Annotated in this window: 50 protein-coding genes and 13 pseudogenes (2 of these 63 cut by a window edge); 21 read left to right on the top strand and 42 right to left on the bottom strand. The window is 61.0% G+C overall.

The window, feature by feature from the left end; all coding sequences use genetic code 11:
- Positions 1-983 carry the end of a shikimate kinase gene (locus tag ML401_RS35505; protein ID WP_285813145.1) on the top strand. Its footprint begins 6349 nt before the window's first position, so only the last 983 of its 7332 coding nucleotides appear in the window; its start codon lies beyond the left edge, outside the window; it ends in the stop codon at positions 981-983.
- A 342-nt stretch (positions 984-1325) separates the two neighbouring features.
- Positions 1326-1496, top strand: coding sequence for a hypothetical protein (locus ML401_RS35500; protein WP_285813144.1), 171 nt, complete (start codon positions 1326-1328; stop codon positions 1494-1496).
- Positions 1497-1848: 352 nt separating this feature from the next.
- Here the strand turns inward: ML401_RS35500 and ML401_RS35495 are convergent, their stop codons facing one another.
- Positions 1849-2439, bottom strand: a complete 591-nt coding sequence (locus tag ML401_RS35495) for a YopT-type cysteine protease domain-containing protein (RefSeq protein WP_285813143.1) — start codon at positions 2437-2439, stop codon at positions 1849-1851.
- A 260-nt stretch (positions 2440-2699) separates the two neighbouring features.
- Positions 2700-2927: pseudogene (locus tag ML401_RS35490) on the bottom strand (ATP-binding protein); the annotation flags it as partial.
- 221 nt (positions 2928-3148) lie between these two features.
- Between ML401_RS35490 and istA (ML401_RS35485) the strand changes: the two are divergent.
- Together istA (ML401_RS35485) and istB are read left to right on the top strand one after the other, a co-directional pair.
- Positions 3149-4651, top strand: a complete 1503-nt coding sequence (istA, locus tag ML401_RS35485) for an IS21 family transposase (RefSeq protein ID WP_167407307.1) — start codon at positions 3149-3151, stop codon at positions 4649-4651.
- Positions 4648-5490 carry an IS21-like element helper ATPase IstB gene (gene istB, locus ML401_RS35480; RefSeq protein WP_128955095.1) on the top strand — a complete coding sequence of 281 codons (843 nt, stop codon included), beginning with the start codon at positions 4648-4650 and terminating at the stop codon, positions 5488-5490. The genes istA (ML401_RS35485) and istB overlap by 4 nt, the downstream gene beginning before the upstream one ends.
- 121 nt (positions 5491-5611) lie before the next feature.
- Here the strand turns inward: istB and ML401_RS35475 are convergent.
- The 9 genes and pseudogenes from ML401_RS35475 to ML401_RS35435 all read right to left on the bottom strand — a co-directional run.
- A pseudogene (locus ML401_RS35475) lies at positions 5612-6151 on the bottom strand (ATP-binding protein); the annotation flags it as partial.
- Between the two features lie 14 nt (positions 6152-6165).
- Positions 6166-7705 (bottom strand): annotated as a pseudogene (istA, locus tag ML401_RS35470) (IS21 family transposase).
- A gap of 248 nt (positions 7706-7953) precedes the next feature.
- Positions 7954-8193: a hypothetical protein gene (locus tag ML401_RS35465; protein WP_128929832.1), complete on the bottom strand. Its 240-nt coding sequence runs from the start codon at positions 8191-8193 to the stop codon at positions 7954-7956.
- Positions 8190-9383 (bottom strand): annotated as a pseudogene (locus tag ML401_RS35460) (IS91 family transposase). Before ML401_RS35460 ends, ML401_RS35465 begins: the two are co-directional and overlap by 4 nt.
- A gap of 9 nt (positions 9384-9392) precedes the next feature.
- Positions 9393-10253: a site-specific integrase gene (locus ML401_RS35455; RefSeq protein WP_285813142.1), complete on the bottom strand. Its 861-nt coding sequence runs from the start codon at positions 10251-10253 to the stop codon at positions 9393-9395.
- Between the two features lie 983 nt (positions 10254-11236).
- Positions 11237-11635 (bottom strand): serine hydrolase, encoded by a 399-nt coding sequence (locus ML401_RS35450; RefSeq protein ID WP_285813141.1) that lies wholly within the window; start codon positions 11633-11635, stop codon positions 11237-11239.
- A 659-nt stretch (positions 11636-12294) separates the two neighbouring features.
- Positions 12295-12551: pseudogene (locus tag ML401_RS35445) on the bottom strand (transposase); the annotation flags it as partial.
- 154 nt (positions 12552-12705) lie between these two features.
- Positions 12706-12988 (bottom strand): annotated as a pseudogene (gene tnpB / locus ML401_RS35440) (IS66 family insertion sequence element accessory protein TnpB); the annotation flags it as partial.
- Positions 12989-13014: 26 nt separating this feature from the next.
- The gene (locus tag ML401_RS35435) at positions 13015-13206 is read right to left on the bottom strand and encodes a hypothetical protein (protein ID WP_285813140.1); all 192 of its coding nucleotides are present in this window, start codon (positions 13204-13206) and stop codon (positions 13015-13017) included.
- A 769-nt stretch (positions 13207-13975) separates the two neighbouring features.
- Here ML401_RS35435 and ML401_RS35430 point away from each other — a divergent pair.
- Positions 13976-14416, top strand: coding sequence for a VirK family protein (locus tag ML401_RS35430; protein WP_285813139.1), 441 nt, complete (start codon positions 13976-13978; stop codon positions 14414-14416).
- 901 nt (positions 14417-15317) lie between these two features.
- A pseudogene (locus ML401_RS35425) lies at positions 15318-15831 on the top strand (IS110 family transposase); the annotation flags it as partial.
- Here the strand turns inward: ML401_RS35425 and ML401_RS35420 are convergent.
- From ML401_RS35420 to ML401_RS35375, 10 genes and pseudogenes are all read right to left on the bottom strand, one after another.
- Positions 15823-16661: pseudogene (locus ML401_RS35420) on the bottom strand (ISNCY family transposase); the annotation flags it as partial. The pseudogenes ML401_RS35425 and ML401_RS35420 sit on opposite strands and share 9 nt — an antisense overlap.
- Positions 16662-16869: 208 nt before the next feature.
- Positions 16870-17772, bottom strand: a complete 903-nt coding sequence (locus ML401_RS35415) for a hypothetical protein (RefSeq protein WP_285813138.1) — start codon at positions 17770-17772, stop codon at positions 16870-16872.
- The gene (locus ML401_RS35410; protein ID WP_285813137.1) at positions 17769-19319 is read right to left on the bottom strand and encodes a hypothetical protein; all 1551 of its coding nucleotides are present in this window, start codon (positions 19317-19319) and stop codon (positions 17769-17771) included. The genes ML401_RS35415 and ML401_RS35410 overlap by 4 nt, the downstream gene beginning before the upstream one ends.
- A 301-nt stretch (positions 19320-19620) precedes the next feature.
- A complete protein-coding gene (locus ML401_RS35405) occupies positions 19621-20619 on the bottom strand; it encodes a polyprenyl synthetase family protein (protein WP_285813136.1) in 999 nt (332 codons plus the stop codon).
- Between the two features lie 144 nt (positions 20620-20763).
- A complete protein-coding gene (locus tag ML401_RS35400; RefSeq protein WP_285813135.1) occupies positions 20764-22107 on the bottom strand; it encodes a cytochrome P450 in 1344 nt (447 codons plus the stop codon).
- Complete coding sequence (locus ML401_RS35395) at positions 22107-22952, bottom strand: SDR family oxidoreductase (RefSeq protein WP_285813134.1); 846 nt, start codon at positions 22950-22952, stop codon at positions 22107-22109. The genes ML401_RS35400 and ML401_RS35395 overlap by 1 nt, the downstream gene beginning before the upstream one ends.
- A complete protein-coding gene (locus tag ML401_RS35390; protein ID WP_285813133.1) occupies positions 22939-23247 on the bottom strand; it encodes a ferredoxin in 309 nt (102 codons plus the stop codon). Before ML401_RS35390 ends, ML401_RS35395 begins: the two co-directional genes overlap by 14 nt.
- Before the next feature lies 1 nt (position 23248).
- On the bottom strand, positions 23249-24538 hold the full coding sequence (locus ML401_RS35385; protein ID WP_285813132.1) for a cytochrome P450: 1290 nt from the start codon (positions 24536-24538) through the stop codon (positions 23249-23251).
- Between the two features lie 97 nt (positions 24539-24635).
- Positions 24636-24773 (bottom strand): annotated as a pseudogene (locus ML401_RS35380) (cytochrome); the annotation flags it as partial.
- Between the two features lie 206 nt (positions 24774-24979).
- Positions 24980-25158 (bottom strand): annotated as a pseudogene (locus ML401_RS35375) (ATP-binding cassette domain-containing protein); the annotation flags it as partial.
- A 178-nt stretch (positions 25159-25336) separates the two neighbouring features.
- On the opposite strand from ML401_RS35375, the gene ML401_RS35370 reads away from it, so the two are divergent.
- The 4 genes from ML401_RS35370 (at position 25337) to ML401_RS35355 (ending at position 26538) form a co-directional block, all read left to right on the top strand.
- On the top strand, positions 25337-25882 hold the full coding sequence (locus ML401_RS35370) for a hypothetical protein (protein ID WP_285813131.1): 546 nt from the start codon (positions 25337-25339) through the stop codon (positions 25880-25882).
- Positions 25879-26013 (top strand): hypothetical protein, encoded by a 135-nt coding sequence (locus tag ML401_RS35365; RefSeq protein ID WP_285813130.1) that lies wholly within the window; start codon positions 25879-25881, stop codon positions 26011-26013. The genes ML401_RS35370 and ML401_RS35365 overlap by 4 nt, the downstream gene beginning before the upstream one ends.
- 217 nt (positions 26014-26230) lie before the next feature.
- Positions 26231-26416 carry a hypothetical protein gene (locus tag ML401_RS35360; RefSeq protein WP_285813129.1) on the top strand — a complete coding sequence of 62 codons (186 nt, stop codon included), beginning with the start codon at positions 26231-26233 and terminating at the stop codon, positions 26414-26416.
- A complete protein-coding gene (locus ML401_RS35355; RefSeq protein WP_285813128.1) occupies positions 26416-26538 on the top strand; it encodes a hypothetical protein in 123 nt (40 codons plus the stop codon). Before ML401_RS35360 ends, ML401_RS35355 begins: the two co-directional genes overlap by 1 nt.
- Before the next feature lie 41 nt (positions 26539-26579).
- On the opposite strand, the gene ML401_RS35350 is transcribed toward ML401_RS35355, so the two are convergent.
- The 5 genes from ML401_RS35350 to ML401_RS35330 form a co-directional block, all read right to left on the bottom strand.
- On the bottom strand, positions 26580-27230 hold the full coding sequence (locus tag ML401_RS35350; RefSeq protein WP_285813127.1) for an SMC-Scp complex subunit ScpB: 651 nt from the start codon (positions 27228-27230) through the stop codon (positions 26580-26582).
- A gap of 1 nt (position 27231) precedes the next feature.
- A complete protein-coding gene (locus ML401_RS35345; protein ID WP_285813126.1) occupies positions 27232-27630 on the bottom strand; it encodes a DUF1403 family protein in 399 nt (132 codons plus the stop codon).
- 142 nt (positions 27631-27772) lie between these two features.
- Positions 27773-28069 (bottom strand): DUF1403 family protein, encoded by a 297-nt coding sequence (locus ML401_RS35340; protein ID WP_285813125.1) that lies wholly within the window; start codon positions 28067-28069, stop codon positions 27773-27775.
- 282 nt (positions 28070-28351) lie between these two features.
- The gene (locus tag ML401_RS35335; RefSeq protein WP_285813124.1) at positions 28352-28879 is read right to left on the bottom strand and encodes a GNAT family N-acetyltransferase; all 528 of its coding nucleotides are present in this window, start codon (positions 28877-28879) and stop codon (positions 28352-28354) included.
- The gene (locus ML401_RS35330; RefSeq protein WP_285813123.1) at positions 28876-29154 is read right to left on the bottom strand and encodes a DUF1778 domain-containing protein; all 279 of its coding nucleotides are present in this window, start codon (positions 29152-29154) and stop codon (positions 28876-28878) included. Before ML401_RS35330 ends, ML401_RS35335 begins: the two co-directional genes overlap by 4 nt.
- Positions 29155-29306: 152 nt before the next feature.
- Between ML401_RS35330 and ML401_RS35325 the strand changes: the two are divergent.
- A pseudogene (locus ML401_RS35325) lies at positions 29307-30314 on the top strand (site-specific integrase).
- Positions 30315-30580: 266 nt separating this feature from the next.
- Here ML401_RS35325 and ML401_RS35320 read toward each other — a convergent pair.
- The 5 genes and pseudogenes from ML401_RS35320 to ML401_RS35300 all read right to left on the bottom strand — a co-directional run.
- A complete protein-coding gene (locus tag ML401_RS35320; RefSeq protein WP_285813122.1) occupies positions 30581-33235 on the bottom strand; it encodes a PAS domain S-box protein in 2655 nt (884 codons plus the stop codon).
- A 1073-nt stretch (positions 33236-34308) separates the two neighbouring features.
- A complete protein-coding gene (locus tag ML401_RS35315) occupies positions 34309-35337 on the bottom strand; it encodes an IS110 family transposase (protein ID WP_285813121.1) in 1029 nt (342 codons plus the stop codon).
- Positions 35338-35464: 127 nt separating this feature from the next.
- Positions 35465-36898, bottom strand: a pseudogene (locus tag ML401_RS35310) (ISL3 family transposase); the annotation flags it as partial.
- A gap of 83 nt (positions 36899-36981) precedes the next feature.
- The gene (locus ML401_RS35305) at positions 36982-37110 is read right to left on the bottom strand and encodes a hypothetical protein (RefSeq protein ID WP_376717467.1); all 129 of its coding nucleotides are present in this window, start codon (positions 37108-37110) and stop codon (positions 36982-36984) included.
- 1 nt (position 37111) lies between these two features.
- Positions 37112-37213 (bottom strand): annotated as a pseudogene (locus ML401_RS35300) (transposase); the annotation flags it as partial.
- A gap of 1022 nt (positions 37214-38235) precedes the next feature.
- Here ML401_RS35300 and ML401_RS35295 point away from each other — a divergent pair.
- The 3 genes from ML401_RS35295 to ML401_RS35285 all read left to right on the top strand — a co-directional run bounded on the left by ML401_RS35295 (position 38236) and on the right by ML401_RS35285 (position 41038).
- The gene (locus ML401_RS35295; protein ID WP_285813120.1) at positions 38236-38934 is read left to right on the top strand and encodes a response regulator transcription factor; all 699 of its coding nucleotides are present in this window, start codon (positions 38236-38238) and stop codon (positions 38932-38934) included.
- Between the two features lie 139 nt (positions 38935-39073).
- Positions 39074-40396: a type II and III secretion system protein family protein gene (locus tag ML401_RS35290; protein ID WP_376717457.1), complete on the top strand. Its 1323-nt coding sequence runs from the start codon at positions 39074-39076 to the stop codon at positions 40394-40396.
- 9 nt (positions 40397-40405) lie between these two features.
- Positions 40406-41038, top strand: a complete 633-nt coding sequence (locus ML401_RS35285; RefSeq protein ID WP_285813119.1) for a CpaD family pilus assembly lipoprotein — start codon at positions 40406-40408, stop codon at positions 41036-41038.
- 177 nt (positions 41039-41215) lie between these two features.
- On the opposite strand, the gene ML401_RS35280 is transcribed toward ML401_RS35285, so the two are convergent.
- The 11 genes from ML401_RS35280 to ML401_RS35230 all read right to left on the bottom strand — a co-directional run bounded on the left by ML401_RS35280 (position 41216) and on the right by ML401_RS35230 (position 49900).
- The gene (locus ML401_RS35280; protein WP_285813118.1) at positions 41216-42253 is read right to left on the bottom strand and encodes an EscU/YscU/HrcU family type III secretion system export apparatus switch protein; all 1038 of its coding nucleotides are present in this window, start codon (positions 42251-42253) and stop codon (positions 41216-41218) included.
- Complete coding sequence (sctT, locus tag ML401_RS35275) at positions 42250-43065, bottom strand: type III secretion system export apparatus subunit SctT (protein ID WP_285813117.1); 816 nt, start codon at positions 43063-43065, stop codon at positions 42250-42252. The genes ML401_RS35280 and sctT overlap by 4 nt, the downstream gene beginning before the upstream one ends.
- A gap of 262 nt (positions 43066-43327) precedes the next feature.
- A complete protein-coding gene (locus tag ML401_RS35270) occupies positions 43328-43603 on the bottom strand; it encodes an EscS/YscS/HrcS family type III secretion system export apparatus protein (protein ID WP_207871097.1) in 276 nt (91 codons plus the stop codon).
- 1 nt (position 43604) lies between these two features.
- Positions 43605-44270 (bottom strand): type III secretion system export apparatus subunit SctR, encoded by a 666-nt coding sequence (gene sctR / locus ML401_RS35265; protein WP_285813116.1) that lies wholly within the window; start codon positions 44268-44270, stop codon positions 43605-43607.
- Positions 44263-45114: a type III secretion system cytoplasmic ring protein SctQ gene (gene sctQ, locus ML401_RS35260; RefSeq protein ID WP_285813115.1), complete on the bottom strand. Its 852-nt coding sequence runs from the start codon at positions 45112-45114 to the stop codon at positions 44263-44265. Before sctQ ends, sctR begins: the two co-directional genes overlap by 8 nt.
- 266 nt (positions 45115-45380) lie before the next feature.
- A complete protein-coding gene (locus tag ML401_RS35255) occupies positions 45381-45917 on the bottom strand; it encodes a hypothetical protein (protein ID WP_285813114.1) in 537 nt (178 codons plus the stop codon).
- The gene (sctN, locus tag ML401_RS35250) at positions 45893-47248 is read right to left on the bottom strand and encodes a type III secretion system ATPase SctN (RefSeq protein ID WP_285813113.1); all 1356 of its coding nucleotides are present in this window, start codon (positions 47246-47248) and stop codon (positions 45893-45895) included. Before sctN ends, ML401_RS35255 begins: the two co-directional genes overlap by 25 nt.
- Positions 47245-47868 (bottom strand): type III secretion system stator protein SctL, encoded by a 624-nt coding sequence (gene sctL / locus ML401_RS35245; RefSeq protein WP_285813112.1) that lies wholly within the window; start codon positions 47866-47868, stop codon positions 47245-47247. The genes sctN and sctL overlap by 4 nt, the downstream gene beginning before the upstream one ends.
- Entirely contained in the window at positions 47865-48488 is a 624-nt protein-coding gene (locus ML401_RS35240; RefSeq protein ID WP_285813111.1) for a nodulation protein NolU, read from the bottom strand. Before ML401_RS35240 ends, sctL begins: the two co-directional genes overlap by 4 nt.
- 19 nt (positions 48489-48507) lie before the next feature.
- A complete protein-coding gene (gene sctJ / locus ML401_RS35235; protein WP_285813110.1) occupies positions 48508-49374 on the bottom strand; it encodes a type III secretion system inner membrane ring lipoprotein SctJ in 867 nt (288 codons plus the stop codon).
- Between the two features lie 10 nt (positions 49375-49384).
- Positions 49385-49900 (bottom strand): nodulation protein NolB, encoded by a 516-nt coding sequence (locus ML401_RS35230; RefSeq protein WP_285813109.1) that lies wholly within the window; start codon positions 49898-49900, stop codon positions 49385-49387.
- Positions 49901-50102: 202 nt separating this feature from the next.
- On the opposite strand from ML401_RS35230, the gene ML401_RS35225 reads away from it, so the two are divergent.
- The 7 genes from ML401_RS35225 to sctV all read left to right on the top strand — a co-directional run.
- Complete coding sequence (locus ML401_RS35225; RefSeq protein ID WP_285813108.1) at positions 50103-50774, top strand: secretin N-terminal domain-containing protein; 672 nt, start codon at positions 50103-50105, stop codon at positions 50772-50774.
- 754 nt (positions 50775-51528) lie between these two features.
- Positions 51529-53322, top strand: a complete 1794-nt coding sequence (locus tag ML401_RS35220; protein WP_285813107.1) for an HrpF/NolX family T3SS translocon protein — start codon at positions 51529-51531, stop codon at positions 53320-53322.
- A gap of 844 nt (positions 53323-54166) precedes the next feature.
- Entirely contained in the window at positions 54167-54445 is a 279-nt protein-coding gene (locus ML401_RS35215) for a hypothetical protein (protein ID WP_285813106.1), read from the top strand.
- A 411-nt stretch (positions 54446-54856) separates the two neighbouring features.
- Positions 54857-55747 carry an EscD/YscD/HrpQ family type III secretion system periplasmic domain-containing protein gene (locus tag ML401_RS35210; protein ID WP_285813105.1) on the top strand — a complete coding sequence of 297 codons (891 nt, stop codon included), beginning with the start codon at positions 54857-54859 and terminating at the stop codon, positions 55745-55747.
- Between the two features lie 32 nt (positions 55748-55779).
- Entirely contained in the window at positions 55780-56316 is a 537-nt protein-coding gene (locus ML401_RS35205) for a hypothetical protein (RefSeq protein ID WP_285813104.1), read from the top strand.
- A gap of 2 nt (positions 56317-56318) precedes the next feature.
- On the top strand, positions 56319-56744 hold the full coding sequence (locus ML401_RS35200; protein ID WP_285813103.1) for a histidine kinase: 426 nt from the start codon (positions 56319-56321) through the stop codon (positions 56742-56744).
- 10 nt (positions 56745-56754) lie between these two features.
- A protein-coding gene (sctV, locus tag ML401_RS35195) for a type III secretion system export apparatus subunit SctV (RefSeq protein ID WP_285813102.1) crosses the window boundary here: on the top strand, positions 56755-57671 show its 5' portion. The gene runs 1201 nt beyond the window's last position; the window shows 917 of its 2118 coding nt (coding positions 1-917); its start codon is at positions 56755-56757; its stop codon lies beyond the right edge, outside the window.

Here is a 57671-nt window from a genome sequence, read left to right as displayed (position 1 = left end):
CCTTCGCCGGCATCAAGACTGTGCTCGCCACGCCGGGCGGTTACCGTTTTGAGCTGGAGTTTCACACGGCGGACAGCTACATGGCCAAGCTCGACAATCATGGGACGTACAAGGAGCTCCAGAAGCTCAAACGGCTGCAGCGAGGGAGCGAAGAGCCCCCGGATGACTCTGTAGTCGAGCAACTCTTGGAGCACGTGCGACGGGTGTGCAACAAGGTTGTCATCCCCGAGGGGGCCATAGAGATCCCCCATTGGGAAGCCGAAGCCAGCAGTAGAGTTGGCGCTAGCACTGCTCGTGTGTTGGCCCGGCCGACACGCGCGGCGCGGTCCGCAAGCGCAAGAGAGATTGTTGGCGCCCTCGGCAACCGACCGATCGTGCTCGTTGGCATGATGGGGGCCGGGAAATCCGGTGTGGGACGTGCACTTGCAAAGCAGCTGGGGCTGATGTTCGTCGACTCCGATAAAGAGATCGAGGCGAAGGCTGGCAAGTCTATAGCCAGGATTTTCGCGGAGGACGGCGAGGCGCACTTCAGGGATCTCGAGGTGAAGGAGATCAGCCGGTTGCTCGATCGGGGACCACTGGTGCTCGCAACCGGTGGCGGAGCGTTTATGACCGAAGAAACCCGGCGTTGTATCGGCGAGAAAGCGGTCTCGATCTGGCTCAATACCAACGAGGACGTGATCAGGCGCAACCTCCGACACGACACCAACCGTCCGAAAATACAAACCGCGGACCGGGACGAGATGATTACAAGCCTGATGGACCAGCGCAATGCTGTGTATAAGCTTGCCGATCTCACGATTGCTCCACAGGACCGGCGTGAACTCAAGAGCGCAGATGCTTGTCTGAGTGAGCTGCACGACTATCTCTGTGCCGCTGGCGGGCCAGGCGCTGGGCAATCTGGCTCGGTTCAGGAGGAGCTCGCTGCCTCAAGCGCCCTGGGGGTGCGAGCTTCGGTTGCGCCCAAGCAGCAGATGCCATGACCCGCGTCGCTATCGACTGCTACGGCTCGCTGGTCAGATATCCATCGAAGTGTTGGACATGTGCTCGATTTGCGGTCCACATCGCACGATTCGTGATGTTGAATATTTCGATCGGGGGTTCGTACCCGAGAGCCTCAGCCGATGCCGGCTTGTTGCACGGCACCACGGAGTTGCCAGAGCTTACGCTCTGCCGCACGAGCAGCATGCAAGGCATGATGAGTATCTTGCCGCGCAGACGCGGCTCGTTGGGCCCGCGCAAAGTCATCTGCTGCGCTTGGTCGGCCGCGCGAACGGCCTACAGGACGAGAATGGTGCGACACAGCCAGCTTTTAATTTCTACCGGTGAACGAGGACGGTCTGGGTAACGATGCCTATTGGTCGCTACTCATGCTCGATACCCGCGCGCCGAAACGGGTGGTTGATCATCACTATGAATCCGCCGGATCGCGCAACAGCACCATTGCGGAACAGCTCGCAGCAAAACTGGCGCCCGGCTGCAGTCAGCCCGCATGACCCAGCAGCAGAACGGCCCCCATTGTGGCGTGTTTGTGGTGGATGCTGCTCCCAGGGTTGGGGGGATGGCTGCGCGGACAGCTGCAACGTCGGGGCCGATGCTTTGTGCAAGCGAGGCCAGTTCTCTGCTCGAAGCACGATCAATTGATCGAGACCCGCGTTATCGCTCGAATCCACTGGCCTTCCGACTTTCCTTGGGGTCAACACGCGGCATGGAGGCAACGAGTCTCAGCATGTCGAAACCGTCACCCGCATCTCCGCGAGGGTTGCGGGCACTCGCGGGAGCCCTCCAGACCGATTCGTGCGGCGGATGGTCCAGGCGACAAGCCCGGCGATCTCAAAAGACACGCCCTTACTCGGTTTCCACCCTTTGCGTGGTGATACTCAACAGTTCCAATCTGTTCGGGTGCCTGTAACGATTGGCGAGTTTTTGGAACAATTCAGCGATGTCCTCTGGTCGAACAGCAAATTCTCCATAGTTGGGATCGAACAGCGTAATGATCCCGTCCGACACCGACGTCGCAACCAAGTGTCTTTCACGTCGTCCATCCCGCTCAAAACACAAGCTGAGCGAATACTTTCTGCCATTGGCGGTAATTTCGCGCTCCAGTTCCGCGAAGCTCTCTTCATCGCGAAATGTGTATGTGTGCCCTGTTTCGGAAAGAAACACGCCAGCTTCCCTGAACACGTCGGCCCTTGCACGAAAAGGCGTCTCAGACCTTTCTACGCCCCCTTTTCGCAAAGATCGCATAAGACTCTCATAACGCCGCTGGCACGCAGCCGCTGAGAGGTGCCCATCCGAGCCGGGTGTCAGCGCAGCCATTCGGGATCTCGGGCTGCTCGGAAGATTGCTTAGCCATTCTGCAGTGAGGCCAACGCAGATGTTCGTTCTGTTCCCGTCCTGCAACTCGGCCGTCCTGTGTCGGGACAACGAGTTGCTCATCCTAGGTGGAGAGGATGTGCCGGGATCGGCTGGATCCGACGCATCTGCCCTGCTGGTGCAGCAGCCCATTCTTTCGGGCAGGCCCGCAAGAGCTTTATCAAACCTCTCACTGTTTCCCGTCTCGCTTAGTGCGTATTCCGACGAAGTCGGCCGCGGATTCCGGGCGAAGCCGGCCGCCTGTACCGATTGAAGCCGGCCGTGGATTCCGATGATCCCGGCCGCCTGCCGAGGCGGGCACTCGCGACGACGTCGTCATCAGGTCAGTTGGCGGGCTCGTCGTCAAGCGTCTGACGCTTGGCTGCGGCTTTGCGCAGGCTCTCGCCCTTGAGAGTGAGCCTGTGGGCGTTGTGTACGAGGCGATCGAGGATAGCGTCGGCAATGGTTGGGTTGCCCATGAGCTCGTGCCAATGCTCGACCGGGAGCTGGCTTGTCACCAAGGTCGAGCCGCGGCCATGGCGATCCTCCATCATCTCCAACAGGTCGCGTTTGGGCGGCGGCGATCAAGGTGAGACCTTAGCGACAATCAGGATGAGACTGCGCCGATGGGGACGGACCGAAGGGAGGGCGTAGCCCGACCGGAGGACCGTTCCCATCGGCGTCGCGTTTTTCGGACCGGTCTGGCGGCTGGGTGCGGCTGGTGCAAGCTGTTGATTCGTCTCGACAAGAGGGAATCGATGCCTTGCCTGGCCTTCACATCACCGACCACCAGATGAGGCTGTACATGACCTACCGACTGACATTGTCTCCCGAGGCCGCGGCGGCCAAGGCGGGGTTCTCGAAAGCGAGCGCGTATCGGATCGAGGACGATTTGCGCCTGCCATCGCAGAAGAAGGTGCCGAGAGGCCGGCGACGGTCCGATCCGCTCGTGCCCTATTGGGACGCCGAGATCGTTCCGATCCTGAAGGCTGCGCCCGGCATCCGCGTGATCGGCGTGCTGGACGAGCTGCGCCGTCGGCATCCCGACCTCAACCCCAACATCCGACGCACGCTGGAGCGGCGCATCAATGCCTGGCGGGCGCTCAATGGCCCTGAACAGGACGTGATCTTCCGCCAGGAGCACGAGCCCGGTCGTCTGGGTCTGTCCGACTTTACCGATACAAGCCCGCTCGGCATTGCCATTGCTGGTGAGACGCTCGATCACCGGCTCTACCACTTCCGGCTGGCGTTCTCCGGCTTTGAGCATGCCCATGTCGTGCTCGGCGGCGAAAGCTTCGTCGCCCTGGCCGAGGGCTTGCAGAACGCCCTGTGGGCGCTCGGCGGCGTTCCGCGGGAGCATCGCAGCGACAGCCTGTCGGCAGCATTCCGCAATCTGGCGGCCGACGCGCGGGAGGATCTGACACAGCGCTACGCCGCGCTGATGGGCCACTACGGCATGGCGCCAACGCGCAACAATGCGGGCATTGCACACGAGAACGGCTCGATCGAGAGCGCGCACGGTCATCTCAAACGAGCGCTGGAGGATGCGCTGTTGCTGCGGGGCACGCGCGACTTCATCAGTCTCGATGCCTACCGGGCTTTTGTCGACGAGATTGTCGGCCGGCGCAACGCCAACCTCGCTAAGCGGATCGCGCTCGAAAAGGAAGCACTGGCGCCACTGCCGAAAGGCCGCACGACCGACTTCGAGGAGAAGGTGATCCCGGTGACGTCGTCAGGCGGCTTCATCCTGCGGCGCGTGTTCTACACTGTGCCTTCAAGACTGATTGGCCATCGCCTGCGTGTGCGCATCTTCGACGACCGGCTCGAATGCTTCCTCGGCGTCACGCCGGTCGGGACGCTGCGGCGCGGGCGGCCTGTGTCGGAGAACCACGGCGGGCATGTCGTTGATTATCGGCACGTCATCCATGCCCTGCGGCGCAAGCCGATGGCGCTCGTCAATCTCGTCTATCGCGATCAGCTCTTCCCGCGCGCGGCTTACAAGCGCCTCTTCGAGACCTTGCGGGAGCATGGCGACGACCGGCGCGCCTGCAAGGTGACGGTCGAGCTTCTGGCTCTGGCCCATGAGCGAGCCTGCGAAGCCGAGCTCGCCGAGGCGATCGCGACCGCTCTCGATGCCGGACGGTTACCCGATCTTGCGGCATTGCGCGATCGCTTCCGACCCGAGGCGGCCTCGATCCCGAGTGTCGCCGTCAAGCTGGCGTCGCTCGACGTCTACGATGAGCTGGCCTCCGTCAGCATCGTGTCGGCCCACTCGAACCTGGGAGGAGCAGCATGACCAGCGGAGCTACCTCCATCGATGCCGCCCGCGTCGAGCTGCTGCTCAATGAGTTGCGCCTGCCCGGCGTCAAGGCGATCTGGCCGAAGCTCGCCGCGCAGTCGGACAAGGAAGGCTGGCCCGCCGCCCGCTTCCTTGCGGCCCTTGCCGAGCACGAGGCAGCCGATCGCACCCGCCGCCGCATCGAACGACACATGGTGGAAGCGCGTTTGCCCGCCGGCAAGACGCTCGCCACGTTCGAGTTCGAGAGCGTGCCTATGCTGTCAAAGGCACAGGCGATGGCGCTCGCCGCCGGTGACGTCTGGTTGAAGACCGGCGCCAATCTGCTGCTGTTCGGTCCACCCGGCGGCGGCAAGACCCATCTCGGCGCAGCGATCGGCCTGGCTCTCGTCGAGGACGGTTGGCGCGTTCTCTTTGCACGTACCACTGATCTGGTGCAGCGGCTGCAGGTGGCCCGGCGCGAGCTGGCGCTGGAGTCCGCAATCGCCAAGCTTGACCGCTACGACCTCCTGATCCTCGACGACATCACATATGTGAGCAAGGACCAGGCGGAAACCAGCGTATTGTTCGAGCTGATCGCCTCCCGCTACGAGCGACGCTCGCTGCTGATCACGGCCAATCAGCCATTTGGCGAATGGGGGCGTATCTTCCCCGATCAGGCGATGACACTGGCGGCGATCGATCGCCTGGTGCACCACGCCACGATCCTCGAGATGAACGTCGAGAGCTACCGTCGAAAAGTTGCTCTCGATCGCAGGCGCGGTCCAGGCCGGCCGCCGGTTCACGCCACTCCAAATGAACTCGAGAAGGCGGTGACTGACGCTGGCAATGCCGCTTGATTGTCGCGCAGCGTCAATCAAGCCTTGCCAAGCCCGCAGCCAGCGTCAATTATCTTCTGACTCGGCCGCCTCGTCTCATCTTGATTGACGCGCCGCTCTCATCCTGATTGTCGCGCCATACGCGTTGCTGCTCGGCAGTCATCGGGGCAAGTCCCCAGTCGTCGAGGACCAGAAGCTCGACGCGCGCCAGGGTCCTGGGGAGGCGAGCATGGCGGCCGTCGCCCCGCGCGAGGGTGAGCGCCTCGAACAGCCGCGGCAGCCGTTGATAAAGCACGGAGCGGTTGTCCCGGCAGGCCTTGTGGCCCAAGGCGCAAGCAATCCAGCTCTTGCCGACGCCGGTCGGGCCGATGATGAGCAGGTTCTGATGCCGGTCGATCCACTCGCCAGCGACGAGCTTTTGGAACAGCGGCTTGTCGAGCCCGCGCGGCGCCTTCATGTCGATATCCTCGACGACGGCGTTCTGCCGGAGACTTGCGAACCGCAACCGAGCAACCAGCCCCTTGTTCTCGCGCTCGGTCGCTTCACGGTCGACGAGCAGTGCGAGGCGCTCCTCGAAGGCCAGCGCGGCAATGTCGGGGTGTCGCTGCTGTTCGTCGAGGGCCTTCGCCATGCCGGTAAGCCCAAGCGCGACGAGGCGGTCGTGGGTGGGATGTGTCAACATCGTCTCTCCTTTCTTCAGTGGTAGTAATCGGTGCCGCGGATATTGCCGTGGCGGATCGGTGGGTCGTCCGGCGGCCTCTCGTTGGCGTAGGCGCGATCGAGCCCGTGCTGCAGGATCGACTTGATCGAGCTGTAGGAGGTCGCGCCGATGTCGTTACCGCGCCGGCAGGCGGCCTCGATGCGGGCCGAGCCGTAGCTGCGCGCGAGCCGCAGAATGCCGAGACAAGCCCGGAAGCCCTGCTCGGGGTGAGGCTTGGCCTTCATGATCGCCTCGACGAGAGCAATCGTGGCGGGGCCGATCTTGGCGGCTTCTCGTTTGATCCGCGCTGGCGTCCATTCGGCATAGCGCCGGTGCGCGCTCGGCATGTGCTCCGGGATCGTGGTGTGGCGATGGGGTACGGAAGAGCGGGCGTGGCTGGCGACCCGGACGCCCTTGTGCAGGATCTCGATCGTCCGGTCGGTGATGCGCGCCTCAAGCTCCTCGCGGATCAGGCGTGAGGGCACCGAGTAGTAGTGACCGGCGATCTCGACGTGATAGTCGGACGCGACGCGGCACTTCTTCCACTCGGCGTACTGATACGGCAGCGGCGGCAAGGCTTCGAGCGCCGTCTTGTCGATCTGTGCAAACAACTCGTTGCGGCTCACGCCGAGCTTGCGCATGATCTTGGCGTTGAGGTCGGCAACCCCTCGCGGATGGGCCGCGTTGAGTTCGTCAAGCGAGAAGAAGCGCCGGTTGCGCAGCCGCGCCAGCACGAACCGCTGGACGATTTGCACTGCCACTTCCACCTTCGCCTTGTCGCGCGGCTTCCTCGGACGCGCGGGCAGGATCGCAGTGCCGCAATGCTCGGCCAGTTCCTGGTAGGTGCGATTGATGCCCGGCTCATAGCGGCAGGTGGCGGTGACGCCGGCCTTCAGATTGTCGCAAACGATCGCCTTCGGCACGCCGCCGATCGTGCGCAAGGCATTGACGTGTAACCCGATCCAGTCGGCCAGCCCTTCCGACCAGCGCCCTCGACAAAGGTGTAGTTGGATGCTCCCAGCACCGCGACGAAGACAGGGCCAGCCGTTGCACGCCGGTCGCGGCATCGAACACCGGCACGGTGTCGCCCGCGAAGTCGACGAACAACTTCTCTCCGGGCCCGTGCACCAGCCGCATGGTCGGCGAGATCGTCTCGCTCCATTTCCGGTAGAGATCGCAGAACCGGCTGTAGCCATAGCCGTCGGCGTGCCCGGCGCGATATTCCTCCCACAGCAGGAGCAGCGTCACACCGCGCCGCTTCAGCTCCCGGTGCACCGCCGTCCAGTCGGGCAACGGCCGCGCCGGCTTCTCCTCGAACGTCGGCGGCGTGAACAGCCGGCGCTCGAGCTCGCCGTCGTCCATCCCTTCCGGCACCGGCCAGGTGATGCCGATCACGGCAGCCCGCCGCAGATACTCGCCAACCGTCGATCGGCTGATGCCGACCGTGACGGCGATCTGCCGCTCGCTCACGCCAAGGGCGTGCCGCAGTCTCAAAACTTCTCGAACCTTCCGCATCGGCGCTCTCTCGGCGGGCATCAGACCTTCCCTTGCTTGGTCGCAAAGGTGGGCTGGTCCGCGATTCGATCGCCGTCTTCGAGAGCGTCAGGCCGGTCTCAACAGGGTGGTCGGCTTCGATCGGAATGGGTGGCCGACTTCCGTCGGAATACTGGAGGGTTCAAATAGGTCCCGCGTCGCAGATCTCGCCGCAAGTCCAGCGCGGGACCTATTTGAAGCTGGATTGAACGAAGCCGCGTCTTGTGAGCGAGGACCTATGGGGGCTCGATCTAGGCGCCGGTAGGCGCGATTGACCCGATGTCGGGCCCGCGAGCGAGTGTGGCCGCAGATTGCCGTTGATATTGGCAGCAGAGGATGCCGGCGTCGATAGCGTCGAACGGCGCGTCAAGCCCAAGCGGCTGACTATCGCCCGTTCGCCGCGCGTTGTGAGCGTGCTTGATCGTTCCGACGGAGAACGTCGGCATGGCGATGCCTGCAGTGGGAGCGAACAAGTCGAGGTAGTCGGTCATGATGTATCGCAGCGAGGTGCTGCGCGTCGCGGCGTTTGCGCACGCGGCACAGGCCCAATCTCGACCATGCGGCCTCCGCAGATGGGGCACAAGTCGAGGCGGTGACCAATGAGGATGGCGCAGCGCTCACGATAGTCGACAGCTTCGGCAGGCGGAGGCGGCTCTGGCGCCTTTAGCGCCGCTCGGATGCGCGCGAGTTTGGCGACGCGGCAGGCGTTCGCCAGGAAGCCAAAATGACGGATGCGGCGAAACCCCTTCGGCAATACGTGGAGCAGAAAGCGACGAAGGAACTCCTCAGTGTCGAGCGTCATCACTTTGGATCTGTTGCCAGCGCGATAATCCTTCCACCGGAAGCGGACGTGGCCCTGGTCACAGGTAAGGAGCCGGCCGTTGGCGATTGCAACGCGATGGGTGTAGCGCCCGAGATAGGCCAGAACCTGTTCTGGTCCGCCGAAGGGACGCTTGGCGTAGACGACCCACTCGACCTTGCGGAGGGCGGTTAGATGGCGGGCGAATGCCGCTGGCTCGACGAGGTGCGCGAGATGGCCGAAGAGCTGGAGCTTGGTGCCATTGAACGCCGCCTGCAGGCGCTCCAGGAACAGCCGACGATACAATCGTGACAGGACGCGAACGGGAAGGAAGAAGCCGGGGCGACAATGAACCCAGCTTCCATCAGGGGCGATCCCGCCGCCTGGCACGAGGCAATGGGCATGCGGCTGATGCGTCAGGGTCTGGCCCCAGGTATGGAGAATGGCGATCATCCCGGTCTAGGCACCGAGATGCTTCGGGTTGGCGCTGATGAGACGGATCGTCTCGGCTGCTGCCTTGAGCAGGATGTCGTAGACCGCCGTCTTGTTCTGCAGCGCGATGGCGGCCACCGGCGCCGGCACGGTGAAGACGACATGGAAATAGGGGACCGGCAGCAGGTCGGCCTGGCGCTCGGCGAGCCATTGGGCGCGCGCGAGCGCTTGGCACTTTGGACAGTGCCGATCGCGACAGCTGTTATAGGCGACGCGGACCAGGCCGCAGTCGTCGCACCGCTCGACGTGGCCGCCGAGCGTCGCTGTGCGACACGCCTCGATGGCCGCCATCACACGGCGCTGATCGGAGGACAGCCGAGGACCCTGCGCGGCACGGAAGGCGCCGCCGTGGCGGCGGAGGATGTCCGCCACCTCGAGCACGGGGCGCATATGCGCAGCTCAGTCGGGTGGGATCACCCTGACGGAGAGTCCATCGAATGGGCTGGTCGTGCGGGCGAGCAGGTTGGTCGCAACCTGAGCGTAGCGCGCGGTCGATCCCAGGTCGGCATGTCCGAGCAGAACTTGAATGATGCGAATGTCGATCCCGCTTTCCAGGAGATGGGTCGCAAACGAGTGCCGGAGCGTATGGACAGTAATCGGCTTGGCAAGCCGAGCGCGGCGGCGGGCGGCGCGGCAGGCCGCCTGGACGCAGCGGACGCTGACATGTTCACTTGGGTCTTGGCCTGGAAATAGCCACAGCCCCGGTCGGGCTCGCATCCAGTACGTACGCAGAATCTCCAGCAGTCGCGGAGAAAGCATCGCGTAACGATCCCTGCCGCCCTTGCCGTTCTCGATGTGGATCAACATTCGCTTGCTGTCGATCGAGCTCACCTTCAGGCGGACGACTTCACTAACCCGTAAGCCAGCCGCATAAGCCGTCGCCAGCACGACGCGATTGCGCACCCCTGTAACCGCGTCCAGGAAGCGCTCGATCTCTTCGGCACTAAGCACGAGCGGGAGCTTGTCGGGCTTCTGGCCACCAATGATCCGCTCGAATGCCTCCGTCTGCCCGAGTGTGACGCCGTAGAAGAACCGCAGCGCGCAGGCCACCTGATCGATGTGGGACCACGAGCGCTTTTGGCCGATGAGATGTAGTTGGTAGGCGCGGACCTGCTCGAAACTCAACCGGTCCGGGGCATAACCGAAATGGCGGCTAAACTTTGCGATCGCATAGATATAGGATTGTTGAGTCGACGGCGACAGATTGCGGACCGTCATGTCCTCGATCATGCGCTGCCGAAGAGGGCTCATCATAGCCATCTGGGTCTCCTGTCTTGAGAGGGGTGGTGCGAAGACCAACATCCTCTCAGACAGGACACCTCAGTTCAGCAGGTTTGCCCCCTACTGCCGCGTAGCGGGTTCGTTCAATACGCACTTAGCTCGTCAGTTTGGCCAGCGAATGTTGATGAGTGGCTGATTTGATTGAGCATGTCGATTTTTCCTTTGCCAAGGTTGTGGCGCTCTCCCATTGTACTCAGTCAACCTGACAGCAAGCTGATTGACGGGTGATACCCATGGCCGAACACAGCCTTGTGGAGTACCGCTAAACGATGCGGAGACAACCGGAAACGGAACAGCAGGTCTTGTTCATCCAGTTCTCTCTTTCCCACTGCTCGCGTTCAACGTAAGGGAGTGAACTGCTTCATGATTGTGGCTCCATCAAGTTCGTGCATTCTATGATGCAGGGGATGAGTAACCTCTAGGAGGTCTGGACGCGAAGGCACCTTTTGAGAGCGAATCAGATCGAAGTCACATTGTTGGAGGGCGGCTAGTGGACGCTGCGCTTTGGATCGTGCGTACTCTCTGCCTAGCTGATCTTCCGGAGGACGGTTCGATTCCGCCATCGCCCGAGCGCATTATCACGCCGCCGGTTGAGACCTTGTTGTCTCGTCAGGATGGGCGTAACCCAGGGGAAGAAAGTCTCGACCGGCGGCGTTGGGGCCTAGACGATCGAAGCTCAGACGATCGAGGCGCAGCCGGTCTTCCGCCACATCGAGCCAACGATGCTGTACACCGCGTGATCAACGCCATTGGTGAGTTTGATCGCCGATGTGGTTCTGCCCCATCGCCGCTACCGTTTCGGCCTCAGCACCTGGTTTCCGTTGCCGCGGCCCTTGTTGAGGATCAACTGAGTGAACTTGATGTTATCGCCAGTGGTCGAATAAAGTCGGGGCGCTTGCGCATGCCATCGGTTCTTAAATGCGGTTCGCTCATGCCGAGCGGCGCGAGCAGATGATCGCGCATCACCCCGCTGACAGCTGACGGCCTCCACGGCCTTGGCGACGAAATCGATGTTGGTGACGTATTCCCAGCGCGTGCCGGATCCGAGGCGATCGGGGTCTTTGCCATCGTGATCGTCGGCGTGCCGGTGTTCTCCAGGCCGCGAGTCGCCGTTCCACATGGTGGCAGCAGAAGCCCGCGGTGTGGGTCATGAGCCAACCCAGCGTGATCCGCCTCGTGCCAGCCCACCGCCTTGACGCGCCGTTGGCATTGAAGCCTTCGAGCACCTTCGGCTTGGCGAGATCCGGCAGCACCTCGCCGATCGGCGCATCCAGCGACAGCTTGCCCTGTTCGGCCAGCTGCATCGCGCCTGCCGTCGTCACCGCCTTCGTCATCGATCCGATCCAGAACATGCCGTCCATGGTCACCGCGTCCGGCTTGAATAGATCGCGCTTACCGAACCCAGCTTAATACCGTACGTCATCCCGCTCGCGACGACGGCGACGAGTCGGGCATTTCTCTGGCGTCACTCTTCTGGCTCCGAATCATCGATCTGGACCTGGCGGGGCATGCATTTCCTCCGCTTTGCGATTTTCGTAGTCGATGGATTTCATCCTTGCAGATCGTGCGGGGCAAACGCATCAACCGCACAACTCAGCTCGGGCGTAATCGACGCCAGCATGTTTTGCTTAAGGGCTATCTGGTCAGCCACAAGAACCTGTCCCGGTTGTATCGAAAGAGCGGCTCGTGGTACTCGCCGTGTTGGCCGCAAGCGGGCGCTCACGATCGGAGCCGCGTCGCTTCGTAATACATGACCTGGCAACCGACGCAGCCTTCATCGAAAGCTTCGTGTACAGACGGTCCGGCAGGTGCAAGAGGTTCGACAACATTTGGACCGGGTACGTTCATGTATACGGCCTGTTAGTGCGACCGATGCCATGGCCGCTGGCCCTGATGGAGATCGCGGATCGAGGCCTCATCAACGGGTCGCGCTTGTTTGCTTAGAGCTCTTCGGTCTTGCTCGATCCTCCGCTCCCCCGGTTTCCATCATGCTGCCACTTGCCCTCACTAGGACGGCCAGGATACCGACCACGACCTCGATACGCGGCAGATGCGCCGGTAGTGCTCCGCGATTGTGCGGCGCTTGCGTCCGCACTCCGTCCGACCTTCCGGAGCTGTCTCGTCTTGGCTGGCTTTCGTGCGGGCCGCAACCTGTTGTGCTTCCTCGAGCCCGAGCAGCGTCTGCTCCTCGGGAAGCGCCTCGGCCTTCCGGCCAAAGCGATGACGCTGCAGCTCCTTGATGGAGCAGCCCCTCGCTTGGCGCTCGGCAAGCGGCATCGCCTTTGGCGTCTCGGGATCAGCAGGAAGGTTATCGCCCACGAGCAAATCAGAGTATATTCGTGCCCGCCTGGCGACGAAGATTCACTTTGCCGCAGCGCGGCCCACAATTATCCGGCTGGAGCCGGGACGACCCTCTCCGTGCCGCGTGGCCACGCCTCCAATCAAACCCTTTGAGCAGCGCCGACAATTCCGTCGCCGACAAATACATCATGCCATCCTCGATCTTCGGCCAACGGAAGACGCCTTCCTCAAGCCGCTTGGCGAACAGGCACGAACCAGTATCATCCCAGAGGACCAGCTTGATCCGGTCCGCCCGCTTGGCACGGGGCACATAAACATCACCCGAGAACGAAATCGGCCTTCATGTGCTCGCGTACCAACATGACAAGCCCCTCCGTTTCCTTGCGGAAGTCGACCGGGTTAGCTGCCACCATCACCCAGACAGTTCCAGCCGGCCCGATCACCGGCTTGCCTTCAGCACATGGACAATGGCCGCCATCATCGCCACGTCCGCGCCATGGCCAATCCGGATCGTGACGCCCTCGGCTTCGATCTCGATGACCCCGGCATCGCAACGGCGAGCTCGGACATCCGGCTTGGCCTTGCGTTGCGCCGCTTTGCGCTCACGGCCAGCAATCGCGACTGCTGCCACTGCCGCGCACCCGTTTCAGGCCCCACGCGCACGCCCTCAGGCGGGCAACATCTCCGCCACGTCATCCGGCGTCTACTTGGCCTGCCCCCACTCCACGGCGTCCTTTCCGTGATTCGTTCCTGGTTCATTCGCTCTCTCTTCGGCTATCCAAGGAGGGGCAATTCCTCGTGCGCCGAGGGGGCCGTTTTCCATGGCGCGCGACCATAGCTCCGCACCAGCTCCCGTCGCTACCGTCGCCCATTCGGGCAAATCCACCTGCTGGAGCGAACTCAGGACTGGATAACACTTGGAGCAAAGTCACTGTAGATCGCAGTTTGGGCTATGTGGCGTCATGTCGAGAGGATGCAAGTTAGGGATCAAGATAGTACGACGGCTGACCTCCGTATTGTTACTCGACTTACGGATCGTGACGCTTCTCGCGTCGAACACGAGCGCGGATGCAGCGGCTACTCCTCAATGCGGAATTAGGTCACTCCCCTGGCGCTGACATAGAAGATCATCGACCTCGTCATTTAGTGCCCGTTCTGCCGTTCGGCTTTCGCCAGATTGATAGTGCCGAACGATATCGCAAATTGTGTGCCGCTCGTAAAACTTACATACGAGATTGTGACGTTAGGTTTGAGTACGCAACCACTTGCGTACGGTAGTAGCGCATGGTGTTTATCGCGAAGGCGACGTTCGCCTGACGTTCGGAATCCGCCAAAGTCTCCGAGCACGAGACGGGACGGTTACTGCTTACGTATGTGAGTCTTGTATTGGAGAAGAGCATATGCGGCTCAATATCATATGTCTAACGAGACTGTTGTCCTTGCTTTTGGTTGCAAGCGTGAGCACGGCAGCGAAGGCCGTCGAGCCCTCTGCAAAATACGTAGACGTGCTAAGTGCCTTGCAGGCCGGCAAGGTAGTCAAGCTAATACTAGATCTCGATCGCTGCACAACCGTTGATGGCGGTCAACCCGGACCAGCCGTGCAAGGCGGCCTGATTATCAGCGCCTTCAGGGTTAGCGCGCAGAACGGAATCAGCTTCGCCAATGTGCATCAAACCTTAGACAGCTCAGGACACCCTGTTACCGAATACATCCGCCACAGCCTTAACCGCGAAGGCAAGCTCAAGGTAAGGGCCTCAAAGTTGGTTGCTGGAGCGGCCGAAGCCGTGAACCAGGGTGAATTTGTCTGCGAGCTGCCAGACGGCGCGAAGTTCGTTTGGTAAGGGCAATAGGCGCCGCGAGGGGCCGAGCTGCCGTTCGGTATCAGCCACCCGGGGGGGCCCGTCAGCAAAGAAGCGCAACAGAGATCGTGATCGGCGCGATCTCAAGAGATTTGCTGCCCGGGGCAGTTGAGAATGTAGTTTGCAGCTCGACTTACGCGTTCGGAGTCGACTGCCACTGACCCGTCGCAGGCCGGAGACGCGAAGAGCGCCGCCATTACAAAGGCCGCTGTGTGGAGCAGCTAATAAATGAAAGCTCAATTGCGCTCGAGTTAAACTCCGCGTTGTTACGCGTTTGGCTAAGCGTGACCGAATCAACCTAAGGAAGTTACTGCTGAAATGAAACGCTTTTGGATTATATCGGCGATCGTCCTCGCGCTAGCGGTGGCGGCGCCCTCTTTCGTCTACGTCGCGAGGCAGCATCTCAACGCCCATGCACTCGCAGCCGGACCATCAAGTCCTTGCGTCGGCGACCCCAATGGATGTGAAGATCTTGCTCCATATCCATTTGGCCAGTATGTTTGCAACAGTTATCCGGAGGCGTGCCGACACTAGGTCGCTTACGCAGAACGCTGTGGTTAGAGCGTCGCGAATGCCGTGCCGTCTTGCGGGTGCGTCCTTTACTGGGCGGCGCAAGGCGCCATGCTAAACGTTCCCAGGAGCACATATCCCGAGATTGTAGTCGGGCTCACAACATGGGTGAGGAACTCTCTCCGGGGAAACTGCTGGTCGAAGCCGACCTCATCGCTCCAAGCGGTGAAGGAATGAGATTGGTCTCATCGTCATGGCAGGAATTGATTGTAAGACCGTATGTCCGTCTCTGCCGCTGAGGTGGCTCGCCCTACACTGCGCGTCCGAGGGTTGCTGAGGTTCCGAGCCTATCCTCATCACAGGAGGACGCGCCGTGGCGGATTATAGGGAAGCATTTGTTGGCATCGATGTCGCCAAACTGAGAAATGCCGTCGCGATTGCGGAGGCAGGGCCGGGAGGGAGGCGTTCGCTTCTTCGGTGAAGTCGATGCTTCGGCCGTCAACATGGGCCGCGTTATAGTGCGGATCGCCAGCCCGTTTAATCGCGTCCACTGTTACGAGGCCGGCCCGACGGGCTATGGCCTTTATCGTCTGATCCGATCGCTCGGCCACGAATGCACGGTGGTGGCGCCATCGTTGATCCTAAGGAAGCAGCCCGGCGATCGGGTGAAGACGAACCGCCGAGACGCCGTTTCTTTCGCCCGGTTGCTGGCGAACTGACCGCGGTGTGGGTTCCCGATGAAGGCCCCGAGGCGATGCGAGATCTCTTTCGCCCGAGCGGCAGCGATTGAAGCACTGCGAGTCCACCGGCAACAGGTGAACACGTTCATGCTCAAGCACGGCCGCACCTATCCGCAGGGCTGGACCATGCGCTATCTGCGCTGGCTTTAGGAACAGCAGTTCGATCACCCCGCACATCAGATCGCGCTCCAGGAGATGGTCCGCTTTCAGGCCCTCGAACCGACGATGGCCGACCATCCTGCGCACGACGGCTCCGTTCTTCTGCTCGACGAACGCCTGGTCGTTCTTCCGGTAGGGCCGGCAACGCGTGAAGACAATGTTGGCCCTATCGCAGTAGGCTTTCAGTGTCTCATTCATGAACAGTGTCATTGTCCGTATCGAGGCCGATCAGCGCAAAGGGCAATTGTTTGCGCAACTCCGTCAACACCATACTCAACAGCGTTTGTTCGGGCACGATCAGAGGAGCGCACTCCGTCCAGCCGGTAGCAATGTCGGTGAGCACGAGGGTTTGGATGAAGCTGCCGCGCGCCGATGGACCGCTATGCGCTACAAGGTCAGCCTCGACGAACCCCGGCGCCGGATCGTTCCAATCTGCCGACGACCGTATTGGAATACTGCGACTCCTTCGCGGACCCGCGCCAATGCGCGGTCGATCGTCGCAGCGCTCATTGCCAAACGTTTGTCGCGGGTCTCGGGGCAAGGCCGAGGTGGCAGTGCCGTTCCATCGCCATTAACGCCTTCAGCCGCTTCCCGCAAATCCGATCTGACGCCTCCCAAAGGAGTACGAGCGCGTTGTATTCTGCCTCATTATAGACCCGGCGTCGCGCCTGCCGGCTCGGGGGTGCGTCGCCCTGACCTCGAAGAAGCCGCATCGCATGCTTGCGACGGAATCCCGTGATGCCGACGAACTCGTCCAATATCCTCGCCTTCTTCGCGCGATCCGAGGTCCGATAGCGCGTCCTTGCCGCCGCCGTCAGCTACTTCCGCGTCGCCATGCTTACCACCCCATCTTCGCCCCCGTTCGCTCCCGATCCGAGGGAGCAACTTAGGTGAGGCAACGGCTCAACATCCGGTAACAATTAAGGCGAGGCAATGCGATGTTCGCTCCATTCCGTCGCATCGGGCGACCGCGTTGCGTCGGATTGGACCGACGGCAGCGCGCGCACGCCGCCGCCTTCCGCGCGTTCAGGCCGGCGCACGCTGGCCTCCCCCCGCAGCGTCGCTGCGGTAGCGGCTGGTCGAGGTCTGGTAGTACTGCGCGCGGGCGGCCGCCATGGCCTCGATCAACGGTCCCCACGGCGCGGGAAAGCGTTCTTCCGCCATCACTCCGCGCAGCATGCGCGTATGGCCGGCCAGCTCATCGTTGAGGAACTCCACCACAGGCATAGCCGGATAGCGCTGCAGCAACAGGATCGCCGCGTTGTCGGCCTCGCCGGCCGATGTGTCCTTGTCGCGTCCATGCAGATCGTTCTGCAGGCGCCCTATCGCGGAGATGAGCCGCAGGACCTGGCGAAACGCCGGACGCGCGCGCAAGGTCGCCATGTCCAGGCCCCACAGCAACGACAGGCAACAGAACACGTTCGCGTAGGCGATCGAATCGATGCCGTTGTGCAGGTACTCGGCGTAGGAGAAGCGCTCCGCCCCTGCCGCGTGCGCGTGTCCGGCGCGCAGCGCCGCGCAGTAGCACTGAGTATCGTCGAGAAGCTGAGCATAGTCGCGACGATCATAGGCGAGCGCGGCCAGCGAAGCGCGCAGCACAGTGCAGCCCTCGAATCCGGGGAGCGCGCACGGGACGCCCTGCCCCAGCGCCTGCTCTACCGCGTCGAGCTGCTCCGGCGCGATCAGGCCAAGGTCGTTGCAATCGTCGAGCCAGAATAGCAGCGCCAGTTCGCGATAGAACGCCACGATCAGCGTTTCGTCGTGCGGATCGCGGCCGGTGCGGGTGCTGATGTCGCGCAGGCTCGGTTGGATGCGCTGCAGGATGTACTGGCCGCCCCTGACCGCTTCCACGGCATGCTCGTCGGCGAACCCTGTCAGGGAACGCCCCCACTCCAGCACCTGCTGCAGCGCGCGTTCGGTCTGGATCATCGCGCCGCTCCTGCTCCCTCGGGCAGGACGCGCCGGCCCCAACCAAGCGCCAGCCATAACCCGGCGAGCTCGGCGACGCGCACGACCCGGGTGGGACAATACAGTTCCTTGCCGATCCACAGCGGCGTCTTCGGCAATGCATGCGCCGCATGACGGGCGAGCATCCATTCCAGCGCGCGCGCCACCGCCTGCGCGATGCGCCGGCGCCCTGTCGGTTCTTCGCTCCCGTCCATCACGTGCAACGCGAACAGCGCATAGGCGGTTTCCTCGAATGTGGACGCGCGACGGGTGCCCCAGCCGCCGTCATTGCGCTGCGCCTGCAGCAGCGCCGCCAGCGCGGACTCGTCGCGCCACTGGGGCTTGCCTTGCGCCAGCGCAGCGACCGCATGCGCCGTGGGATACAGCCACGAAACGTGCCATTTGTCGTTGTCCCATAGACCATCCGGGTTGCGATTGGCCTCGACGTAGGCGGTGGTGCCGGCGGCGGGCTTTCCTAACAGTCGCAACGCATGCAGGGCATGGATGTTGGTCGAGACCGAGGCATTGCGCTCGCCGGGGAAGGTGACGAACAGCTCGCCGATCGCGAAATGGCGCAACGCATCGACCGCCGGGTCGCGGCCTGCAAGGCACAGGACGCACAACGCAACGGCGGTGTCGTCCGCATCGGCCGCGAAGTGCAAGGCCGGGCCCAGACCGCGCACGCCCAAGCGGGCGTCGAGCTGCGCGACAATCACGCGCACCGCCTCGGCGAGCGCGGGATGCGCGAACAACCCAGCCAGATGCAGGGTGTACAGCGACCAGCATGGCTCGAACACATTGATCGGCCAGACGTTGGGAACGACACCTTCGATGCCGCTGCGCGTCGCCCGCGATGCCGCCTGCAGATACGCGTCGGCGCCTCCGACCTGCGGCGTGCTCCCCTGTGTCACGGCATGCGCACGCCACGCGGCGGTGGCCGCCGGACTGATGCCGATGCTGCCGTCGTCATCCGGGCATGCGGTGGCCGGCGACGTCCCCCAAGCTTCCCAGGAGTGCAGCAAGGGATGGCCGCTCGGCAACGTCGCCACCGCCCCCAGCTTGACCAGGCACGCTTGCCGCAACGGCAACAGCGCCGAGTGGCGCGGAAGCGCCACGCCGCCCAGCAAGGATGCGGCCTCGCAGCAAAACTGCGGCAGGATCAGCTCCACGCCGATCGGCGCATCTTCCGGCACCGCATGCGGGTAGGGATCGGGCTGGCGCTGGAGGAATCGGGTTGCAGCCTGGACTGCGTCGGCCGCGCCGGGAAGAGGATCGGCACGCTGCAATGCCAGCAACGCCGCCCACGTGGGCGCATGGCGGAACAGCGGGAAGTCCGCGCTTCCCCATCCGCCATCGGCCTGTTGCTGCGCGATGAGCCAGGCGTATGCGTTCTGCCGGCCGGTGACGTTGCCGCGGAACTGCAGAGCTCGCGCCGTGTCGTAGACGGACGGACCGACGCTGCCGCCATCGCTCATCTCGCTCAGCACGTGGCGCAATTCGGAAAGGATCTGTTCGGACAGCGCGTTCACGCGGGATGTTCCTTCCGCAGCGGTTTGACGAGAACCAGGATCGAGCAGACGCTGCGCACGTCGCCGCAGGCCCGTCGCGGCCCGGCGCATGGGCAGCGCCGGACGGCCGCCCTACTCCGGCGCAGCGACGCGCCCCCGATGCTGGCGCCGGTCCGCCGCATAGGCTTGCGCGCCGCGTGCGCCGCGGCCGCGATGGGCGACCGCTGCGATCGGCGCAGCGGACTCGGACACAGTGCAGCATGCACCGCTGCCGCCGGCCGATCGCAGCGCCACAGGGGCGACTCCATGCGGACGGGCGCGCTCATGCGCATGGCGCGTGCTTGAACAGATACGCGTTGGCCCGCCGCAGGAGTTGCGCCAACCGTTCCGCACGCGGCCCCAGTGGGGCAATGGCCTCCCCGGCGTCGCGCAACAGATCCAACGCGAACTGGCGCGCTGCCTGCAGCCCCATGATCGACGCGCAGGTCGGCTTCTGCGCCGCCGCGTCCTTGCCGCGGGTCTTGCCCAGCGTCGCGGTATCCGCTGTCGCGTCGAGAATGTCGTCGACCACCTGCAACGCCAGGCCGAAACAGGCGCTGTAGCAATCGAGCGCACAGTACAGCGGAGCGTGCGTGGCATCCTCCGCGATGGCGCATAGCGCGCCCATGCGAACGGACGCGCGCACTAGCGCTCCGCTCTTCATCCGGTGCATCGCCACGATCCTGTCCAGCCCGACCTGCTTTCCAACCAGCGACAGATCCATGGCCTGCCCGCCTGCGGCACCCTCGGCGGACACCGCCTGCGCCAGTTCGCGCACGAGCGCGATACGGTTGTCGCCCGGCGCATCCAGGCTCGCCAGGGTCAGGAAGGCGTGCGCCTGCAGCGCATCGCCAACCAGGATCGCAGTGGCTTCGCCGAACTTGACGTGCACGGTCGGAAGGCCGCGGCGAAGCACGTCGTCGTCCATCGCGGGCAGGTCGTCGTGGACCAGGGTACAGGCGTGCATCATCTCGATGGCGGCGCCAACGTCGTCGAGCATGTGCGCCGGCGTGTCGGCCAGTGCGCCGGCAGCCAGACTGAGCAAGGCGCGGGTGCGCTTCCCGCCATTCAAGGTGGCGTAGCGCATCGCCGCCATCAGCTCGGTCTCACCGTCGTCTTTGGCGCAGAGAAGACGCGCCAGCGCCTGTTCGACCCGCTTTGCGCCGTCCAGCATCCAGATCTCCGGCAGCAGCCAGCCGGATGCGCCGCGCGCCTGCGCGCCCGATCCGCCGAGCGCGGAAACGCCAGTCCAGTCGTCGTGTAGCGTGGAACCGGTCTGCATGTCTTCATGTCCTTGTACCTGACAGGAGACGGCCACGGCGAGCGGCGAGCCGCCGCGGGTTGCTGGCGTCGCAGCCAGTGCAGCAATGCCGCGCGTTGCCAGCGCCGCTGCCTCGCCACACGGGGCATGTGATGCGATGCCAGCTCATGAGAATCCGATGCGGATTGTCATGGACGGATGTGCGATCGGGTAGTAGCGCCGGCCTTTTTCGACGCCGTTCAGCAACCGCGGCCGTACCCCGGCCTTGTGCATGGTCAGCGCCAAAGCGATGCAGAACTGCACCAGTTCCAGCCATACCAGGTGGTAGCCGATGCAGACGTGTGGACCGGTACCAAACTGCAGCATGTCCACCGGTCGGATCGGCTCCGCGCGTTGCAGCCACCGTGCCAGGCGGAACTGATCAGGCGCCTCGTGCAGCAGCGCCGAGGTCGAGAAATGCAGCAGCGGGATGCACAGATCGGTGCCCGCGGGAATGCGCCGTTGGCCAAGTTGCAAATCCTGTAGCGCGCGACGCGGCAGGAGCGTGGTCGCCGGATGCACGCGCAACGTCTCGCGGAACAGCGCCTCGGCGACCGGACATTGCGCCAAGTCCGCGTGCCGGGTCGGCACCGCGCCCACACGTTGCGCCTCCTCGACCAGGGCGTCCCACAGCTCAGGCTGCCGCGCCAGCTCGATCACCATCCAGGCCATCGTCGAGGCGGCGGTGTCGTGGCCGCCAAGCAGCAGCAAGCGGATGTTGGCGACCAGGATGTCATCGGAGAGCGCATCGCCGCTGCGATCGAAGGCGCTCACCATGTCGTTGATCAACCCGGTGCGCCCGGCATGCGCCCGTGCGTCGCGGACGAACTGGCGCAACTGCGCGTCGATCCATTCCCGGGCGCCGCGGCCGCGCCGCAAGGGCAGTCCGGGCAGGTCGACTGGCGGCGCGACGATCAACTGCAGCAGTTGCTGGTACTTGCGATGCCATTCCGGCAGGTCCTGCGCGGGGATTCCCATCAGGCTGAAGATGAGCTTGAGCATCAGGTCGCCGGTTTCGCGCAGGATGGTTACGTTGCCGCGGTCGCGCCACGCCTGCACCCGCGCCCGGATGACGGGCGCGAACAGGTCGCCGATGCCGGCCTCGGTCAGCCCCTTGGGCAGGAACGCCGCCTTGATCGAATCGCGCGCCTGCCGGTGAGCGCCGCCGTCTTGGGCGACCAACGTTCCGCCAAACAATTCGGGCGCGATCTCTTCGATCAGCGCCGAGGACACGTCCTTGTGCCGGAGCAGTGCGAACGCATCCGGATCCACGCAGGTCATCAGGTGTCCGGCAGGGCCGAAATCCAGCCAGAAGTGCCTACCCAGCGTCCGTTCCGCGCGCCGCAGCAGGCGCGGCAGGTCGCAGACGATGGCGGGAAGATGCCCGACCAGGGGGAAAGCGCCGGGCACGACCGGGATGTCGCACCGCAGCCGATGCCGACGGTCGAGCGGGTTGAGCAGCATGTCCATCAGCAGTGCGGCGCCGCGGCCGCTTCGGCGGTGTCGCCGGCAGGCTGCGCGGCGCGGCTGTTGCCACCATCCGCGTACGTCGGCACATGTGCCAGCATGCCGCCGTCGATGCACACGATCTGGCCGGTGATGAACGCAGCATCGTCGGAGAGCAGGAACGCCACCAGCGCGGCTACGTCCTCGGGGCGGCCGACGTGCGGCAGGAGCTGGTGCCGGCGCAGATGCCGTTGCATGCCCTCATCCAGCTTAGCGAGGAGACGCTCGGTCATGATGAGACCCGGCGCAACCGCGTTGCAGCGGATCTGCGCATAACCGTACTGGGTGGCGAGTGAGGCCGTCAGCATGTTCACCGCCGCCTTCGACGCGGCGTAGGACGTATGCGCGGTGTCACCGCTGAGCCCCTGGCACGACGACATGTTGACGATTGCGCCACCGCCGCGGGCGATCATCCGTGGGATGGCCTGCCGGCAGCAAAGCAGTGTGCCGCGCAGATTGGTCGCCATGGTCTGATCCCAGACCGCCAGGTCCAGGTCGAGGATCGCGCGGTCGCGCGGGGTCAGGTGCATGGCGCTCGCGTTGTTGACCAGCAGGTCGACCCCACCGAAGTGCCGCTCCGTCGTCTCGAACAGCGCTGTCACCGCCTGCGCATCGGCGATGTCCATGGCCAGGGCCAGCGCGTGGCCCGCTTCGGCCGCGATCTGCGCGGTGCAGGCGATGGCCGCCGAGCCATCAACGTCAGCCACCACCACTCTGCCGGCCTCGCGCGCGATGGCGAGGGCGCATGCCTTGCCGATGCCGGCGCCGGCGCCGGTCACCACGGCCACCTTGCCTTCAAACCGTCTCATCGTGTCCTCCTGGATTGCGATGGTCTTTCGCGGCATGCCGCTCGGCCTCCGCCGGAGAAGGCGCAGGGTCGGCGCTGGCGCGCTCGTCATCGCCAGCGTCGCTTTCGATGACCCGAATGGCGGCGACCGGGCACTGCCTGGCCGCGAGCCGCACGGCGGTGTGCAGCGCCTGCGGGACAGTCGCCACGCACACTTCGGCCACGCCGTCCGATTCGCGCTGGCGAAAGGCGCCCGGCAGCTTCAGCACGCACTGCCCGGTGGTTCCGCACAGATCCTGGTCGACCACGACGCGCATCTCAGCCCCCCTGCGCAGGCAACCGCACCGGCAGCGCGCGGAACGTCCTAAGGAACGCGGAGGGCTCCCGGGTCGGCTGCTCGGCCAATGCCAGCCTGGGGAAGCGGGCCTGGATCCGCGGCAGGCTCTCGGCCAACTGCACTCGGGCCAGTTGCGCACCGAGGCAGAAGTGGATGCCGTGGCCGAAGCTCAGCATGATCTTCCCGTCGATCGATATGCCAGGACCGGTGCCGTAGAACCGCGCGGGATCGAAGTGGTCGGGATCGGCGAAGGCGTCCGGGTCGCGATTGCCGGCCGCGATCAGCACGCGCGCGTCCGCGTTCTTCGGGATCACCACGCCGCCGAGTTCGATGTCGCGCTGGGCGATACGCGGAATGGAGCTGAACATGGCGGGCGCGTCGCAGCGCAGGACTTCTTCGACGAATGCCTTCACCTCCGCGGCGTCTCCCTGAAGCCAGTGCCGCTGTTCGGGATACGACAGCATCGCCAGGACCGCATGGTCGATGGTCGCAGCAGTGGTGGCGAAGCCGCCCAACAGCATGCCCCACAGCATGCTGATCAACTCCGCATCCGACAGCGTGTCGGCATCGTCGTCGTGTGCGCCGACCAGCATCGACACGATGTCGTGGCGGGGATCAGTGCGCTTGCGCTGTATGAGGTCGCCGAAGTAGGTCTGCACCCTGGCGCTGGCCGCGTCCGCAGCGGCGAGCTGGGGATCGCTGGCGTGCGGGCTCAGGCCTTCCAGAATGGCGCCGATGCCGGCGGCGAGCCCGAACATGGCGTCCTGGGGCATGCCGAACAGTTCGGCGAAGACCAGCATGGGCAGGGCCAGCGCGAATTCCCGATGCAGGTCCACCGCCTCCCCGCGCTCCAGCGCGGGCGCCATGCCCTCCAGGCGCGCTGCGACGATACGCGCAATGCTCGGCCGCAGGTTGTCGATCTGGCGCATGGTGAAGTCGCGCGAGATCAGCCGGCGCAGACGCGTATGCGTTGGCGGATCCTTCATCGCTAGCGTGGACGCCAGCAGATTGAGCGACAGGCTGGTCGCCGCACGGGGGAAATAGCGCGCCAGTTCGCCCGTCGCCGGTCCCCGAAACGCATCGCCCGTGGCCTGGAGCGCCCAGTAGATGTCGGCGTGGCGGCTTAACAGAAAGAGGCCCGACGCCGCGCGATGCACCGGATCGTGCTCGCGCAACCACCGCATGAATGGATACGGGTCGTGGATGCATGCTGGCGACGCCAGTTCGGCGAAGGCGTCCCGGCATGCTGCCGTGGTTTCTTGCACGTCCATCTTGGTTACCTGATGGCTGGCTGATCTGACCGGCGCGTGCGCCGGCAAACTGCGGTATCGCGATCCCCGGCGGCGTCCGCGCATCACGAGAGAACCGAAACTCCTCGAACCCGTCAGTGATGATCTCCTTGCGCAACTTCAGTTCTTCGGGCGCCACGGCCAGGCGCAGCGCGGGAGGGCGCTGGAAGATCGAACCGAACACCGCCTTGAGTTCCAGCCTGGCCAGCGCCACGCCGGGGAAGGTGACCGGCAGGCGCTGCGGGCAGCGGCTTCACGTGCGCTTGCGTTCACTTCTGTTCGTCGATGATGATCGGCGGCCGGACCCTAGGGCCTCAATTTGGCTTTAGCCAACTACCGAACCTTGTAGTAGCCCCCTAAGCTAGAAGCCTGGTGGAGCAAAAAAATATGCGGAAAACACTGTCGCCACGCTACCATCCGGAAACCTATTTCCAATGGGTAGACTCCGGTGATGATGTTCAGCATCGAGCTCTTGCCGGCGCCGTTAGGACCGATCAGCGCGCAGATCTCCCTCGGGCGACCCCGAAGCTCAGCCCATTGAGCGCCTTGATTCCCTTGAACGATAGGTACACATCACGCAGCTGCAGAATCGGCTCGGACATCGCGCGTCACGCCTCGACGGGCTGGCGCTCGGCCGTGCCCTCTAATTGGCCGGCACGGCGCTTGACTGCCTCGATATCCCGATAGGCGGCGGCCGGGTGACTCGAGGGCAGATAGACCCCTCTCCGAACAGCTTCTCACGCAACGTTCCGGGACGATAGGCAGACGGGTAATGCCCCATTGCCGCACTCGCATCCATCGCCGATCCGCACCGCCGACGATACGATCGATCTGCTGCGGCGACTGGCGGCACATTATCCCGACACCAAGATCACCGGCATCCTCAATCGCCAAGGCCGTACAACGGCCACAGGACTGTCGTTTACGGCAAATCGTGTGTCGAGCCTGCGGACGCACTGGGAGATCCCGTGCTTTGAGCCGAAACAGCAAGTGCAGGACGGCGAGTGCATGAAGATCGAGAAAGCAGCACGCGCTCTCGGGATCGCACCCTCTACTTTGCATCGCTGCCTCAACGATAGCTTCATTGCCGGAGAGCAGATCACACCTGACGCGCCGTGGCGAATCCGTATCAACGACAAGTTGCGGTCGCGCTTTGTGGAGAGCGCGCCCGAAAGGTTACGTGAAGACGTTCAAGGCCATGAATCTACTCGGCGTCTCGCGGCAAACCATCTTGCAACGTGTAAAGTGAAATGGCGCCCCCGATTTTGGGACCAGAGGCTTAGTTGGAAAAAGGCCGCTCCGTCTGATAGACGGAGTGAACAATGACGAAGAAGCCGAAACGCAAGATCGACGCGGCACTGAAGGCAAAGATCGCGCTAGAGGCGGTGCGGGAGCAGGCGACGGTGGCCGATTTGGCCCCGCGCTACGAGGTTCATCCGAACCAGATCTATGCCTGAAAGAGGCAACTGCTGGAACAGGCGGCCCGGGCCTTTGACGCGGATGTTCGGGCGGGAGGGCGAGGACGCTCGTAAACGCGAGATCGAGAAGCTGCACGCCAAGATTGGACAACTGACAGTCGAGCGCGATTTTTTAGTGCGGAGGTCCGGAAGATGAGCACGCCGGACCGTCCGGGAATGCTCGATCGCGCCGGCGCTGTCGGTCCGCGGGCAATGCATGTTGCTTGGCATCTCCCGCTCTGGCGTCTACCGGCCGCCCCGGCCGGCCAACGACAACGACCTTGCCCTGATGCGGCGGATCGACGAGCTGTTCACGGCCTGGCCGTTCCTGGGCTCGCCGCGAATGACCGCGATGCTGAAGGCTGAGGGGCTTCAGGTCATCGCAAGCGCGTGCAGCGCCTGATGCGCAAGATGGGCATCGCGGCGCTGGGACCGAAGCCGAACACGACGAAGCCGGCGCCGGGCCACAAGATCTATCCCTATCTGCTGCGCAACATGACGATCGACCGGCCGAACCAGGTGTAGGCGGCCGACATCACGTATTTGCCCATCGGCCGTGGCTTTCTTTATCTCGTTGCCATCATCGACTGGGCGAGCCGTGCAGTTCTGGCGTGGCGTATCTTCAATACAATGAATACCTCGTTCTCCAGCGCTTCCATGTCCGGCAGGTCGCGCAGCGTCTCGAAGCCGAAATGGACCAAAAACCCCTTGGCGGTGACATAGGTATAGGGCGCCCCCGGTTGGGGCGTGCGCGGGCCTGAGGCGATGAATCCGAGACCGCGCAGGTGGCCGATCAGATCGCGGCTGACCTTCTTGCCGAAGAAGAAGGAGAGCTCACTGCGGGTAATCGGTTGATAATAGGCGATACACATCAGGATCAGGCTTTCCGCTTGCGAGAGCGGGCACACCTGCTCACCACGCCCAGTCGCTGCGCGGATGGCTTGCGCGAACACTTTGCGGGTGCGGTGCTGCCAGCCGCCGGCGACAGTCACGAGTTCGTAGGGCCGGCCGCGCAGCTCTTCGCGAATGTCATCGATCAGGAGCTCGATGCTGCAATCGCGCCCGACGACGCGGGCGAGGGTCTCGCGCATCACCGGTTCGGGCGAGGCAAAGATCACGGCCTCGACCCGGCCCATCCACTCGCGCCAGCGCAGCTCTGGCGGCATGTCGGCGAGCTCAGTGTCGAGATCCGCTTTCGCTCGCGCGCGCCGTCCCATGTCAGAGCCCGTAGAGTCGGAAGGTAGGCCGGCCGGTGAGCTCGCGCACAACGCCGAGCGCCACCAGCCGCTCGAACAGGCGCCGCGTCGAGCGATCGCTCGCGGTTTTGCCCGCGCCGGCTGGTTGCGCGTCTTCTATCAGCAGGATCGCCACCATCATGTCGGCGTCGCGGCGGCGCAGCTTCGGCGCAGCGGCCAGTAGCCGATTGGCCCGCCGTACGAGGTCGGCATAGAGCTCCGAGGCAGCGCCGGCGGCGCGGGCAAAGGCGTGAGCGCAAGCGATCGGCCAGGTTTCGTCAGGCCCGCCCGCCTTGGCAGCGGCGCGCAAATCGGCGCGGCGGACCTGGCCCGCGATCAGCGGCACGACCCTCGGCCATTTCAGGCGATGGGCGAGCACCATAAGGCAAGCCACAACGCAGCGGCTCGCTCTGCGGGATGAAGCGCATGCTCGCGGCGGCAATTTCCGCGTCGGCTGCAACGGCGCTGCCCTGTCCGGACGCCAGCTTCGCCGCGACGGTGACGATGTCCAGCAGCGCCTCGTCTCAGTACAGCTCGAACCGAACGGCCAGGGTCATCAGCCAAGCGTTCGGCACCATTGCGGCACGCTCGCCAAGATGCCGCCAAGCCTTGAGGAGGCGTCCACCCGGGCCAGGATCATCGGTCTGGCGGCGCAGGTACCAGGCGTCGCGGAGTGCCGCCTCATCTTCGCTGCGGCCAGCATGCCGGGTCAGGGCGGCGGCGTCGGCGAGCGCCAATCGGTCGCGCCAGAGAGCGCCGAGCAGGTGCTCGCTGCGGGCGATCGGATGAATGGCGGCCAGTGCGGCCCCGGCGAAAAACATCGCATCGTCAACGGATTGCGCAGCTGGGGCGGTCCGGACCCAGATCGGACAGGGCGGAAAGGCCGGCGGGGCTTCAGGGAGGATTCGCGTGCGTGATGGATGGCCGAGTCTAACCACGCGCGGTGCTTATCAGTCGTTTTCTCCTTTATATAGAGGATGCCGATTCTCAGCGCCTACACGACCGAAAATCACCCGCAATCGAGCTCCCGGCCGCCGCTCGACGTGGCGTCCGGAAGTCCAGGCAACGTTACGTGGGTGTCGGCAGAGGACGCCGGGGCCTGGCTAGAGCCGTCCGGCTGCCCGCAACGCATCGGCGAAGGTCGCAAGCGGCGCAACAAGCGTAAGCGGCCGGTAGGCCAGCGGCTCGGCGCCAAAGCCGCGATACCACTGCGCGGCCCGCTCGTTCTTGGCCTCAATGCCTATCAGGACGCCGCCGATCTCTTCCGTCACCCGCAAACAGCGCAAAGCGGCCGCCAACAGGAGCTGGCCACCCAGTCCCCTGCCCGCGACCGTCTTGTCGACCGCGAGCCGCGCCAGCAGGAATCCCGGCACTTTGTGGCGCGCCAGGCCCTTGGTCATGACGGCCGCCACGGCCTTGTGAGCGACCGACGCCGGCGCAACGCTGTAGAAGCCGAGGACGAGGCTCGGCGCGTCATTGGCGATCGCACAATAGGTCTTGACCGCGTTCTGCTCATGCCCCTGGCGCGCATAGCGCATCAGGAAGGTGTTCAGCGCGTCGTCCCCACAGTCAAAGGTTTCCCGATCATGGCTCTTGGCGATCGGCTCCTCATGCCAAGCCGGAACCGTCACAGATCTTTGGGCAGACTGGCTGCGGCCGCGCGCAGCTTGGCATTCGCCTTGGGCGGATTGTCCAGGAGGTCGAGGATGCGCGCAAAATCGCGTTCCGGCACCTTGATCACATCGGCTTCGGCAATGACGGCGTCCGCTTCGCGCAGCGCCGACTGCGTCACAAAACTGGTCAGATCAGTATGGCGTAGCGCAGCCGCGCGCATCAGCCGGGCTTTCACCTCCGGCTTGATCCGCAGATTCATGCGGTTGGTGTCATCGATGGCAACGCGCGCCATGGCTCAATCCACTCCTTGTACAGCCACAGTATGTACACGAGACAGCAGACCAAGTCAATTCCGTACACACACAATATGTACGGAGAGGAAGCATGACCATGACCGGCGCCGAAAACCAGGATTCTCCCGACATCGCCGCTCCCGTTCGAGACATGGTCGAGGTCCCCTCCCCTGCCCTGCCGGCGCATCTCGAACGGCTTGCCGATCGCGCCCGCGACTATGTCGCGGCGGCGAGCTCGGCCAACACCCGCCGCGCCTATGCGGCGGACTGGAAGCACTTTTCCGCCTGGTGCCGACGCCAGGGCCTCGACGTCTTGCCGCCGTCGGCGCAGACGGTCGGGGTCTACATCACCGCCTGCGCTTCGGGCGCGGCGACGGCTGATCGCCGGGGGAACGCGGTCTCCACGATCGAGCGCCGGCTCTCGGCCCTGAGCTGGAATTACGCCCAGCGCGGGACGCCGCTCGACCGCACAGATCGCCACATCGCAACCGTACTAGCCGGCATCCGCAACACCCACGCCGCCCGCCCTGGCAGAAGAAGCCGTGCTGCCGGAGGACGTCGCCATGCTTGAGACGCTCGACCGCGGCACGCTGCGGGGCTTGCGCGATCGCGCCATGCTGCTCATCGGCTTTGCCGGCGGCCTGCGGCGCTCCGAGATTGTCGGTCTCGACGTCGGCCGCGACGAGACCGCGGACGGCCAAGGCTGGGTCGAGATCCTCGGCAAGGGCCTGATCGTCACCCTGCGTGGCAAGACCGGCTGGCGTGAGATCGAGATCGGCCTTGGCTCATCCGATGCGACCTGCCCATCGTTGCCCTGCGGACTTGGCTGAAACTGGCCCGGATCGGCCACGGTCCATTGTTCCGCCGGGTGCGCGGTCAAGGCAAGGACGTCGGGCCCGATCGCCTGACCGACCAGCAGGTCGCCCGGTTGGTCAAGCGGACGGCACTCGCCGCTGGCGTGCGCGCCGATCTGCCGGAAGGCGAGCGGGAGACGAAGTTCGCCGGGCATTCGCTGCGCACCGGCCTCGCTTCCTCGGCCGAGGTGGACGAGCGCTACGTCCAGAAGCAGCTTGGCCACGCCTCCGCCGAGATGACACGCAAATATCAGCGCCGGCGCGACCGCTTTCGGGTCAATCTGACCAAGGCCGCGGGTCTCTGACCTAGGACCGCCCCTTCCAAACGCGCGGGGCGGGGATCTAATCTAAGTCTAAGAGCGCCTATAGAGGAGGCGTCCGAAACTAATGTGGCCCCCGAGGGTGGTGATGGGACGCAACAACCGGGCCTCAGCGCCCAAGCCCGCAGAGGATTATCGAAGCCGAGGTGAAAGCATAGTTTCGTCGAGGCATCGAGCCGTTTTGCTTTGGGCAATAAACACGATCGTACTTGTCGGCCCAGCCTGCTTTCACACGGCTAGTCAAATTCGAATTATGACACGACCGGCAGGGCAAATTGAAAGGACGCGCCAGGCTCTTGCTTGTGGACGATCGACAGGCGGCCTCCGTGAGCTTCTACGATCGAGCGGCAGATCGACAGACCCATTCCAAGGCCGGTAGATTTGGTGGTAAAGAACGGATCTAAGATTCGGATCCTATCATCCTCAGCAATGCCGACGCCGCTATCCGTCACGGAGAGCTGCACGCGGCCCTCATTGTCTCTGGATGACTGAACAATCAGTTCGCGCGCTCGGTCGTCAACTGTTTGCATGGCCTCAACTCCGTTCATCACCAGATTGATGATGACCTGTTGCAGCTGAACCCGGTCACCGAGAATTTTGGGAAGTGATGGTGCCAGCTCAGTTCGCAAGGTCACTTGGTGATTAATCAGCTCACGCGTTACCAGCGCGATAGACTCGTTCACAACCTCATTAATGTCGAGCGCTGCCATCTCGATATCACCTTTCTTCGCGAGTGTGCGGACCCTGCGAATCACTTCGCTTGCACGCATCGCGTCGTCAATGATCCACTCTACCGATCTGTGCACGGCGGAAATGTCGGGAGCTTCGCGACGTAGCCAGCCAAGGCACGCATCGGCGTTGCTGATTATGGCCGTGAGCGGTTGGTTCACTTCGTGGGCGATGGAGGCTGTTAGTTCCCCCAGCGCCGTCAGGCGCGTCACATGCGCAAGATCCGCCTGTGCCTTCCTCAGTCCTTGTTCAGCCTGATCGGCGCGAACTTTCGCCGTGATATCAGTGGCCACGCCCCGGTAGCCGAGAAACCGGCCGCCTACATCAAATAAGGGCTTGCCGCTGCTCTGGAAGTAAATTGGTGACCCGGTCCTCCCCACGGTACGATAGATCAGATCGCGAAATGGGAGATGGGCATTTAGCGTTAATTCATGCTGCCGCCACTTCTCGCGCTCTTCTTCAACGTCGCTCGCAATCTCCCAACAACGCAGGCCGATGACCGCTCTTGCCAAGCGGCCCGTAGCGTTGGTGTGCTCCGACAAGGTGTACCGGTGATCTGGCCCGGTCTCCCATAGCCAGTCAGAAGCAGTTTCGGCGTAGTCACGAAAGCGCTGCTCGCTCTCACGTAGCGCAGCAAGAGTGTCTTCCAACTGTTGCTTTGCTGCGTGCTGCTCAGTAACATCCATATGCGTTCCGACGAGTTCGACAGTTGAGCCATCGCTTGCCAACACGACGTGCGCAACAGCATGTATGTGTCGTATCGCGCCTTCGGGAAGACAGATTCGGAAATCGTATTCGAGGTTCCCTGTTTTTTGTTCAATGGCCTGACGTTGGATTTCCTGTTGCCGCAGCAAATCGTCTGGATGAATACGCGACCGGATGGCCTCAAGGGTAACCGGCTCGTCCGGGTCAAAGCCAAATAGACGACTGACTTCGGCGGAGCGATACGCAAAACAGCGACGGTTGCAGTCCCACGACCAGGTGCTCGTACGACTGAGCCGCTGCGCGTCGGCCAGATAGGCCTCGCTACGGCGCAGTTGCTGTTCCGTCTGCTTTGCTGTCGTGACGTCCGTGGCCGCCCCGACAAATTCGATATGCCCGGACGCGGTTCTCGTAGCACGTGCCACCGCGTGAATGTACTTTATCGAGCCGTCGGGCATCAGCAATCGGTATTCGTGCTCGAAATCCTCGCCTCGAAGCGCCCGCTTCAAAGTGGCTTGGACAGAAGCCTTGTCGTCTGGGTGAGTGCGGTCAATGACGTGTTGCGCCGTTACTTTGGTCTCTGGATCATACTGGAATATCCGAAAGCTTTCCTTGGACCAAAAGACCTCGCCGGTTGCGACGTTCCATCCAAAGCTGCCTGTGTGGCTCAATTCCTGCGCCTGAGCCAAATGCGCTTCGCTCCGCTGCAGAGCAAGCACCGTCCGCCTCTGTTCGGTGATATCTTCGCAGGCAAAGAGGACGATGGGCTTATCGTCGGCCCACAGGATCGCCTTGGCATTCTCGCGCACCCACAGGACCGAGCCGTTCCTACGGACTTTCTGGATATCCCATGTACGCGATTGGCCGATATATGTAAGGCATCGCTCGATGGATTTGCGAACGACCTCGCGATCGTCTTTCAGAAATACTCTGAACACCGATTGGCCGATCAGTTCCGCGGGCGTATAGCCGAGCTGGGTCGCGCCGAAACTATTGACGTTAAGGACGGTTCCGGCTTTATCGACCATGAAGTACATGGCCGGGTTATGCTCAAAGATCTCGCGCCAAAGTTTCTCTCGTTTGCGCAGATCGGCCGCGCTGTGCCTTAGCTCGGCGGCGACCTCACGTGCAGCTTCCTTTTCGTAGCGGAGTTTTGCGATCAGGCGCGTTCCGACGATGGACGCAGTAAGGAAAGCGATAATCACCAAAAGCTCGTGGGGGTCGTCGATCTGGGGACTGAACATGGGTGGCGTGAGCACGTAAACTAAAGCGCCGACGGCGACTGTGGAAAGCGCCAATGATGCGATGAAATTGCCACTCAGCGAAAACAGCAAAATCACCACCAAATAGACAAGCGCTGTGGCTGCGAAAGGGCTATGAATATACAAGGAAGCTAGCGTCAGTGCCGCGAGCGTAATGCTAGCCAAAATAAATTGCGCCGATGAACGTCCAAACACGGTGAGCCGGTTAAACATGCTTGTATCCGTCCGGCCCTTCTGGCGGGATGATTGAATCAGACAAAAATGCAGGAATTTGTTCGAGCCGGCGGACAAACGCTCCTGAGCGCTTTCTACCTCGGCCGCCGAAATCAGCATAGCCGAAAAAGGCGCATTACAAACCTTCGTATAGTTCTGATAAATGGTAGAAATCGCACGCTCACACAGGAAATCAATCGCGTCTCGTGCTTTTAGCTGTCCTCCTCGTTGGCGGCAATGCTACAAATCTAGATTGCCACGGCGATTGGCAGAGGAGTGCAAACCAAGCGGTGGACCCGACGGATGGCCGCGGGGCATTGCTGAGTCTTAGGGATTTCGAGGAAGCTGTACGTCGTTCCGGAAAGGGGCCGGGCGAGGGCTTTTTGAGCGGCTCTTTCTGATGGAGAGGAAGAGGGTGGACGGGCTAGTGTGAGCGCGATCACGAGAGCGTGCCGGCGGCTCGACCCGGGTCGCTCTCCTCAGGTTTATCATGTGCTCAAGCCCCCCGATTGTAAGGCCGATGGCTGCCCTAACGTTCTCGTCCACAGCGCCCCTTCTGCTCTCCGTATAGCCAGCGGTCTACCTGCAAGACTTGACCGCGGCGTTCGCCTCGCCGCAATCTTTTGCAGCGTCATGGAGGTTAATTCGGTTTCTTGTCGATCTGCTCAAGGCAAGCCGCCTAAGATGCCTGCGTGTCAATCGGCCCTTTAATTGCGGTTTGTTGTCAAGCTACCATTCTTTCTCTCTTTCCAGTGACACGGCGGTAGCGATTGCTCCGTCGGAGCTGGTCAAGTTGCGGAGACGGAGCGATCGCGGATGGCGAGACGATTGCCTAGCGGGATTGGCAATCGATGTCGTTGGCGGCTTGAGCGGGTGGGGTGGATGTCGTAGCTGGGGTCATGGTCCTTTCCGGGGTCGCGAGCGCCTCATGATGATGTCCGGATCGGGCGCTCAACGTTTGCAGCGGAGTGCGGGCAAACCGCCACCAGCCGATTGACCGAGGTCACCACGACCACCGTCCCAGCGGGACATCGCCAGTCCGGCGGACCGGACCAGGAACTTGCGAGCAAATATCAGATTGGCTTCGGCTGCCCCCAGTCGAACGATGTTCCATCGACCCAGATGCAGCGGAGAATCACGGCGATCTTTCGGGCGATGGCGACCTTTGCTTTCTTCATGCCGATCCGCTTGGCGAGCTTCATGCCCCAGACCTTTAGTGAAGACCACTTTTTGGTTCGATAAAGAAGGACAGTGGCGGCCTCGAACAAGTAAGTTCGGAGAAGCCCGTCGCCCCATCGAGATATCTTTCCATTGGTGTCGGTTTCGCCGGATTGACTGCGCCTCGGCGTAAGGCCGAGGTAAGCGCCGACCGTCGAAGCCGATCGGAAGCGCGAGGGGTCATCGATCGTGTGGCGGAACGTAAGGGCCGTCACGGCGCCGACCCCCGGGACTGTCATCAGGCGACGCGTCGTCTCGTCCAGCTTTGCCAATCGGCGGACCTCGTTGTCGAACTTACCTTGTTGTTGACAAACGTTCTCATGGATCGAGAGCAGCGGCGAAATCACGCTGAGAAGCAAATGATCAACGCCCAAGAGTTCGCTAACCTGGTTGCGGAACTGTTGGCCCATCGCGCGAGGGAATAGTAATCCACATTCCTTGATCAAGCTGCGAACCTGGTTCTCGATGTCTCGGCGCATGGACCCTAGCCGAGATCTGGCGACAAGGATCGCTCGGATCTTCTGGCTTTCCTCACTTTTGACTTCGACCTCTCGATACCATCCAACCCGCACCAGTTCGGCAAGGCCTCGCGCATCATTCTGATCGCTCTTGTTCATTCGGACCGACAAAGCTGCGTGCGCATGCCGAGCGTCGATGCAGACCACCGGAAGCTCAACCCTGCGGAGTTCATGCCATAACCAACTCGCTATCGCGCCGGTCTCGAAGCCGATACGCTCGGCATGAGGCGCATGTTTGCGAAGCAGGTCAGTCAAGGCACCAGGATTAGACTTGGCCTTTCCTTCGAAGATTACTTGACCAGTCTCGTTGACGACGCACACAGCGGTTTCTCTCTGTGAGACGTCCAGCCCGACGTACTGCTTCATGGGAGCTCCTTCGAATCATTTGAATGCGAGGGAACGAGGATAACGGAGCTTTCCTGCCACGAGCGCCGACCGCAATTACGTCATCGTCTGCAAATTTGGCTCTGACGCAATCTTGGTGCAGCTCCGATTATTCTGCGCTGATTAGTCTCGCTTGAAGCAGATCGAGTTTGCCGCAGCCGTACATCTGACGTCTGACGACCTTGAGGCGCGTGATCTGACCTTCGGTCTGGCCATAGACCAGGGCAAAGTGATTGCTGCCCGGACCGCTGCTTCGTCCCTTGCGACGCCACCGGCGAACGAGGCGACGAGACTAGCGCGGACGCTCTATCCACGTCATGAGACCCGCCTCCGTCTTGCGCCGGATCATCAGATGGAATTCGGCAATGATCTCGCGTGCCTCGACCAAGGTTGGCACGCCAACTTCGATCGCCGCGACCGTCACGGTCTCTGCTTTCGTGAGCAAGTCCCGCCCGATTATCATGAGGCGCGCGATCGTTCCGGCCGACGGAATCCTCTGAAGGTTTTGTGTGTCGGCTCTTTCCGCCCGTCGTCTGCGGGTTGCCCACTCGCTGATGACTCGGAGCGAGCCGAGGAAGCCCCGCCCTTTTAAACGACGCCAAAGTTCAGCCCCGCCCACTGCTCGTCCAGCCATGGTAAATGTGGATCCAACGAACTTTGTCGGGTTCGGAAGACGTCGTGACGTTCGCCGCGGACCACCAGTCGCACCAGCTTCCTGCTGTGGCCGGTCTGACGCACGATCTGCTTGATAGGTATGCCGTTCTTCGACAGAGCCAGGATGGCGGCGTTGGTCTCCTCGCGGCGCAGATAGCTCTCATACTGAAGACGCTCGGCGGCCGTGAGCAGCTTGGGGCGATCGTGGTCGCACCGATCACGGTGCGGATCTGGCGCATCGACTTGCGCACGGCCTCGACGAAAGCCCGACTGGCGTTCTCCATCAGATGCCAACGATCGGCGACCTGTACTGCATGCGGCAGGGCCTTGGCCGCGGCTTCGCCGTATCCGCCACCACGATCACGGGCGACGATTGCGATCGTGGGATGAGCAGAGAGCCACGCTTGTGAGTTGCTGGTTCACGATCCGGCAGCAGGGTGACCACCCGACGCCTCTCCAGGTTGCAGACAATGCTGGCGTATCGGTGATTGCGCCGCCAGGCCCAGTCATCAATGCCGATAACCCTGAGCGGATCAGTTGGGGGACGGCTTTGGCGCCGAACCACCCGAAGAAGCGTATCTTTGCTTACCGGCAGCATCAGCCCCTTTGCAAATCCTGCTGCCGGCCGACCGCCAAGCGCCAGACCGAGGTGGTGCACGATGGAGTCCAGCCTTGCCGTGCGTCGCGCCGATGGCGCTAGTACGCCTTCGGCGAAGCTCTCACCGGAGGGAGACCTTGAGCAGAACGTGGAGGCGCCGATAACCAAGCGGCGGCGCTCCTGGGTAATCGCTTTATGCGTTGGAGAAGGCCGGCATCGTCTGCCCGGGCCGCCTCGTATATATTCTACGGTCATACGGCAGCAGCCGACGGCCTTACACGCCCCCGTTCGCTCATGACGAAGTCATCTCGGAGAGGGGGCGACAGTCATCCGCTTGACCGCGGGCGTCGCCATTTCTTTCCCGCGAGATCCTCCTAGGCTGCCTTGTTCAGCCTGGCGTCGGCCAGCAATCGTCCTAGCCACGTGTTCTCGTCCTCCAGCGTCTTCAGCCGCTTGGCCTCCGAGACCTCCCGCCAGCCTTGACTCCCATTTGTAGATGACATCGCTGATGCCATTCTTTCGGTATAGATCGGCGACCGAAACGCCGGCCTCATGCTCCTTAAAGATCCCGATGATTTGCTCCTCCGAAAAGCGGCTGCGCTTCATGCGTCCTTATCGTGGGCCAGAACGCACTTCAAACTGGATTAGACCCGCGGGGCACGGTCACTATGATCTCTTCAAGCTTGCCCATGAATCTCAATTCATGGCGCGCTTTCGCGTGCTTCCCGCTCGACAGCCCGACCAATGCCGCTTCCGTTCGCGCAGAAGGATGGCACGAGCTGAGCGGCAGACCACTCGTCAGATAGCGAAGCGCTGGCGATTAGCCGCAGTCTCAAGAGCTAAACCTAGGGCTGCGGGTTCCCAAGTCACACCGCCGGCGCCTTCAGCGACCTTGAGTAACCGCCTTAACCGCTTTCTGGCCAAATTTGCCACAAATTCCATCGGTTCCTTTGTAAAGGGGTCGATTCCCCTTCGGGGTGCCAGTAGGAAGCTGAGTTCCTTCAGCAAGCGCGTCGTGCCGCTTCGGCTTGACCGTACAAGCTGATCGGCTTGGACTTGCACGCGTTGCTGTATGACATCCCCCTGCGCCGCAATACGATTATGGCGGCTCCTCGATCTGGCCGACGCGGAAAGAGGACGAGACGTTCGAGGCCACCGTCCGTCAAAAGCGTTGATCCGATGGGAGCTTGTCCTGGCCCATAGCGGAACACCTTGAAGCACAATTGAGCGGCGGCACCCAACCAGCGCGTCAACAGCGACGCTCGATGCTCGAGATTCTGTTTTTCGACGCGGCACGCCAACGCATAAGAGCGTTGCTACTTCCACTGACTCATGGGCTTGCGGCCGACCCAGACGCTGACTCTGCGCGCCGCTACGTGCATTCCCTTGCAATCTATTCGCGGGTTGGATGGATACTATCAAGAAAATTGATTTTTCGATCCTACCTGAAGCCTCGTAAGTCATGGCCGTTCTTTAGAAGGAGGACGCAGTTACTCGTGCGATTCGTTTCTCTCTTCAGTCAAGGCCTCGACAACTCCAAGCGCTCGACCAGGTGGGGGGATCATCGTAGCTCCATGCCGACAGTGATGCGCTCAGGCCTCGACGCAATCGCATTATAGGCGATCACAATGCGAATCCTACTGGTCGATCAGGACGCCGCCTTTGTGCGAGCCGCCAAGGAAACCCTGCTCGTTCGCGGTTTTGCCGTGGACCTAATCTCTACGCTTGACGAAGCGGAGACCGCGCTGAGTTGCGCCAGCTATCACATTCTCTTGCTCGAATTGGCTCTGCCGGACGGAAATGGATTGGACTGGTTGAAGCAGTTGAGACGTGAAGGATATTCAATGCCCGCCATGATGATGAGCAGCCTGAGCGATCTTGAGACCCGGATCGCGATATTCAATGGTGGCGCCGACGATTTTCTGCCTAAGCCGGTGTCTATCGATGAGCTTGTTGCTCGAATGCGCGCCATCTTGCGACGATCGACGCAATTGACGGCACCCGTGATCACCTTCGGGAACCTACATTTCGATCCTATCGGCCGGCAAGTCTCCGTTGACGGTCGGCCACTCAGAATTGCGCGCCGCGAAGTCTGCATTCTTGAACATCTGCTCAGCCGAGCAGGCCGCACCGTGCCGCGAGCGTTACTGGAGGAAAGCCTCTATGCGTTTGACGACGAAGTCTCGACCAATGCCTTAGAAGTCGGGATCTATCGCTTGCGCACACATTTGAGCAAGTCCGGCGCGACGCTACGAATCAAAACCGCGCGCGGCGTCGGCTACGCGCTTGAACTGAAGAACGATCCGCTGCCTTGCCGCCACACTTGAAAGCGACGCTCAGTTGAAGTTCCCCCTCGATGTTCGCAGCTGCCGATGGCCGAACGCGGTCACGACAGCGATTCGCCCGCGCCTTTTGTATGCCGTTTGCGCGCTTTCTCTCGTGCTGCCGCCCACTTCCGCAGCTCAGATAAAGCGCGAGCCTAATCAGGCGTCCCCACGGTCGACGACTGACAGCCTTAGCGGAATTTTGAATCTTTCCTCCTCTCAGGGCAAGACGATTCATCTTCCGGCGGCGGCGGCCAGCATATTCGTTGCCGACCCAACGATAGCCGACTACCAGGCCCCATCGAACACAACCATCTTCGTCTTTGGAAAAAAGTCGGGACGGACCAGCCTATTTGCTTTGAACGACAATGGAGAGGCGTTAGCCGAGTTACGTGTTGTCGTTACCCAGCCTGTCGAGGATTTGCGTGCTGCACTGAAGGCCGAGCTCGGGGACTATCCGATCCAAGTCACCTATACGCCGCGCGGCGCTATTCTGAGAGGGACAGCACCCAGTGCCGACATCGTTGATCGCGCCAAGAAGATTACCGAGCAGTTTCTGGGCGCGGGCGCCCTGGTCGTCAACAACATCCAAGTGGCCGGCTCATTGCAAGTGACGCTAAGCGTGCGCGTGGCGGAAGTCTCGCGCAGCGCCATGAAGGAGCTTGGCATCAACCTCTCTGCATCGGGCCAAAATGGCGCGGTCGTTTTCGGCTTTAACAGTGGCAAAACTGGCGGTTCCGGCGCGAGTCGGGGCGGCGGCACGGCAAGTATTGGGGTCGGCGTCGGCAGCACGAACATCAGTGCTGTTCTTGACGCACTCGCCAACGAGCATCTCGCATCACTGCTGGCGGAGCCAACTCTTACAGCCATGTCCGGCGAATCAGCGAGTTTTCTCGCCGGCGGCGAATTTCCAATTCCGGTCATGCAGGACAATCGTCAAGTTTCAGTTCAATTTCGTCACTACGGAATCAGTTTGGAGTTCGTTCCGATCGTTCTTAGCAACAATCAGATCAATATCCACGTTAATCCTGAGGTCAGCGAGCTGTCGAAAGACGGTGAAGTCAATATCAACGGAATGTCTCTGCCCGGCCTCTCAACGCGACGCGCCAGTACTGTCGTCGAGCTTGCCAGCGGTCAAAGCTTTGCAATCGGAGGACTCATCAGGCGCAATTTCAACACTGACATCACCACGTTTCCTGGGTTAGGCGATGTCCCGATCCTTGGTGCGCTGTTTCGGTCCTCCTCATTTCAGAAGCAGGAGACAGAGCTAGTCATCGTCGTGACCCCGTACATCGTACGGCCAGCATCGTCTGCCGCTAAGATAAGCGCGCCGACTGACCGCCTCCGGCCGCCCTCAGACGCGGGACGCATTTTAACGAATACGCTGGCAAGTTCCCCACGAAGCCGCGGCGCTCCCCGCACCGAACCAGATGCGACCGGCGGAGCCGGCTTTATTGTCGAGTGAGGATCTTCAATGACCTTGCGAAACCTGGGCCACTTGATCGCTGTGGCGGCAATCCTTAGCGGATGCACACATGGTGTTGCGATGTATTCTAAACCAACTGAGGACGCGATCCAAGTGGAGCAGAAGATTAGTGTCTTGCGACTACAGAGCTTTCGTCGCGCCGAACGGCATGATCTGCGTACTTTCATCGCCAATGGCAGCCACGGTCGGCGGGATGCACTCCATCTGGACGTCAGTGGCTTACCCTGGCTGGTTGCGCAGGTGGCCCATGAGGCCCGCGCGATCGGCGTTCCGGCCTACAATATTCGCCTGTCCGCCCCCCCCGTCGATCCGCCCGGCCATTTCAGCGTCCAGGTCAAGGCGATCACTTACGAAGCACGTCCTCCGCTCTGTCCATTCCTTTCAGTCCTGGGCCCTTCAGTAGACGACAATTCCTTCAATCCAACGCTTGGCTGCTCGGTCCGCAGTAACCTCGCAATCATGGTCAACGATGCCGGCGATTTGCTAGAGAACAACGCTATCCTGCCAACCACTGGCGACCGTGCAGCGCTTCCCCTTAGCCCTGGCGGGAGCCTCATGGCCGGCAGCAAGAGCCACTTGGGAGGTGCCACTCATAATAATGGTTCGTCAGACACGCAATGAAGCGGCTCTTTTGACCTGAGCAGGAACAGCCTTGGCCGAACTGGTCAATTCCTGCCTGCGGACGAGCCCCATAGAGGCCGCGATCTGCTGACGCCTTTCCGGCGACGTCACATACGCACCAAGCTACGACCAGGGGTCTTAGATTGAAACCCAAATGCATCGATTTGGTGAGCCAAGCTAGACAAAGCCCGCGGCTATGACTGCCTTTGCGACCCCCTCGAAACAGTCCATCGGAACGGCCTTCCCCATTATTCCCTTTCGGATCAGCTGACCTGCCAACACCGGGTCTGGAATAATGGTCAGATGCAGAGCCCTCGCCCGATCAAGCAACTGCGAAGCAAGTTCGCCCTCGGCGCGGCACACCAATACGGGGACCCCGGTCTGCCCGCGAACGTAGCGCAGTCCGATCAACTTCGCGGGGCCCGTCAGTATCAACGTCGCCTGATTAACCCCGAGCGGCAGCTCGATCGCCGCTTCCCGACGAAGCCGACGGTGTTCACCCTTCACCTGCGGATTGCCTCCCTGTTCTTTAGACTCGCGCTTCGCTTCACTCTCCGTCATGCGCATGTCACGCAAAAATAACCAGCGCTGAATTAGCAGATCGCTCAAGCCGGCTATCAGAAACGCCCCGGCCGCAATCTCCATTAGAAGCTTTAGCTCTTTGAATACAGTACTAACGCATCCCAAACCGCAGACCGGCAGGTACACCAGCACTTTCCAACTTGCGAGTGAGGTTAACAACAGCGGTACGCCGAGAAGGAACACTTTAAGCACCGACTTAGCAAGCTCGATCAGCGACCTCTGAGAGATGATCCGTTTCAGCCCTTTGATGGGATCACACTTCTCAAGGTTTGGTTTCAGCGGCTCCACAGAGAACGTCAACCCACCAGCAGGCAAGATACCGGCTAGAATGGCTGCAACCACGGCCGCTCCGATGATGGGGGCAACGCTAGTCAATGAAAGTTCGATCAATCCGACCAGTGCCTGCTGAACCGCGCTGCTAAAGGACTGGCCCTGCAGCTGCTCGACGAGCCGAATCCCTTCACGCCATTCGTCCTCGATCGCGCCCGCTCGGACAAAGAGGCAGCCGAACGCGGCGCACAAGCTGAACGCGCTCACTAAATCCGCGCTACGCGGGATCTGCCCTTTCTTGCGCGCTTGGCGTAGCTTCTTAGGGGTTGGTGGAAGCTTCTTCTCTTCGCTCGAGTCGCTCATTTTAAGAACTTCCCGAGCCACTCCAGTACCCCGTAGAACTGGACAATCTCCGTTCCCATGTATTCTATGAGGAAGACGGTGTAACTCACCATGATGATGCCAAAGGCGCCGTTCTTGGTGGCGGGAGAGAGGTCGTTCAGCTTAACTTGCGGCGCAAACCGCCCAAGCAACATGAGGGAGACCTCAATAAGAAGCAGCAGTGCCAGCACGGGTCCGGAGATTAGCAGAGCCGTGCGCATGACATGATCGAGAAGTGCAACGAATTCCATTGCCCCTTGCAGTTTTAGAGGCGGTAACAGCCTGTATACGGGCCAGATCAGATAGCTGCCATAGAGGCACCACACCATTGTTTGTAGACCGCCACACAGAACGAAAATAGTAACCGCAGCAGTTCCGAGAAAAAGACCTGTGGCCGAGGCCTGGCTGCGTGTCGCGGGATCGTCCAACAGGTTTGAAACACTCCGCTGCGTGTCAATGATGTCGCCAACTGCCTGGATGCTCCACAGCGGTATGCTTAGTAACATCCCAAACAGTAGGCCGATGAATATCTCTTTGAGACCAAGGAACGCGACCGCGGCCAGACGGGTGGCCGGATCCAGGGTCTGCAGACCGGCCTTGACGTGCGCAAGGCATGGCAGTCCGATGACGATCGTCAAGCTTGCGCGGATCATCCCGCTAATCTGCGGCCGCGTGAATACGGGAAGCACCAACATAATGCCTAAGGCCCGCGCGGCACTAAGGCCCGCTGCAACGACGAACTCGAGAGCCGTCTCGATCAGAGCTTGCGCCTCGGTGGGTGACAAAGCATGCATTCGCGGTGCCCGTTGTTCGCTTCAGCCGATCTAACGCTCGTTGCGTCTCACCGCTTGGTGGGAGCCGGCCCCAGACAATCCGCGGCGTTCGTTCTATGAGCGCTCAACGACAGCACCGGCCGCACTGCGGTGCTGCACGATAGACAGAGACTCTTCCTACTCTCATGCTTGCGGCTAACGTTGATGAACTGACTAGCTCCTTTGGTAACTCACCCGTGATGTCGAGGGCTTTGTCTTCATACACTAAGCCGTCTGTTCCGCACTAATACCTCGATGTGAGGGAGGGAAACTCAGTGAAGATATGCTGGGCTTGTTCGATAAGCGGCGCGCTAAGCACCGGAGAAAACACAACGAGCACGGCGACGACGACGAGGAGCTTCACGGTTAGGGGCAAGGTTTGATCCTGGAGCTGCGTTGCCGCCTGTATGATGCCAACAGCCAATCCGACTACGAGAGCTGCTAGGAGCGGTGGCAGAACCCAGATCATAAAGAGGACGAGCGAACGGGTCAAATGCGTGAGAATGCTGGCCTCGTCCATATTAACCTCCAGGCGTGGCGTAACTTAAGACCAACCCATGCATGAGCCGCGACCATCCGTCGATCGTGACAAACAGAAAGAGCTTAAAAGGAACAGATATCATTGTGGGCGATACCATTGACATGCCCATGGCCATCAGAATCGTCGTTACAATCAGATCAATCGTGATGAATGGAAGATAGAGAAGAAAGCCGATTTCAAAGGCACGCTTTAATTCCGAGATCAGAAAGGACGGTATAAGAATCGCAAAATCATCCGCTGTAGCGTTTCCCCGCATCTCCTCTGACCAGACATGCTCGGTGGATGACAGAAAGAATGTGCGCTGCTCCTCATTGGTGAACTTTTTCAGGTGAGTGCGCAACGGCTCGCTCCCCTCCTTAACGGCTGCCGTCCAGTCATCCACTGTTTGATAACGAAGTTGCGGGGCGGTGACCCGGCTGTGAATCTGCTCGAGCACTGGAGCATCAATGAAGACTGTAAGGATCAATGCAGCGCCATACAGAGCGATGTTCGGGGGTATTGATTGGGTTCCGAGCGCGTTGCGCACGAGGAAGAGAACGACGGACACCTTTATAAATGCCGTGGTCGTGACGACTGCGAAAGCCAGCAGACCAAGGCCTGCCGTTACTGCGAGAAGCGCAAGGATGCCTGGCTGAATGTCAGTCATCGACCGCGAGCCCACTAAGTAGCCTGATGGCCAATTCATCCCCGACACGCACGATGTCGCCCTGGCCGATCAATCGACCGTTGGCAACAATGTCAACCGGACGGTCAACGGGACGGCCGAGCTCGAAGACATGCCCCTCGCCGACGCTTCTCAACATACCCAGCGGGATAGGCCAGCGGCCGCATTCGAACACAAGAGTAATCTCAATACTGTCGATATCGGCTTCGGAGGGCAAGGTCGATGGCTGGGTCTGGGAGCGTGTCGTCATATGTGCACTCTTTAGTGGGTGGGGGTGCAGGCGGAAAGGGCCCCGCAAGATCACTCTGTCGCCAACAATCTGGGCCGGCGCCCACAATTTGTCCGCGGTTAGGATGACTTGACCGCTCGCAAAGGGAATGACGTCCGGCAACAGCGCATCGGCAGTCTGCGCCTGTCGAACAAGCCCGACCGACCCGCGCAGCGAGCCAATCTCGGTGGCAACCATGATGGGCAGCTCCGGGGACAGCTTGCGCATTTCCCGAGGCAGCTGCCGGAGCACCTCGCCCAACTTACAGAACGTCGCCTGAACCGGGCCGTCAAGAGACGAGAACACGAACAGTCGCGCCTCGTCCACGAGCGACCCATAAACGACGTGGAGTTCCAGATAGGGACCATTCGTCGTTGCCTCATCAATGCGAACAATTTGCACCTCCCGCCCTAGCAGATCCTCTAATCGAGTCAGCCATTGTTCAAGCGCAAGTTCGAGAACGAGAGAGCGGGCTGGATCCGACGGTAAAGCAAGGCCATGCTGCACTGTCGAAATCAATGCCTCCGCCAGCGAGCGCGGCACCGACAGGATCGCCATGTCAGCTCCGACACGAAATGTACAGTCAAGCATCGGCGCAGTCGCTGGCTGCGCCCGCCACACAAGCCGGTTGATGCATATAGAGACCGGCGCATCACCAAGGCGGCTCTTCAGGACCATCCGCCGAGGGGCCATCCCATTGAGGCACGAAACAGCGCTAGGCGACAATCTTAGGGGTGGCACGAATCGTGCTGGCTCACCGATCGCATTTTCCACGCTCATGTTCACGGGATCGGAAGTTCGCGCCGATGTAAGAGAAGCTGCCATTAAATCGAGAAGCCAACCGCCCGGCCCCGTGAGCCACTGTGATACCGGAGCACAACCTCATCGTCCGTTTCGATTTCAACTCCAAACTCCGAACGAGCGTTGGTCGTGCGCTGAACATCACACTCAATCTGCTGCCATTTGTGGCTCGCCGTCGCGAGCTTGGCCCACACGACCCGCGCCTCAACAACCGTCGCCTGGGCCTGCTCTTGACCGGTGCGCGCTCGCTCAAGTGCCTCGCATGCAGATGCGATCTCAGCTGTGCTTCGTCCAATCACGAGATGACGCCGGCGGTCGAGTTCGGTGACGCATATCGTATGAGACGATGCGAGTTTCAGATAAAGCTCAGCTTCGAGGCTTGCGCGGCGGTCCTCGGCGCTGGCAACATTCTTGGAAGCTTGCTCCACCGCTTCGACCGCAACTTGGCATTTGGCCTGCATATTGGATAATTTACGAAGCGCACTTCGCTCCCTTATGTCCTTTACCAACCGCAATTTCGACGCCTGAATGTGATTCAAGCCGTCAGACGCGACATCCATGTTACGGCCTCCTCAAAAGTGGACGGCTCATCCTGCCGCTGGCGCAAGAAATTCCGCAACTCCTCGATCGAGGCGATTGCCCGGTCCGTCAGCGGATCGCCCCCTGGCTTGTACTCACCGACCTTGATTAAAAATTCAGCCTCATCATAGCGCGAAAGAAGATCTCGAAAGAAAGAGGCGGACTTTCGATGCGACGCAGAGACGACCGCATCCATCACGCGACTTCGGCTCGACAACACGTCGATGGCAGGAAAATGCTCTCGCGATGCGAGCGCGCGTGAGAGAATGATATGACCATCGAGAATGCCGCGCGACTCTTCGGCGATTGGATCGCCCGTGCCGTCACCTTCGACAAGCACGGTATAGAAGGCCGTGATCGAGCCCCGCTCGCCCATACCGGCACGTTCCAGCAGACCCGGCAGCAGCGCAAAGACAGAGGGCGGAAAGCCGCGCCGCGTCGGAGGTTCTCCCGCGGCAAGGCCGATTTCACGCATCGCCCGGCTGACGCGCGTCAATGAATCCATCATGAGAACGACACGCAATCCCTGATCACGAAAGTACTCGGCGAGTGCCGTCGCCGTATGAGCACATTGTGCGCGCTCCATTGGCGACCGGTCGGAGGTCTCAACGATAGCGATCGTACGATCGATGGCATCGCCAATATGGCGCTCGATGAATTCACGCACCTCACGTCCGCGCTCCCCTATAAGCGCAACGACGGTGACGTCGGCGTCCGCGCCTTTTACAATTTGCGACATCAGCGTCGATTTGCCGCAACCAGCGTCTCCGTAGATTCCGATCCGTTGACCTTCGCCGCAGGTCAGAAGTCCGTCCAGCACACGGATACCGAGAGGAAACGGCTGCTCGATGCCGCGTCGCCTCATTGGATTGGGTGCCCTGGCTCGCAGCGGGCGAGTGTGGGTCGTCTTTATTGGACCCTTCCCATCGAGCGGACGGCCGAAGCTATCGATGATGCGGCCGAGCAAATCGGCACCGACTGCAACTTCCTGCATTCGCCCGGTCGGAACCACTTCCGCGCGGCTAGACAAGCCTACCATGTCGCCGATTGGCGTGAGCAATACCCCATCCGGCAGTAGACCGATGACCTCCGCCTGAAGTGACCATCCCGTATTGTGATCCTGCAATAGGCACAGCTCCCCAACACGGGCCCCGGGCAGCACGGCATGGACCACGGTGCCGACCGCTCGGGTGATCCGTCCGCGCACAGCGCGCGTATCGACCCGCTTTGCCGTAGATTTAAGAGATGACAATGCCGCGTGCACAGCGCCATCATCAGCCGCATCGTCATAGCTTAGCCTTTGGGAAGTCATGGTTCGCCCTCCCCAGAAGACGGAGCAAGGGCCAGACGCAATGTGCGGAGCTGCGCGGCAAGTCCTAGGTCGACATTACCAAACTCACTCCACAAAACGCATTGGTCCGGCGTTAGAGCCGGGTCCGGATCAATTCTGACCTTCGGACGTCCCTGCGTTCCGTCAAATGATGCGAACTCGCATATCAGGGCATCGACGTTCACAGGAGACACATGCAGGCACAATTCCGCGCTGCCATACCTTTGCTCGATAGCGTGACCAACTGTTCTCACTAACATCTCGCCCGGATCAAATGAGCCGACCAAGTCATTCAGGATCTCAATGACGAGCTGCGGCAACTCTCGTTGTAGTACGGCTTTTCGTCGAGCCAGCTCAGAAGCAGCCCCGGCAACCAGCCGCGCCATTTCGTCAGAGCCTGCATTCAGGCCTTCGGAGTGGCCGCGCGCCTGCTCGCGCTGATAAGCGTTCCTTGCCCACTGGCGAGCCTGCTGTAGATACCGTTCTGCAAGCGCGCGCGTCTGTACCGCATCGTACCAGATCCCAAGTTCCGAGGCTGGTATGAGTGGACCCACCGGGCGCATCTGCGGGCGTTCTGGCAATGCTGGCTCATCGGCGGTCATGCCGGCCGTGTCTCCGCGGCCAAATGGGTTATCACCAAAGACATCAATTGCCCCGCGGCTTTCTGGTGCTCGGCGGTTGGGCTCTCCGCAGCAGTCCCGACTGGCAAGCAGAGAACCACGCGCATACGGTCGAGTTCTGAGGCTTGCTTGAGCCAAGCGCCAAGGCAGGCGTATCCGTCATGTTTAATCCGCTGCGAAAGTTGCTCCGGACCGACAATCAATTGAGTTTCGACGGCACTAGATACATGTCGGATAGCGAGAGAATGTGCTTCCGCACCGATATTTCCGATCAGTAGAGCAAGATCATGCTTTGAGACCAGCTTCAGCACCGAACGGGCATGCCAAATACTGCCGGCGAGCAGCGCCGCACGATGCGGATCATGCCCAAGCAAAGCACCCTTGCCCCAGCTACTTCCCCTCCAAACCAGTTCACTGCCTAGCAGAAGTTCGGCTAGTCTTGTCTGTAGTCTGGGAGTTTTCTGCAGTTGCAGCACTGTAGAAGCTGTCAGCGACGCATCAAGCCGTTCAGCAAAACGGCTTGGATGGATTAAAGGCGCAAGCTCGCGCGCCCGGTCCGAATGTTGGTTGAGCGAATGATTTAGTTCGGTGGATGTCATCATTGCGGCTATTGCATTCCGCCTATCTCGCATCGGAGTTCCGCTTTCTGCCGGCGGGTTGGACGGCGGGCATGCCCGCCGCCGTACCAATATTCGCCACTTTGCGCCAGAACTGACCGAGCTGGCGCGCCCGTGAGCTCAGCAGCACGTAAGATAGAATGCCGAACGCAGCGCCGGCACCTCCGACCACGACCGCAAGAAAGGGGGCTGACATGGACTTGGTTGGGTGCATCGAAGCAGCTGCTGGTGCAGAGGACATCTCATGCTGCGCCCGCTCGACCGGCACGAAAACGACGGCCACCCTGTCGTAAGATAATCCTTCGATGCTGTTAGCGACAAGCATCTTGATTTGGGGTAACAAGGCTGAGAGCTTCGCATTGGAGCCATGTCGAATGAAGACTGACGCCGAGGACGGGGTCGCGTCCTGTCGTAAAAGGTCATTCTTCGGCAAGACAACATGAACTCGGGCGGAGAGAACCCCATCGATGTCGTTGATCGTCCGCGACAATTCTTCGCTTAGGGCATAAACGTAACGAGCGCGCTCCTCAACCGGAGACGCCACCAGGCCCGATCCCTTGAACACATCCCCAAGATTTTTGAACACTTGGCGCGGTAAGCCCTGGTCATTCAGCAGTTCAATCGAAACAGCGAGTTGTTTTTCTTCGACCTGAATCGTGCTTGTACCATCCTTAGCGACAACACGGACTGCATCAATACCCTTACTGAGAAGAAGCGCAAGCATCTCGTTGGCTTCACGCTCCTGGACTTTTGTATAGAGATCCGCCTTGCAGCCAGTTAGCAACAGCAAAAACGGCAGCAGCAGAAAAGCATGAAGCTGCCGTCCCTCAGGCGCGCGGCGGCCGATATTTCTTTGCGCGAACGGAGCCATCGACCGCCGCTCAGCCCGCTGCTAGCAACTTGTTCATAGATGAAGCGACGGCGCTGGTACTCTTCGAGATGAGCGACACCTGAATAGCGCCGTTGTAAACATCCCGCAGATTCTGCAACGCCGACTCGAACTTTTCCGCACCTTCTGGTTGGCCGACGGGACGGACATCGTCTCCGTCCGAGCGCGAGATAGGCTGCGCGGCAGGCCCAAGCTGGACGCTCTTGGAAGGACCCGGCTCGACGATCGAAGGAAGCGCAGTCAAAGGATATGGATTGCCTAGGTGACCTCCCAAAAGATTCTGAAGAATGCGATCGCCCGGCAGATCGGTCTGCGTGACTGCACGCTGAACCTCCGGTACAGGTGGCGCCAACGCGCTGTCGGCGACCAACGAGGCGGCACCTTGCTCCGTGGCCGCCTTTGCAAGATGCTCTTGAAAGTTGCCCGGCACCGATGAAGACCCTTCGGTGAGACACTCGCCGACGCTGGCAGAGATCGGCATAGCGCCAAACATCACGGAAGAAACCATTGCTCTCGCGTCTGTTAACTGTCGTTGGAACGGCTCGGCACCCTAGCGAGGCCAGCTGACCAAAACCTGACGTGGATCACAAGCTACGTCATCCAAAACCGACTATTGGCTTCACATTTCCGACGAATTTCTTCTTGCAACCTTGGAGAATTCCAACGCATGACCGCCAGGAATACTCACCCATACTACGAGGCTGCACACGTTGAAGAACATTCTAATTGTTGGTGTTTTCATCTCCTTGAGTGTGGCTAGGGCGCCCGGCTCCCCCCTAGAGCTCCCATCCACGCCCTATGCTTATACGGTTCTGGATCAGGATGTCGCGGCCGCACTGCAGGAGTTCGGCAACAACTTGACTATTCGAATCAATGTCAGCACTCAGGTAAAGGGCCGGATTCGCGGGCGCATGCCGGATCTCGCGCCGCGAGATTTCCTCGAACGCGTGACCACTCTTTATAATCTTCAGTGGTACTACGACGGGCTGGTGCTGTACGTATCCGACGCGCACGAGGCGGAAAGTCGTCTGCTTGTCTTGACTCCAATCACTTTCGATGCATTCAAGGCGGCACTCGATGCACTCAACATTTCCGACGAACGCTACGCCGTAAGAGCTGCACCGGAAGATGGACTGGTCTTCGCTTCTGGCCCACCTCGCTTCATTGCGCTTGTCGAGCAAACGCTCAAAGGCCTAGTGGCGGAGGCCCAGGCGCGACGAACTCTTACGACGGCCGCAAAGCCGCAGCCCGAGTCGGTCTTGATGTTGTTTCGGGGCTCCTCAAGTGCGGTCGTTCGTGGCGGACGACCGGAGGGACCTGTTTCGCCGGAGCCGTCACATCAAGACAACGTGGTTCACGCGCCTGACCCACGCCAGCGATGAACTGACAGCAAGAAAGCTCGCAAAGGCACTCAATGCGGTCGCGGCATTCATTGTGAGCATTCCAAAAGCTGATGCTGTCGTCATGAGAGCCCGAGGCCAGACGATGGATGCACCGATTTGTGCACGGATGCCTCAACTGGACGGCTGGGGCAGCATCATTCTTGCGATGACTACGGCTTTAGCTCCGCTCAACGATCAACGATCTCAACTCTTTGAGCACATTTGCCGGCAAGCGAGGTCTGATCGCGATACTTCATGGCCCTGATCGAGCACCCTAACCGTCTCGTAACAGAACGGTAGACACGGCTACTTGTCATCGCATTCTCTGCGAGAGGCGGCAGCATCATTTACACCAGTTGCACGAAACCGCGCGCGATCTTCCGCGGATTTGCAGGCCTGAGCTCCCATTGTGCCATCCGCCGCGTCATGACGCGGCGGCCTGGCAGACCGTTCTGGGTGGATACGGGTATTGCAAATACGCTGCATCTTTGCTGCAACACCCACCCGTGTCCCTTCGCGCATTCTTCTGAGCGCCGTCAGCTTCTCGAAAGCTGACTCCCCCTACTATTCGGGGTGAATATCAACCAGCCAAAGCCTCTTGATCCCACGGACCTGAGCACCGGACGCCCACTCAGTCGTCGAGAGCGGCTGCCGGGAGTTGTTGAACCGCCCATCAACACTTTGGTGTTCGTCGCGAACTCGGGCTGCACGATGGGACAGGCCTGAGGCGCAATCTCACAGCACAGGATGCAGAATGTCAGTAAACAACCTATCCCTAGCCGCCAGCTCGAACGTGGCTTCGTCCGGGATTGCCCCCGGGCTGACGCCGGCGCAGGAGCTGTCAAGCTTCGAGGCGGTGCTAGCGAGCTACGCCTTAAACACCACGAGCGGCGATCATTCCGCATCACAGGATGCGACCTCCCAGTTGACCAAAGACCTGACGGAGGAGCTCATACAGCTGACGGACAATATCTTGCCACCTGAGATTAGGGCTGCATTGGATGCAGATGCGTATGGCCAGCCCCCGCAGTCAACCTCTGCTGCGGGCTCCCCTGCGATTGCAGCCGCGCCAGTACCCAGCCCACGGATCACATGGAACAGTGGCACCCTGACTGATACCGAGTTGCAGATTGTGTCGGTGCTGAACCGCCATAAAGATAGATGCCCCTTGGATTGGAAGTCGCTCGGAGATTTGGCGAGCGACCCCTCCACACCGCCGGATCTGAAGTCGGCGATCGAGGCATTGCAGCAGGATCCGCAGCTCTTCTATGCGATAGGCTCGCAAGGCGACGGCCGCTGCGGCGGGAAGCTCACGGCAGGTGACCTCTCCGCGTTCTCCTATCATCACTCACAAGTGGCTGCATTCCAAGAGCAGCAGGCGCGGGGCTACGAGCACAACTACATTCCATCGGACGGCACCGGAAATGGCATGCCGGCCGTTATGACCCAGACCGATGCATTGCGTGAGCTCTATCGCTATTCTGATAACTTGCCCAATTACCTGAGCCTCGCGGATTTCAAACGAATCGTTGATGGCGAGGCGAAAATCGGCAAATCCCCACCTCAGGTTCTCGCAGCCGCTCAATACTTCCTCAACCATCCGGAGGAATGGAAACAGTTGTACGGCGGCTCGGTGGATAAGGTCCACAAAGAGGACCTCTTGCAGGCGGCGTCATCATCGATGAGCCTCACGCATGCCGAGTTGGATTCGCTAGGTACAATCAACCAGAACCAAGGCGCATTCTTCGGGAAGGGTGACCTGACCCGGGAGACGCTCGCGAGTATGGTCGATGACAAAAGTCTCGCCCGCGACGTGCGAAAGGCCGCCTCACAGCTGCTTTCGGATCCTCTCTTATTCGGATTGCTGAACAACTCGATCACAGGCTACAAGACCCACCAAAAGTTCTTCGACTTCGGCGGCGGCCACACCATCGATTCGGGCAACATCAGCAATAAGGACTTCTCCCATTTCTTCAGTAACATGTCCGCTGCGAACCGCACGCCTCACCAATTGAAGACTCATCCCGCTCAGACGGCTGCCGATCAGGCTGCCGTCGCGAACATGATGATAGGCGTGGCGGACCAGCCGGACATCAAGTCACCCAAGAAAAACGGAGGCGCCTTTATGCACGCCGTTGATGACGTGCTCAAGGTGGGCTCCAAGGTGCTCGACTGGGCTGCGACGGCGGTTGGTGTACTCGGCTTCATTCCAGGTTTGGGCGAATTGGCCGATCTCGCGTCAATGGTACTCGAGAGCGAGGCGCAAGCAGCAAATCTTCTGCACGCCGCCATCACAGGCGGCAACATAAAGCAGGCGCTGGAAGAAGCGGGGCTCAGTCTTGCAGCACAGGCGGTGGGATGTATCGGCGGCCCGGAGGTCAAACTCGCCATGCGTGACGGTTTGGTGAAGCAGGCAATCCAAGAAGCCGGGACCGCCGGCGTTAACCTTCCGGTCTCGATGGCACAGTCTTACGCGGAGGACTATTTGGACGCCCTAAAGGACCGGATTGAGTCCGAGAGCATGCAAGATGCAGGCGTTTACAGCTAGTAAGAGTAACTTTGGACTCTCAGATCACAAATGAGTAGCTAGGCGAGCTTGCGCAGCCCCCGTGCGGTTGGGTTCCCAACTGCAAGCCGGTAGAGCTCGCAAGCTTTGCCAGCATGTTCGAGCTCCTTAGCCACATTCGACGAGTCTGCTTCGTTCGTTTTCATCGAGGCCCAACTTATGTTCGGCTGAACTCGACCCGCCGGGTCGGCAGCAGCCGCAAATGCAGTACGTCGTCGCCAAGAGTTCGATAGACGGCCATCCGGCTACAACAACCAACCCTGAACTTTCCAATGTTTCCAACTTAACATTAGAACCGGAACCAGACGATGTCGACGACGACGGCACGCGCTGCACCGACATGCGGAAAGCGAGCAGAACGGATGAGGCCAACGACCACCGCACGAGGCGCGGGCCCCTACCCGCTGAGCGGGGCACCGCTCGATGACGCTGAGGCCTTGGCGGGGTTGGCGGATTTGCCTTCGCGCTCTAGTCGTCTCAGCCCGCTGCACATTCCCGGTCGTGTTTGATCCGCTCTGGACAACTTGCCGCCTGCGCCTGGCAGGAAAGAAAATGTGTGCCCGCAGCGGTGAGCAGAACCTTAGAGCGTATGGTCCTCAACGCTTGATCATCGATGAGACCGCCCGATCAACCGGCTCAATATGATGATTTTGCTTGGTAGAGACTATCCGATCTCCACACGTCGCTGATGCACCAATCACGTTTGAATTAGTCAATCTGCCAAAACCGCCGCGAATTTTCTGTGATCGGTCAGCTTGTCGAAAGCTAATGCTCGCACAGTGAAGAACGCCACTGCGGCAGGATCGAGTTGACATAGGAGAAGCCAATGCGCATTCCGAGTTCGAGCGCCAGTGCGCGCGTTGATTCCGACCTCCATGCCGCTCGAGGTGACAAGAAAGGCTCGCGCGCACCCGACGGCCATGACGATCATGGTCAATCGCCCGGTGCTAGCAGCCCTGCAAGTGGCACGTCACACTCGGCCACTCGCTCGCAGGAGGCCGCGTGGAACGAAGCATTTAACGCCGCCCTCGGCGCCGCTGCCTTCCAAATGGCAAATAATGCAATGGCTCGTGTCCATGAGACCATTGGTGAAGAGGATTTCTGATGTCGAATGTTGCGGCCTCAGGAAATAGGAGCCGCTCGTAGCGGCAACACCCGAACACACAGGAGACAACAATGTCTAATAAGGTCGGTGCGACTACTGCCTCAACTGCAGGTGGGGCGGCTGGCACTGCTACTGCTGCACTTGGCACTGGAGCTGCCGACGTTGCCGGAGAGGCCGCGTGGCAGAGACAAATTGCCGCTCTGACTGCCGAAACGACCAAGGCTACCGAGAGGGATTTGCAACTCCGCGTCGTTTCAACCGAGCTCACGAGCATCAAGAAAGTGGCCGACGAGCGGGTGCAGTAACGGATGAAGTGGGACGACGACGTCGTCCCACTTTCCTGGTCCGCGTAAACTGCAAAGCTCGCAACGAGCCGTACGGCTCCCGTCGCTGTTCAGAAGATCGTCTATCGTGAATGAACCACACTCCCTGCATTTCGAGGTGCTGTCGGGGCTCTACTCCGGGCTAACCGGTACTTTTGGCTTGGGATCGACCCTGATTGGTAGCGACCTGGATGCCGACTTAGTCTTCGTCGAACAAAGACTCGAGCGCCATCACCTTCGTATCACCCCACATTGCAATTCGATCGAAATCGAGCCTCTTGCTACGGGCGTCAGGATCGACGGACACGAGACCCTTCGCCCAAACGAGCGCATTATTGTTCCTCTTCCCATCGTCATACATGCGGGCGAGATGTCTATTCGGTGTCGCTCAGCGGATTCTAAACAAGCTGGGTCGATCGGCCGCTGGCTCGGATCGACCGCGGTACTTGTCTCTGTCCTGATCAGTTCTGTCGCCGTCGGCGCAGTCACAACCAGTTTCGTCCAGACGGACAGCGCTGACGCTGCGAACACCGATCTGCCCCGTGCCGTCGACGCACCTGAGCTGGCGCCCAGCGCTCCCGATGCTCTGACAACCGATGCAGCTGCCGCACGGCTGCAAGAGGAAGTTGATGAAGCCGGCCTTCTTGATATCAAAGTCAGATCTGAGCCGGGTCTTGTCGCTGCTGACGGCACCGTGACGCGTGCCTCTCTCACTAAATGGCGGGAAGTCCAGGAACGGTTCGATCACGAACGAAAGGGCGCATATGTTCTTGTCAATGCAGTAGCCGTCAAGGAGGCGAAGACGCCGTCCTCGATTGCTGTTGAGGCCGTTTGGCGGGGAAGCGCGCCATATCTTGTCATCGCTGGTCAAAAGTATTTCGTGGGCGCCCTGTTGAACAACGGGTGGACCGTCAATCGAATTGAGGAACGACGTGTGCTGCTGAGCCGGAACGGCCGGCTTGTGGCGCTCCCCTATTAGAGCTTCAGACCGCGGCTAAGAAGGAACTTCTGATGACTAGGCTGCCTCAGCATGCGCTAGGGCCTGGCGCCTCTTTTCAAAGGCTCAATGTCGACGACCAGCCACCTACTATTACGCCGACGACCGCTAGAGGCACCGAAACCGAAATCGAGAGAACTCATGCAAGTGGTGGACAGAGCTTCGAGGTTCTCCAGGATGGGCGCCTGGAAGATCTGCTCGGTGCATCCACGATCGAGACCGCACTGGAGCTTAACTCGATTCATCCCGTTTCGCGCATCGCGGCCCAGGAGGCGCCTGGCAAGATTGGCAGGATCGAGCCAGGTTCAGCACTTGGTTGGCTTAATGGTACCAATCTCGCGGGTAACCTGCTCTCCTTTGTCGCGCCGCGTCTCTGTCATTCAGATGTTTTGCGCCCAGATACTCAGGGACTTCTTCTCGAGCGTTTGGCTGAGACGCTCTCGGCCGTGCCAGAGAACTTGGTGCCTCGTGAAGACATCGCGATTTTGCAGTCGGAGCTCCGACGGTTAACTCTGCTCCGACAGAACCAAAACGGTCTAATCAAAGGCTAGCAATGGCCCAGCCTGACGGTGAGCAACTCCTCACATCCGCTCCGCCGGCACACTCATCAAGCTACGGCGCGGCTTTTCCCATCTCAACACGAGAGCGCAATTTGCTGTGCGCGCTTTCCTATGTCCATCTTGCCTGCGGCCAGAGCGCACAGAGCCTGGCTATCCTAAAGTTCGTTGCTCACGAACATTCTCACGACGTCGAGATGCTCCGCATTCTTGTATACGCTCTCATTTCGGAGGGTTACGGTGTCAAGGCACTCGCGGCATTGAATAGGCTAGACGAGCTTGACAATGACCCTTCTTCGCGCCTGCCTTTGATGGTCTTGCGCAGTCACGCGCTGCGTCAGGCCGGCCGCATGGCCGAGGCACGCGCAATCTTCAAAAGCTATGTTTCATTGCGGAGCAACGCAGCTCCAACCAAGCAATAATAGGCTCCTCATGGTCGATCTCCTACGTAGCCTCATCGTGCGCGCACCAGCTAACCCGGATTTCATGGTCGCATTGATGCTTCTTCTGGCGGTCGGAATGATGATAACGCCAGTTCCGGTCGTGGTGATCGACTTACTGATCGGCTTCAACCTCGGCTTTGCCATACTGCTGCTGATGGTGGCACTGTATCTCAAGACGCCGCTTGACTTTTCGTCGTTGCCGGGCGTCATCCTGATTTCAACCGTCTTTCGTCTGGCTCTTACCATTGCAACGACACGGTTGATTCTTGCTGAGGGGAATGCCGGCAGCATCATACATACATTCGGCGAATTCGTTATATCGGGCAATATCGCTGTTGGAATCGTCATATTTCTCATTGTGACCATGGTGCAGTTCATGGTTCTTGCGAAGGGCGCCGAACGAGTCGCAGAAGTTTCGGCGCGCTTCACGCTCGACGCGCTGCCGGGCAAGCAGATGGCAATCGACGCGGAGTTGCGCAACGGGCACATCGATCAGAACGACGCTCGCCGTCGGCGAGCCGCACTGGAGCAAGAAAGCCAACTTCACGGCGCCATGGACGGCGCTATGAAATTCGTGAAGGGCGACGCCATCGCCGGGCTTATAGTTATCTTCATTAACATGCTGGGCGGCATCACCATCGGCTTGCTTTCCAAGGGCATGCCCCTCGACGAGGCAATGCATCAATATACGATCCTCACCATAGGTGACGCGCTAATTTCGCAAATTCCGGCTCTACTGCTGTCAATTACAGCAGCAACCATTGTCACACGTGTCAATGGTCCCTCGCGGGCCAATCTTGGTGCTGATATTGTCAGCCAACTCACGGCCAGCACGCAAGCGCTACGGTTGGCCGCCGGCGTCCTGATTGTGATGGGGCTCGTTCCGGGTTTCCCTTTCCCTCCGTT

Source organism: Bradyrhizobium sp. 62B, assembly GCF_030272265.2.
Lineage (GTDB): Bacteria > Pseudomonadota > Alphaproteobacteria > Rhizobiales > Xanthobacteraceae > Bradyrhizobium.
This window is presented reverse-complemented; position numbering and strand designations above follow the sequence as displayed.

Coding starts and splice junctions, on each gene's coding strand:
- ML401_RS35385 (WP_285813132.1), bottom strand. CDS start 24,538: ATGGACGTGCAAGAAACCACGGCAGCATGCCGGGACGCCTTCGCCGAA.
- ML401_RS35355 (WP_285813128.1), top strand. CDS start 26,416: ATGCGCAAGATGGGCATCGCGGCGCTGGGACCGAAGCCGAACACGACG.
- ML401_RS35240 (WP_285813111.1), bottom strand. CDS start 48,488: ATGATGACATCCACCGAACTAAATCATTCGCTCAACCAACATTCGGAC.
- sctJ (WP_285813110.1), bottom strand. CDS start 49,374: ATGGCTCCGTTCGCGCAAAGAAATATCGGCCGCCGCGCGCCTGAGGGA.
- ML401_RS35215 (WP_285813106.1), top strand. CDS start 54,167: ATGCGCATTCCGAGTTCGAGCGCCAGTGCGCGCGTTGATTCCGACCTC.
- ML401_RS35360 (WP_285813129.1), top strand. CDS start 26,231: ATGTTGCTTGGCATCTCCCGCTCTGGCGTCTACCGGCCGCCCCGGCCG.
- ML401_RS35330 (WP_285813123.1), bottom strand. CDS start 29,154: ATGGCGCGCGTTGCCATCGATGACACCAACCGCATGAATCTGCGGATC.
- ML401_RS35455 (WP_285813142.1), bottom strand. CDS start 10,253: ATGGCTATGATGAGCCCTCTTCGGCAGCGCATGATCGAGGACATGACG.
- sctL (WP_285813112.1), bottom strand. CDS start 47,868: ATGACCGCCGATGAGCCAGCATTGCCAGAACGCCCGCAGATGCGCCCG.
- ML401_RS35305 (WP_376717467.1), bottom strand. CDS start 37,110: ATGTCATCTACAAATGGGAGTCAAGGCTGGCGGGAGGTCTCGGAGGCC.
- ML401_RS35285 (WP_285813119.1), top strand. CDS start 40,406: ATGACCTTGCGAAACCTGGGCCACTTGATCGCTGTGGCGGCAATCCTT.
- ML401_RS35450 (WP_285813141.1), bottom strand. CDS start 11,635: ATGGACGGCATGTTCTGGATCGGATCGATGACGAAGGCGGTGACGACG.
- ML401_RS35350 (WP_285813127.1), bottom strand. CDS start 27,230: ATGGGACGGCGCGCGCGAGCGAAAGCGGATCTCGACACTGAGCTCGCC.
- ML401_RS35220 (WP_285813107.1), top strand. CDS start 51,529: ATGTCAGTAAACAACCTATCCCTAGCCGCCAGCTCGAACGTGGCTTCG.
- ML401_RS35255 (WP_285813114.1), bottom strand. CDS start 45,917: ATGGATGTCGCGTCTGACGGCTTGAATCACATTCAGGCGTCGAAATTG.
- sctR (WP_285813116.1), bottom strand. CDS start 44,270: ATGACTGACATTCAGCCAGGCATCCTTGCGCTTCTCGCAGTAACGGCA.
- ML401_RS35340 (WP_285813125.1), bottom strand. CDS start 28,069: ATGTTTTTCGCCGGGGCCGCACTGGCCGCCATTCATCCGATCGCCCGC.
- ML401_RS35320 (WP_285813122.1), bottom strand. CDS start 33,235: ATGTTTAACCGGCTCACCGTGTTTGGACGTTCATCGGCGCAATTTATT.
- ML401_RS35230 (WP_285813109.1), bottom strand. CDS start 49,900: ATGGTTTCTTCCGTGATGTTTGGCGCTATGCCGATCTCTGCCAGCGTC.
- ML401_RS35345 (WP_285813126.1), bottom strand. CDS start 27,630: ATGGTGCTCGCCCATCGCCTGAAATGGCCGAGGGTCGTGCCGCTGATC.
- ML401_RS35270 (WP_207871097.1), bottom strand. CDS start 43,603: ATGGACGAGGCCAGCATTCTCACGCATTTGACCCGTTCGCTCGTCCTC.
- ML401_RS35390 (WP_285813133.1), bottom strand. CDS start 23,247: ATGCGCGTCGTGGTCGACCAGGATCTGTGCGGAACCACCGGGCAGTGC.
- ML401_RS35295 (WP_285813120.1), top strand. CDS start 38,236: ATGCGAATCCTACTGGTCGATCAGGACGCCGCCTTTGTGCGAGCCGCC.
- istA (WP_167407307.1), top strand. CDS start 3,149: ATGAGGCTGTACATGACCTACCGACTGACATTGTCTCCCGAGGCCGCG.
- ML401_RS35395 (WP_285813134.1), bottom strand. CDS start 22,952: ATGAGACGGTTTGAAGGCAAGGTGGCCGTGGTGACCGGCGCCGGCGCC.
- ML401_RS35200 (WP_285813103.1), top strand. CDS start 56,319: ATGGCCCAGCCTGACGGTGAGCAACTCCTCACATCCGCTCCGCCGGCA.
- sctT (WP_285813117.1), bottom strand. CDS start 43,065: ATGCATGCTTTGTCACCCACCGAGGCGCAAGCTCTGATCGAGACGGCT.
- ML401_RS35465 (WP_128929832.1), bottom strand. CDS start 8,193: ATGACCGACTACCTCGACTTGTTCGCTCCCACTGCAGGCATCGCCATG.
- istB (WP_128955095.1), top strand. CDS start 4,648: ATGACCAGCGGAGCTACCTCCATCGATGCCGCCCGCGTCGAGCTGCTG.
- ML401_RS35495 (WP_285813143.1), bottom strand. CDS start 2,439: ATGAGCAACTCGTTGTCCCGACACAGGACGGCCGAGTTGCAGGACGGG.
- ML401_RS35405 (WP_285813136.1), bottom strand. CDS start 20,619: ATGCAGACCGGTTCCACGCTACACGACGACTGGACTGGCGTTTCCGCG.
- sctN (WP_285813113.1), bottom strand. CDS start 47,248: ATGACTTCCCAAAGGCTAAGCTATGACGATGCGGCTGATGATGGCGCT.
- ML401_RS35365 (WP_285813130.1), top strand. CDS start 25,879: ATGACGAAGAAGCCGAAACGCAAGATCGACGCGGCACTGAAGGCAAAG.
- ML401_RS35315 (WP_285813121.1), bottom strand. CDS start 35,337: ATGAAGCAGTACGTCGGGCTGGACGTCTCACAGAGAGAAACCGCTGTG.
- ML401_RS35430 (WP_285813139.1), top strand. CDS start 13,976: ATGCGGCTCAATATCATATGTCTAACGAGACTGTTGTCCTTGCTTTTG.
- ML401_RS35280 (WP_285813118.1), bottom strand. CDS start 42,253: ATGAGCGACTCGAGCGAAGAGAAGAAGCTTCCACCAACCCCTAAGAAG.
- sctQ (WP_285813115.1), bottom strand. CDS start 45,114: ATGGCGATCCTGTCGGTGCCGCGCTCGCTGGCGGAGGCATTGATTTCG.
- ML401_RS35415 (WP_285813138.1), bottom strand. CDS start 17,772: ATGATCCAGACCGAACGCGCGCTGCAGCAGGTGCTGGAGTGGGGGCGT.
- ML401_RS35205 (WP_285813104.1), top strand. CDS start 55,780: ATGACTAGGCTGCCTCAGCATGCGCTAGGGCCTGGCGCCTCTTTTCAA.
- ML401_RS35400 (WP_285813135.1), bottom strand. CDS start 22,107: ATGGACATGCTGCTCAACCCGCTCGACCGTCGGCATCGGCTGCGGTGC.